This is a genomic window from Klebsiella sp. RCJ4 (assembly GCF_009025755.1).
GTDB lineage: Bacteria > Pseudomonadota > Gammaproteobacteria > Enterobacterales > Enterobacteriaceae > Klebsiella > Klebsiella michiganensis.
Genome location: NZ_WCIN01000042.1, coordinates 171,651 through 229,321, shown reverse-complemented (window position 1 = coordinate 229,321; position 57,671 = coordinate 171,651). Strand labels below are relative to the sequence as shown.

General features: G+C 58.8%; 46 protein-coding genes (2 of these 46 cut by a window edge). 28 read left to right on the top strand and 18 right to left on the bottom strand.

All coding sequences use genetic code 11. The features are described from left to right. The 7 genes from bcsB (F8562_RS21895) to F8562_RS21865 all read left to right on the top strand — a co-directional run. A protein-coding gene (gene bcsB / locus F8562_RS21895) for a cellulose biosynthesis cyclic di-GMP-binding regulatory protein BcsB (RefSeq protein WP_014839757.1) crosses the window boundary here: on the top strand, nucleotides 1–571 show its 3' portion. Its footprint begins 1,838 nt before the window's first position; the window shows 571 of its 2,409 coding nt (coding positions 1,839–2,409); the start codon falls outside the window, past its left edge; its stop codon occupies nucleotides 569–571. Continuing rightward, on the top strand, nucleotides 568–4,620 hold the full coding sequence (locus F8562_RS21890; protein WP_014839756.1) for a cellulose biosynthesis protein BcsC: 4,053 nt from the start codon (nucleotides 568–570) through the stop codon (nucleotides 4,618–4,620). The genes bcsB (F8562_RS21895) and F8562_RS21890 overlap by 4 nt, the downstream gene beginning before the upstream one ends. Continuing rightward, nucleotides 4,620–5,096 carry a cellulose biosynthesis protein BcsD gene (bcsD, locus tag F8562_RS21885; protein ID WP_032694183.1) on the top strand — a complete coding sequence of 159 codons (477 nt, stop codon included), beginning with the start codon at nucleotides 4,620–4,622 and terminating at the stop codon, nucleotides 5,094–5,096. Before F8562_RS21890 ends, bcsD begins: the two co-directional genes overlap by 1 nt. An 11-nt stretch (nucleotides 5,097–5,107) precedes the next feature. Further along, nucleotides 5,108–6,106 (top strand): glycosyl hydrolase family 8, encoded by a 999-nt coding sequence (locus F8562_RS21880; protein WP_014839755.1) that lies wholly within the window; start codon nucleotides 5,108–5,110, stop codon nucleotides 6,104–6,106. Between the two features lie 265 nt (nucleotides 6,107–6,371). Further along, nucleotides 6,372–6,479 carry a type I toxin-antitoxin system toxin Ldr family protein gene (locus F8562_RS21875; protein WP_014227177.1) on the top strand — a complete coding sequence of 36 codons (108 nt, stop codon included), beginning with the start codon at nucleotides 6,372–6,374 and terminating at the stop codon, nucleotides 6,477–6,479. 368 nt (nucleotides 6,480–6,847) lie between these two features. Next, complete coding sequence (locus F8562_RS21870; protein ID WP_004855299.1) at nucleotides 6,848–6,955, top strand: type I toxin-antitoxin system toxin Ldr family protein; 108 nt, start codon at nucleotides 6,848–6,850, stop codon at nucleotides 6,953–6,955. Nucleotides 6,956–7,325: 370 nt separating this feature from the next. Further along, nucleotides 7,326–7,433 carry a type I toxin-antitoxin system toxin Ldr family protein gene (locus tag F8562_RS21865; protein ID WP_004855299.1) on the top strand — a complete coding sequence of 36 codons (108 nt, stop codon included), beginning with the start codon at nucleotides 7,326–7,328 and terminating at the stop codon, nucleotides 7,431–7,433. Between the two features lie 83 nt (nucleotides 7,434–7,516). Here F8562_RS21865 and bcsG read toward each other — a convergent pair whose 3' ends face one another. The 3 genes from bcsG to bcsE are packed head-to-tail and all read right to left on the bottom strand — an operon-like array spanning nucleotide 7,517 to nucleotide 10,940. Next, on the bottom strand, nucleotides 7,517–9,193 hold the full coding sequence (bcsG, locus tag F8562_RS21860; RefSeq protein ID WP_014227176.1) for a cellulose biosynthesis protein BcsG: 1,677 nt from the start codon (nucleotides 9,191–9,193) through the stop codon (nucleotides 7,517–7,519). Further along, entirely contained in the window at nucleotides 9,190–9,387 is a 198-nt protein-coding gene (bcsF, locus tag F8562_RS21855; protein WP_014227175.1) for a cellulose biosynthesis protein BcsF, read from the bottom strand. The genes bcsG and bcsF overlap by 4 nt, the downstream gene beginning before the upstream one ends. Next, nucleotides 9,384–10,940: a cellulose biosynthesis protein BcsE gene (gene bcsE / locus F8562_RS21850; RefSeq protein ID WP_014839750.1), complete on the bottom strand. Its 1,557-nt coding sequence runs from the start codon at nucleotides 10,938–10,940 to the stop codon at nucleotides 9,384–9,386. The genes bcsF and bcsE overlap by 4 nt, the downstream gene beginning before the upstream one ends. A gap of 167 nt (nucleotides 10,941–11,107) precedes the next feature. Between bcsE and bcsR the strand changes: the two genes are divergently transcribed. Genes bcsR through bcsA form a run of 3 tightly spaced genes read left to right on the top strand, consistent with a single transcriptional unit; the run spans nucleotide 11,108 to nucleotide 14,663 of the window. Then, nucleotides 11,108–11,296, top strand: coding sequence for a cellulose biosynthesis protein BcsR (gene bcsR, locus F8562_RS21845; protein ID WP_004855289.1), 189 nt, complete (start codon nucleotides 11,108–11,110; stop codon nucleotides 11,294–11,296). 11 nt (nucleotides 11,297–11,307) lie between these two features. Further along, the gene (gene bcsQ, locus F8562_RS21840) at nucleotides 11,308–12,045 is read left to right on the top strand and encodes a cellulose biosynthesis protein BcsQ (protein ID WP_032694187.1); all 738 of its coding nucleotides are present in this window, start codon (nucleotides 11,308–11,310) and stop codon (nucleotides 12,043–12,045) included. Continuing rightward, nucleotides 12,042–14,663 (top strand): UDP-forming cellulose synthase catalytic subunit, encoded by a 2,622-nt coding sequence (bcsA, locus tag F8562_RS21835; RefSeq protein ID WP_014839747.1) that lies wholly within the window; start codon nucleotides 12,042–12,044, stop codon nucleotides 14,661–14,663. Before bcsQ ends, bcsA begins: the two co-directional genes overlap by 4 nt. An 80-nt stretch (nucleotides 14,664–14,743) precedes the next feature. On the opposite strand, the gene F8562_RS21830 is transcribed toward bcsA, so the two are convergent. Next, nucleotides 14,744–15,856 carry an RNA-guided endonuclease InsQ/TnpB family protein gene (locus F8562_RS21830; RefSeq protein ID WP_032694189.1) on the bottom strand — a complete coding sequence of 371 codons (1,113 nt, stop codon included), beginning with the start codon at nucleotides 15,854–15,856 and terminating at the stop codon, nucleotides 14,744–14,746. A 127-nt stretch (nucleotides 15,857–15,983) separates the two neighbouring features. On the opposite strand from F8562_RS21830, the gene bcsB (F8562_RS21825) reads away from it, so the two are divergent. The 6 genes from bcsB (F8562_RS21825) to F8562_RS21795 all read left to right on the top strand — a co-directional run bounded on the left by bcsB (F8562_RS21825) (nucleotide 15,984) and on the right by F8562_RS21795 (nucleotide 28,522). Further along, nucleotides 15,984–18,326, top strand: coding sequence for a cellulose biosynthesis cyclic di-GMP-binding regulatory protein BcsB (gene bcsB, locus F8562_RS21825; protein ID WP_014839744.1), 2,343 nt, complete (start codon nucleotides 15,984–15,986; stop codon nucleotides 18,324–18,326). Nucleotides 18,327–18,329: 3 nt separating this feature from the next. Next, a complete protein-coding gene (bcsZ, locus tag F8562_RS21820) occupies nucleotides 18,330–19,439 on the top strand; it encodes a cellulose synthase complex periplasmic endoglucanase BcsZ (protein WP_014839743.1) in 1,110 nt (369 codons plus the stop codon). Further along, complete coding sequence (gene bcsC / locus F8562_RS21815) at nucleotides 19,421–22,906, top strand: cellulose synthase complex outer membrane protein BcsC (RefSeq protein ID WP_014839742.1); 3,486 nt, start codon at nucleotides 19,421–19,423, stop codon at nucleotides 22,904–22,906. Before bcsZ ends, bcsC begins: the two co-directional genes overlap by 19 nt. 441 nt (nucleotides 22,907–23,347) lie before the next feature. Then, nucleotides 23,348–25,354, top strand: coding sequence for a biofilm formation regulator HmsP (gene hmsP / locus F8562_RS21805; RefSeq protein WP_014839741.1), 2,007 nt, complete (start codon nucleotides 23,348–23,350; stop codon nucleotides 25,352–25,354). A 154-nt stretch (nucleotides 25,355–25,508) separates the two neighbouring features. Continuing rightward, on the top strand, nucleotides 25,509–26,795 hold the full coding sequence (gene dctA / locus F8562_RS21800; RefSeq protein WP_014227166.1) for a C4-dicarboxylate transporter DctC: 1,287 nt from the start codon (nucleotides 25,509–25,511) through the stop codon (nucleotides 26,793–26,795). A gap of 221 nt (nucleotides 26,796–27,016) precedes the next feature. Further along, nucleotides 27,017–28,522, top strand: coding sequence for a M16 family metallopeptidase (locus F8562_RS21795; protein ID WP_014227165.1), 1,506 nt, complete (start codon nucleotides 27,017–27,019; stop codon nucleotides 28,520–28,522). A gap of 194 nt (nucleotides 28,523–28,716) precedes the next feature. Here the strand turns inward: F8562_RS21795 and F8562_RS21790 are convergent, their stop codons facing one another. After that, on the bottom strand, nucleotides 28,717–29,646 hold the full coding sequence (locus F8562_RS21790; RefSeq protein WP_014227164.1) for a sugar kinase: 930 nt from the start codon (nucleotides 29,644–29,646) through the stop codon (nucleotides 28,717–28,719). Nucleotides 29,647–29,841: 195 nt separating this feature from the next. Between F8562_RS21790 and F8562_RS21780 the strand changes: the two genes are divergently transcribed. Continuing rightward, entirely contained in the window at nucleotides 29,842–31,893 is a 2,052-nt protein-coding gene (locus F8562_RS21780) for an AsmA family protein (RefSeq protein ID WP_014839740.1), read from the top strand. Between the two features lie 49 nt (nucleotides 31,894–31,942). Here the strand turns inward: F8562_RS21780 and F8562_RS21775 are convergent, their stop codons facing one another. The 3 genes from F8562_RS21775 to F8562_RS21765 all read right to left on the bottom strand — a co-directional run bounded on the left by F8562_RS21775 (nucleotide 31,943) and on the right by F8562_RS21765 (nucleotide 35,736). Further along, on the bottom strand, nucleotides 31,943–33,265 hold the full coding sequence (locus tag F8562_RS21775) for an MFS transporter (protein ID WP_004126314.1): 1,323 nt from the start codon (nucleotides 33,263–33,265) through the stop codon (nucleotides 31,943–31,945). Between the two features lie 270 nt (nucleotides 33,266–33,535). Beyond that, the gene (gene yhjD / locus F8562_RS21770) at nucleotides 33,536–34,567 is read right to left on the bottom strand and encodes an inner membrane protein YhjD (RefSeq protein WP_004134249.1); all 1,032 of its coding nucleotides are present in this window, start codon (nucleotides 34,565–34,567) and stop codon (nucleotides 33,536–33,538) included. A gap of 269 nt (nucleotides 34,568–34,836) precedes the next feature. Next, the gene (locus F8562_RS21765) at nucleotides 34,837–35,736 is read right to left on the bottom strand and encodes a LysR family transcriptional regulator (protein WP_014227163.1); all 900 of its coding nucleotides are present in this window, start codon (nucleotides 35,734–35,736) and stop codon (nucleotides 34,837–34,839) included. Between the two features lie 119 nt (nucleotides 35,737–35,855). On the opposite strand from F8562_RS21765, the gene F8562_RS21760 reads away from it, so the two are divergent. Both F8562_RS21760 and F8562_RS21755 read left to right on the top strand, forming a co-directional pair. Continuing rightward, a complete protein-coding gene (locus tag F8562_RS21760) occupies nucleotides 35,856–36,614 on the top strand; it encodes an SDR family NAD(P)-dependent oxidoreductase (RefSeq protein WP_014227162.1) in 759 nt (252 codons plus the stop codon). 348 nt (nucleotides 36,615–36,962) lie between these two features. Continuing rightward, complete coding sequence (locus tag F8562_RS21755; RefSeq protein WP_038422949.1) at nucleotides 36,963–37,571, top strand: response regulator transcription factor; 609 nt, start codon at nucleotides 36,963–36,965, stop codon at nucleotides 37,569–37,571. On the opposite strand, the gene F8562_RS21750 is transcribed toward F8562_RS21755, so the two are convergent. The 4 genes from F8562_RS21750 to F8562_RS21735 all read right to left on the bottom strand — a co-directional run bounded on the left by F8562_RS21750 (nucleotide 37,568) and on the right by F8562_RS21735 (nucleotide 41,734). After that, nucleotides 37,568–37,996 (bottom strand): lysozyme, encoded by a 429-nt coding sequence (locus tag F8562_RS21750; RefSeq protein WP_014227160.1) that lies wholly within the window; start codon nucleotides 37,994–37,996, stop codon nucleotides 37,568–37,570. The genes F8562_RS21755 and F8562_RS21750 overlap by 4 nt on opposite strands. Nucleotides 37,997–38,049: 53 nt before the next feature. Next, the gene (locus F8562_RS21745; protein ID WP_014227159.1) at nucleotides 38,050–38,598 is read right to left on the bottom strand and encodes a GNAT family N-acetyltransferase; all 549 of its coding nucleotides are present in this window, start codon (nucleotides 38,596–38,598) and stop codon (nucleotides 38,050–38,052) included. 68 nt (nucleotides 38,599–38,666) lie between these two features. Further along, nucleotides 38,667–40,319 carry an alpha,alpha-trehalase gene (locus tag F8562_RS21740; protein WP_014227158.1) on the bottom strand — a complete coding sequence of 551 codons (1,653 nt, stop codon included), beginning with the start codon at nucleotides 40,317–40,319 and terminating at the stop codon, nucleotides 38,667–38,669. A 266-nt stretch (nucleotides 40,320–40,585) separates the two neighbouring features. Continuing rightward, complete coding sequence (locus F8562_RS21735) at nucleotides 40,586–41,734, bottom strand: iron-containing alcohol dehydrogenase (protein WP_094909482.1); 1,149 nt, start codon at nucleotides 41,732–41,734, stop codon at nucleotides 40,586–40,588. A gap of 121 nt (nucleotides 41,735–41,855) precedes the next feature. Between F8562_RS21735 and F8562_RS21730 the strand changes: the two genes are divergently transcribed. Continuing rightward, a complete protein-coding gene (locus tag F8562_RS21730; protein WP_014839737.1) occupies nucleotides 41,856–42,479 on the top strand; it encodes a glutathione S-transferase family protein in 624 nt (207 codons plus the stop codon). Between the two features lie 54 nt (nucleotides 42,480–42,533). Here the strand turns inward: F8562_RS21730 and gorA are convergent, their stop codons facing one another. Continuing rightward, nucleotides 42,534–43,886, bottom strand: coding sequence for a glutathione-disulfide reductase (gene gorA / locus F8562_RS21725; RefSeq protein ID WP_014839736.1), 1,353 nt, complete (start codon nucleotides 43,884–43,886; stop codon nucleotides 42,534–42,536). Nucleotides 43,887–43,957: 71 nt separating this feature from the next. Further along, nucleotides 43,958–44,800: a 23S rRNA (adenine(2030)-N(6))-methyltransferase RlmJ gene (locus tag F8562_RS21720; RefSeq protein ID WP_009651758.1), complete on the bottom strand. Its 843-nt coding sequence runs from the start codon at nucleotides 44,798–44,800 to the stop codon at nucleotides 43,958–43,960. Nucleotides 44,801–45,109: 309 nt separating this feature from the next. On the opposite strand from F8562_RS21720, the gene F8562_RS21715 reads away from it, so the two are divergent. Beyond that, complete coding sequence (locus F8562_RS21715; protein WP_014839735.1) at nucleotides 45,110–46,381, top strand: acid phosphatase; 1,272 nt, start codon at nucleotides 45,110–45,112, stop codon at nucleotides 46,379–46,381. A gap of 99 nt (nucleotides 46,382–46,480) precedes the next feature. On the opposite strand, the gene envZ is transcribed toward F8562_RS21715, so the two are convergent. Together envZ and ompR are read right to left on the bottom strand one after the other, a co-directional pair. Then, the gene (envZ, locus tag F8562_RS21710) at nucleotides 46,481–47,842 is read right to left on the bottom strand and encodes a two-component system sensor histidine kinase EnvZ (RefSeq protein WP_014839734.1); all 1,362 of its coding nucleotides are present in this window, start codon (nucleotides 47,840–47,842) and stop codon (nucleotides 46,481–46,483) included. Then, entirely contained in the window at nucleotides 47,839–48,558 is a 720-nt protein-coding gene (gene ompR, locus F8562_RS21705) for a two-component system response regulator OmpR (RefSeq protein WP_001157751.1), read from the bottom strand. The genes envZ and ompR overlap by 4 nt, the downstream gene beginning before the upstream one ends. 237 nt (nucleotides 48,559–48,795) lie before the next feature. Between ompR and greB the strand changes: the two genes are divergently transcribed. The 5 genes from greB to feoC all read left to right on the top strand — a co-directional run bounded on the left by greB (nucleotide 48,796) and on the right by feoC (nucleotide 54,938). Then, entirely contained in the window at nucleotides 48,796–49,275 is a 480-nt protein-coding gene (greB, locus tag F8562_RS21700) for a transcription elongation factor GreB (protein ID WP_014839733.1), read from the top strand. A 101-nt stretch (nucleotides 49,276–49,376) separates the two neighbouring features. Continuing rightward, complete coding sequence (locus F8562_RS21695; protein ID WP_089046397.1) at nucleotides 49,377–51,707, top strand: Tex family protein; 2,331 nt, start codon at nucleotides 49,377–49,379, stop codon at nucleotides 51,705–51,707. A gap of 411 nt (nucleotides 51,708–52,118) precedes the next feature. Continuing rightward, nucleotides 52,119–52,346, top strand: coding sequence for a ferrous iron transporter A (gene feoA, locus F8562_RS21690; RefSeq protein WP_004126281.1), 228 nt, complete (start codon nucleotides 52,119–52,121; stop codon nucleotides 52,344–52,346). Nucleotides 52,347–52,373: 27 nt separating this feature from the next. Beyond that, nucleotides 52,374–54,692, top strand: a complete 2,319-nt coding sequence (feoB, locus tag F8562_RS21685; protein ID WP_042934424.1) for a Fe(2+) transporter permease subunit FeoB — start codon at nucleotides 52,374–52,376, stop codon at nucleotides 54,690–54,692. 9 nt (nucleotides 54,693–54,701) lie between these two features. Further along, entirely contained in the window at nucleotides 54,702–54,938 is a 237-nt protein-coding gene (feoC, locus tag F8562_RS21680) for a [Fe-S]-dependent transcriptional repressor FeoC (RefSeq protein WP_014839729.1), read from the top strand. A gap of 231 nt (nucleotides 54,939–55,169) precedes the next feature. Here the strand turns inward: feoC and F8562_RS21675 are convergent, their stop codons facing one another. Both F8562_RS21675 and bioH read right to left on the bottom strand, forming a co-directional pair. Further along, nucleotides 55,170–55,439, bottom strand: a complete 270-nt coding sequence (locus tag F8562_RS21675) for a YdgH/BhsA/McbA-like domain containing protein (protein WP_014227147.1) — start codon at nucleotides 55,437–55,439, stop codon at nucleotides 55,170–55,172. Nucleotides 55,440–55,550: 111 nt separating this feature from the next. Next, on the bottom strand, nucleotides 55,551–56,333 hold the full coding sequence (gene bioH, locus F8562_RS21670; RefSeq protein ID WP_042934212.1) for a pimeloyl-ACP methyl ester esterase BioH: 783 nt from the start codon (nucleotides 56,331–56,333) through the stop codon (nucleotides 55,551–55,553). Nucleotides 56,334–56,371: 38 nt separating this feature from the next. Here bioH and gntX point away from each other — a divergent pair, with 38 nt between their 5' ends. Together gntX and nfuA are read left to right on the top strand one after the other, a co-directional pair. Further along, entirely contained in the window at nucleotides 56,372–57,046 is a 675-nt protein-coding gene (gntX, locus tag F8562_RS21665) for a DNA utilization protein GntX (RefSeq protein ID WP_032694208.1), read from the top strand. Between the two features lie 58 nt (nucleotides 57,047–57,104). Beyond that, nucleotides 57,105–57,671, top strand: partial view of a Fe-S biogenesis protein NfuA gene (nfuA, locus tag F8562_RS21660; RefSeq protein ID WP_004106660.1) — the 5' portion only. It continues 9 nt past the right edge of the window; the window shows 567 of its 576 coding nt (coding positions 1–567); its start codon is at nucleotides 57,105–57,107; its stop codon lies beyond the right edge, outside the window.

Below are 57,671 nucleotides of genomic sequence, written 5' to 3'. Positions count from 1 at the left end.
GCGCGATCGCGATGTACTGGCGGTGAGCGCCCTCGATCAGAAAGCGTTTAATCAGCGCCTGCTGGCCGATTCTCCCTATCACCCGGTCGATAACCTGCTGAGCGTACGTGAACCTGCGCTATGGACAAAAATTCAGCGCAGGCTGAGCGGCGACTGGGCCTCCGACGGCGTGGATGCCGATCGCTATTTCTCTTCCAGCAGCGCCTGGCGCGGGTTTATTAGCTATCGCTCGCCGTGGAACCCGCAGCGGGTGGTCGTGGTGGCGATGGCCAGCAGCGACGATCAGCTGGCGAAACTGGAAGACGATCTTAATTCACCGCGCATCAATGCCGGTATTCGCGGCGATACGGCGGTGATTACCAGCGACAACGGCGTGCGTAGCTTCCAGGTCAGTACGCCGTTCCCCAGCGGCCAGATGCCGTGGTACATGATGGCGGTGTGGTATGCCAACCAGCACTCCGGCCTGCTGGCGGTGCTGGGGTTAATCGCCACGTCCATTCTGGGTCTGGCGCTGACCGCGATGTTCAAACGTCATGCCCGCAAGCGCCTGGAGTCGGGAGATAGCCAATGAAAAGAGTCGGTAAAATGAATACGAAGGCGGCCCGTCAATTTTCCACGCTGTGCCTGTCCGGCGCGCTGACGCTTGGCGCCTTCGGCGAGGCGCAGGCGGCGGGTAACGATGCGGCGCTGCAGGCGCTGTTTGCGCAGGCCAACTACTGGCACGAAAAATCGCACGACGAGCTGGCGATGGAATCGCTGCAAAAAGTGTTATCGGTGGATGCCAACAACGCTCAGGCGTTGTATCTGATGGCGCTGTGGGCGCAGCAGGGAGGCAACCTGCAGGCCGCGGCCCAGTGGCGGGCGCGACTGGAGAAAGCGGCGCCCAACAGTCCCGGCTTGCAGGATCTGGATAGCGCCAAAAAAATGGCGCAGGTCCCGCAGGGGCAGCTCAACCTGGCCAGACAGCAGGCGCGCAGCGGCAACGTGCCTGCCGCGCTGGCGACCTGGCGGAGTATGTTCAACGGCAGCGTTCCGCCTTCCGGACTGGCGGCGGAATACTACATGACGATGGCCAGCGACAAATCGCTCTATCCGCAGGCGTTGAGCGAACTGCGTCAGTACGTCGTTCAGCATCCGCAGGAGAACGGGCCGCGCGTGGCCCTCGGCAAGGCGCTGACCTGGCGCGAAGAGACCCGCCGGGAAGGGATCGCCATGCTGGAGCCGATGGCCAGCGGCAGCAAAGAAGCCGATGCGGGACTGCGTCAGGCGCTGCTGTGGATGGGGCCGCAGCCGGGAGATGAGCCGTTTTACGATACCTGGATGCAGCGCCATCCGCAGGATAGCGAAGTGCAGAACTACTTCCGCGAACGGCGCAGCGGCCAGGCGCGCGGTCAGGGTTACGCTGACCTGAACAGCGGCAATACCGCCGCGGCGAAGCAGCAGTTTGAACAGGTCCTGCAAACCAATCCGCAGGACGCTGACGCGCTTGCCGGGATGGGCTATATCGCCCAGCGCAGCGGCGATTTTCAGGCGGCCTCTCAGTATTTGGGCCGGGCGGCGGATCTCGGCGGCGAGGGCTCTGAAACCCGGCGTCAGCAGGCGGGGGATGCGCTGTTTTACGGCCAGCTTGCTCAGGCGCAGCAGGCCTATAAGCAAGGCAACATTAGCCAGGCGCTGGCGCTCTCCGCGCCGCTGGCGCAGCAGAGCGGGACGCAGGGCTCGGCGGCGAAGCTGTTCCGCGCCGACGTTCTGCGCCACAACAAAGACCTGCCCCAGGCCGAACAAACGCTGCGGGCGCTGCTCAACGAGCAGCCGCAAAATGGCCCCGCCCGGGAGAATCTCTATTACGTTCTGCGTGAACAGAATAAAACTGCGGAAGCCCAGTCGATGCTGCGAACGCTGCCGGAAAGCCTGCAGCAAAAGCTGCAGCCGCGCGTGGTCACCGGGACGCCGGGAGACTCCCTGCGTCGACAGGCCCAGGAGCAGGCCGGCGGCGGTAACGTGTCCGGGGCGATCGCCACGCTGCGCCAGGGCGTTTCTCGCTATCCGGACGATGCGTGGATGCGCCTCGATCTGGCCCGACTGCTGCAAAAATCCGGTAACGACGGCGAGGCGAACGCGATGATGGGCGCCGCGTATCGTCCCGGCGCCAGCAGCAGCTCGCTGTACGCCGCCGCCCTTTTCGCCAGCGAGAACGGCGGCTGGCAGCAGGCGCAAACGCTGCTGGCAAGAATTCCCCCCGCCAGCCAGACCAGCCAGATGCGCGATTTGCACCAGCGGGTGAACTACAACCTGCAGCTGGCGACGGCCGAGGGGTATCTGGCGCAGGGTAATTCCGTCGCGGCGTCCAATACGCTGAGGGCGATGGCCGCGACGCCGCCAAAAGCCCCGGCGGATGTCGGTAAACTGGCGCGCCTGCTGGCCCAGAGCGGCGATGTCACTACCGCGGTATCGCTGGTGCGTAACAATATTAACGGCGGTATCTCCGGCAACGCCGGGGATTACGCCGATCAGGTGACGGTGCTTAACCAGGCTGGCCTGACCAACGAAGCGCAGAGGCTGCTCACTAATCCGCAGCTGCAGGCAAGCAGTACGCCGACGCAGCTGGCCAGCATTCGCAACGGCTATGTGATTAACGACGCGGATCGCCTGCGCGAGCAGGGTAACTACGCGGCGGCGTATGACAAGCTGATGGGCGCCATGCAGAGCGACCCGCAAAATACCGACCTGATGTTCGCCATGGCGCGTCTCTATCAGAGCGGCAAAATGAATAAAGAGGCCGGGGTCGTCTATGACTACCTGATGACCCGCGATACGCCGACCCAGGACGCGCGCAGCGGGGCTATTGATGTCGCGCTGTCGGCGGGCGATAACGACCGGGCGGCGCAGCTGGCAGGCGGGCTGCGCCCGGATAATTCGCCGGACCGTTTGCTGCTGCTGGCGCGCGTGGCCGAATCGCAGGGCCATCATCAGCAGGCGATGACCTATCTGCGCAGCGCTCGCGGCAGGCTGCTGGGGTTACAGAGCAGCAACGGCACGCAAACGCCGACCGTGGGCGGCGTGCTGGCGGCGGATAATCCGTTCGTCGGCGTCTCGCGCACGCCGGCGGCGACGCGTACCGCCTCCACCTACGGGCAATATATGCCGTGGCAGGTTTCACAGGTATCGACGGGCGATGGCAGCACGCTGCCGGGGATCCAGCGCACCGATCTGCCGGTCGAAACCGCGCACACCCGGATGCTGCGCCAGGTGGATACCATGATGGAGACGTTGCAGGAAAAAACCGGGACCTGGCTGCAGGGGGGCATGGAGGTTCGCGGCCGCGATGGCGAATCCGGCACCAGCAAGCTGACCGAAATCAAAACCCCGCTGACCTGGTCCTCTTCACCGTTCGGTGATTCGCGTTTCGACTTTACCGTGACGCCGATTACGTTGAACGCAGGGACGGCAACCGGGGACGCCTGGCGGCGCTATGGCGCGAATCCGCTATCAAACGCGGTCTCCAATATGATTTCCACCGCCACCAGCGAGCAGGCGGCGATTGCGGCGATGACCGATACCGAGCGCACGACGTACTTTGCCAACAATCCGGGGGCGGAGACCTTGAGCGGTCTCGGCACGCTGAATGCTTCAGACTTTAACGCCACCACCAGCAGCGGCATGGAGAACCTGGCGAAGCTGGGCGCTTACGATTCCGGGCAGGTCGCCAGCTATCTGGCTTCTTCAAATCTGAAACCTAACGTTGATCGGGCCAGCGGCTCAACCGATTCACAAAAAGCCAACGGCGTGGCGCTGGCGGTGGCGCTGAGCGGCGACGAATATCGCGTCGATATCGGCAGCACGCCGCTGGGTCAGGATCTGAATACCGTGGTGGGCGGCGTGAAGTGGTCGCCGAAGCTGACTAACTATCTGTCGCTGATTTTTACCGGCGAGCGTCGTTCGCTGACCGACAGCCTGCTCTCTTGGGTGGGGCTGAAGGATTCCTACTCCGGCAAAACCTGGGGTCAGGTGACCAAAAACGGCGGTACCCTGCAGCTCAGCTACGACGATGGCGATGCCGGTTTCTACGTCGGCGGCGGGGGCTATAGCTACCTGGGACAAAACGTCGCCAGCAATACCAGCATCAACGCCAACGCCGGGGTTTATCTGCGGCCTTACCACGATGAGTATCGTCAGCTGCAGACCGGGCTGAGTATGAGCTACATGGATTACTCGAAAAACCTGAGCTACTTCACCTACGGGCAAGGGGGCTACTTCAGCCCGCAGAACTACGTCAGCGTGTCGCTGCCGGTGAGCCTGACGGAGAAATATGATAACTGGACGATGAAGCTTGGCGGTTCGGTGGGGTATCAATCTTACAGCCAGGATAAGAGCGCCTATTTCCCGACCAACGCCGAGTGGCAGCAAACGCTCGAGACCGCTGTTAGCAACGGTTTTGCTAAAGAGGCCTACTATTCAGCCACCTCGAAGAGCGGCATCGGCTATACCCTGCGCGCCGGCGCGGATTACAAAGTCAATAAACAGATGACGCTCGGCGGCCAGGTGGGTTATGACACCTTCGGCGATTACAACGAGAGCACCGCCGGCCTCTATATCCGCTACATGCTGGGAGATCGCTGATCGTGACGGACAATAACAATGCGCTGGTAATGGCCTGGTTTCAGCAGCAGCAAACCCCTGCCGGGTGGTTCGATCTGCTGCTGATTATGGTTGATGGCATGGTCAATAACGCGGGCGAGCTGGAGAGCCAGCCCTTTCTGCGGCAAATGGGCGAGGCGCTGGCCGATGAGCATCCGCTACCGGCGTCGGAAACGCTCGGTGAGCTGGAAGCCAATATGAATGCGCAGCTAAGCCGTTTTCAGTGGGGCGTAGTGAGCGTTGAGGTTAGCGATGACGGCCTGCGGTTACGCCATCAGGCGCTGCCGGTGAGCCGCGATGAAGCGCGCCGCGTCCGCTGGTGTAATGCGTTTTGTGCCATACTCGAGGGGCTTTATTCCCGCTGGCTACAGGGACAGGGCGGCGCGGCGCACGTGGTGTTACAGCGCGAGCGGCTGTTTTCGGTCTCTGACGTTCAGTTTCTTTACTTCCATCCCTGAAGGGTGAATTTATGTCCTTGCGTGCTTTAGCGACAGTCGTGGTGACGACGGTGATGATGCTTCCCCACGCGTGGGCCGATACGGCGTGGGAAAGCTATAAATCGCGTTTTATGATGCCGGACGGACGCATTATTGATACCGGCAACGGCAACGTCTCCCATACCGAAGGGCAAGGTTTTGCCATGCTGTTAGCGGTGGCCAATAACGATCGCTCCGCCTTTGACAAGCTATGGCAGTGGACCGATAAAACCCTACGCAACAAAGATAACGGGTTGTTTTACTGGCGCTATAACCCGGTGGCGCCCAATCCGGTGGCGGACAAAAATGACGCCACCGATGGTGATACCCTGATTGCCTGGGCGCTGCTGCGCGCGCAGCAGCAGTGGCATGAAAAATCCTACGGCAGCGCGTCGGATGCGATAACCGCTTCGCTCCTGAAGTCTACGGTGGTCACGTTTGCCGGTCGTCAGGTGATGCTTCCGGGCGCAAAGGGATTCTATCTCAACGACCACCTGAATCTTAATCCCTCCTACTTTATCTTTCCGGCGTGGCAGGCCTTCGCCGCGCGTACGCATTTAACCGCCTGGAGAAAGCTGCAGAGCGATGGCCAGGCGCTGCTGGGGAAAATGGCGTGGGGGAAATCGCAGCTTCCCAGCGACTGGGTGGCCTTAAGAGCGGACGGTAAGATGGAGCCGGCAAAAGAGTGGCCGACGCGAATGAGCTTCGATGCGATCCGTATTCCGCTGTATGTCTACTGGAGTGACCCGAAAAGCAGCCTGCTGACGCCGTGGAAAAACTGGTTCCAGCGCTATCCGCGTCTGCAGACGCCGGCGTGGATAAACGTGAATACCGATGAAGTGGCGCCGTGGTTTATGACCGGCGGGCTGCTGGCGGTACGCGATTTAACCCTTGGCGAAGCGCAGGCCGATCCGCAGATTACGCCGCAGGACGACTATTACTCCGCCAGCCTGAAGCTGCTGGTATGGCTGGCAAATAAAGACCAGGCGTAAACTATGGAATGCGCCTCGAATAACGCAGTCGAGCCGGGTGCTGAAATCTGAAGGGCGCCGTAGAATCGTCGGCAAGCCGGGCTTGCCCGGTGAGGCGCAATGTTGCGGGGGCTTGAACCCCGGCGGCAGAGATGAATTGGTTGCTGGAAAGAGAAAACCCCCGCACGTTGTTTGGTATCAACCTGGCAACGTATCGGGGGCTACTCTCAAACCTGAACAATTTGAGGATAGCCGCGAACGGTTGCCATTGCAACAAGGCGGCTGTATGACGCTCGCTCAGTTGGGCCTGCTGCTGTGGGACGATCTGGCGGCTCCGGTGATTGCTGGCATTCTGGTCAGCATTATCGTGAGCCGGATGGATAACCGGAAGTAGCCGGCCGGTGGGTATCTGCCTGCCTTAGTGGCAGCATGCGCCCGAACGGGGCCGCAGGGGTAACAACCTGCGGCCTTTTTCGTTGTATTGCTGCAACAAAAAAGTTTCCTGGAATGCGTCTCGCACCGCGCGTAATGGCGGAGTGCGGGTACCCGATCGGGCCAGTAGAATAGTCGGCAAGCCGGGCTCGCCCGGTGAGGCGCAATGTTGCGGGGGCTTGAACCCCGGCGGCATAGAGAGATGGTTGCTGGAAAGAGAAAACCCCCGCACGTTGTTGGTATCAACCTGGCAACGTATCGGGGGCTAACCTCGCATCTAGACCATTCGAGGATAGCCGCGAACGGTTGCCATTGCAACAAGGCGGCTGTATGACGCTCGCTCAGTTGGGCCTGGTGCTGTGGGACGATCTGGCGGCTCCGGTGATTGCTGGCATTCTGGTCAGCATTATCGTGAGCCGGATGGATAACCGGAAGTAGCCGGCCGGTGGGTATCTGCCTGCCTTAGTGGCAGCATGCGCCCGAACGGGGCCGCAGGGGTAACAACCTGCGGCCTTTTTCGTTGTATTGCTGCAACAAAAAAGTTTCCTGGAATGCGTCTCGCACCGCGCGTAATGGTGGAGTGCGGGTACCCTATCGGGCCAGTAGAATCGTCGGCAAGCCGGGCTCGCCCGGTGAGGCGCAATGTTGCGGGGGCTTGAACCCCGGCGGCATCGATGGATGGGTTGCTGGAAAGAGAAATCCCCCGCACGTTGTTTGGTATCAACCTGGCAACGTATCGGGGGCTAATCTCGAACCTCAACAATTCGAGAATAGCCGCGAACGGTTGCCATTGCAACAAGGCGGCTGTATGACGCTCGCTCAGTTGGGCCTGGTGCTGTGGGACGATCTGGCGGCTCCGGTGATTGCTGGAATTCTGGTCAGCATTATCGTGAGCCGGATGGATAACCGGAAGTAGCCGGCCGGTGGGTATCTGCCTGCCCTAGTGGCAGCATGCGCCCGAACGGGGCCGCAGGGGTAACATCCTGCGGCCTTTTTCGTTTATTGCGGATAAGGGACCCAGCTGCCGCCGTTCAGCTGAACATACGGTTTCCCCTGGTATTGAATGACGATGGCGTTGGAGTTTTCCGACACCGCCGCGCTCTGCGGCAGGTTGGCAATATACTGCTGCCAGTTGATGTCGTTTTCGTCAAACATCTTGCCGTCGAGGGCGCGGACCACCAGCTCAGAAATCGCCAGGTAGCTGCTTGGCTGGTTAATGATAATCGGCGCATCGGGGTGTCTTGCCTTAATGCCGAAGAATTTCACCGCCGCCGGTACGTTGGTAATGGATGGGCTGGGAATATCGCGCAGGCCGGAAACCTGCATTTTGTCGCCTTTCAATGCCGCACCGTGTTCCGGTACGACGATGACCAGCACCTTACGCCCCGATTTCTCCAGTTCGGTGAAGAAATTATCCAGCTCATCGAAGAACTTCTGCGCACGGGCTTTATAGTCCGCGGTTTTGCTCTGGCCCGGATAGTGGTTACCGTCATGCAGCGGCAGCGTGTTGTAGAAGGTCGCCGTGCGCGGCGTATTCAGCTTATCCAGCGTCTGCAGCCAGCGGTTCAGCGTTGCCTGGTCGTCATAGACCGGTGAGCCGTCAAAACCCTGCAAAATCACCGGCAGGCCGCTTTGATCCATCAGCGGGCTCTGGATCCCGCCCAGCGAGCGAAGCTCCTTCAGGAAGTCGCCGAAGATACCGTTGTGGCCGAGCATCAACTGCTGCGTGAAGCCCAGCTTCGCCAGGTTTTCAAACAGATAGCATTCGCTGCCCGATGGCTGATAAAGGTTCGCATGAGAGAGCTGGCCGCAGCTGGCGCGCAGCAGACGCGCCGCCGCCGGCCCGCTGTAAGAGGTCGCCGAGTTAAAGTTTTTGAACAGCAGGTCGAAATGCTTCCACAGCGGATGATCCATCAGCCCGGCCGCTTCAATATCCGACCATGAGAGCGAGCAGATGTTGATTATCAGCACATCAAACGGCTGGGCATCGGCCGGAAGCGCATCCGGGAAAGTGGTTTTACGTTTTTGCTCGGAAGCGTAAAAGGCATTCAGCCAGTTGGTGAGATTGGCCGACGTCGGCGGCTCGGTTTGCGGCGGAATATCGTTATTCGCCGGTGCAGTATTGGTCGCGATGGCCGTTCCACCGCCCGTATTAACGGCGGTGTTCGCCGCCGCGGTCGTCGGCTGACCTGCCGGCCACAGGGTGAAAGAGGGCATCAGCGGGCTGACAACCAGCCAGACCACGATCGCTGAAACGAAAACCGTCACTCGTAGCCACTGGCTGATAAACAGCCACAGGACCAGCAGCACGAAGAACGCGCCGACCATATTCCAGTTAATAAAGCGGGTCACCAGATCCCAGATATAGTCGGCGCTGAAGCCGGCAATCTGCGAGCCCTGGCTGGCAATGCTTTCCGGGCCGGGCAGCCAGGTGTCGTGCCAGAACAACATAAAACCCAGCGGGATTGCTATCCAGTGGCGGATGCGGTGCAGCTTATACTGCGGAATTGGCACCAGCAGGAAGGCCAGAAACACCAGGTTTAACATGGGATGAAAATTGAGGTATCCGCCCCATAGCAATGCGAACTTCACCAGAAAGTAGAAGTTCCAGCCAGATAAGCCTCGCCAGTACCGCCAGAGCGGAAGCGACGCGGTGGGTGTTTTGGGTTTGGTCATTTCGTTGATTTGCCTTGCCTGGATGTCGCTTCCCGGCGCAGCACGCCAGCCGGTTTGACATAACGGGGTTTAAAGAACATCAGTCTTAATGTGGTGCGAATACGCCGCTGGTAGTGGCGCGTCAGGTATCCCAGCGGGAAGAACAGCAGGGCGCACAGGACGACCAGCTGAATAATATCGGCGATAGACATCATAAGGTTGGCTCCCCATCAATGGACAGACGGTGCGCCTCGGGGTTGCGCCGCCAGCTTCGCCCGTCATGGGTGGCGTTGATGGTTTCATTTTTGCCAAGCGAAATGGGCAGCGGCGTGTTCCAGTTCTCCGGCAGAATCCCGCGCATCTGCATGATTTCAGCCGTTATTTGCTTATCTTCAAACCAAATCATACGGTTAGAAAAAATATCGCCGGTTGGTAATGGGAAAATATGGTTTAACGCGGTATCCAGGTCGTTCACCCGGCAAAATGACAGAAACAGCACCAGGCGATTGTTGCCGATGGTCATAATGTCGCCCATACGGTTGGGCTTACACAGCGTCAGCGCCTGCTCTACGCGCAGGCCGGGCGCCGGGCGCAGCGCCACCATCACCCCTTTGCCATCGGCGGGCAGCATGGTGTTGGCCATAATATTGTGCACCGCTTCGCAGAAGTCCCCCCATTTCTGGTAGCCGCGCAGTTTTAGCGGCTGGCTCCAGGTCAGCAGAGTATTAAAATCTTCCGGAATATGGCGAGTAAACTGCTGTTTCTGAACGCTTTCTATAAGCGTGAGGCAGCGGGATAACGGCGCGCCGCTGGGAATAACCATATTGGCGCCGCTGCTCAGCAGCAGGCGTTCATCGGTGGCGCGCAGGCTCGGCGTTTGTTCGCGGACGACGATTTTTAACGCGCTGCCGCGCTGGCGGCGCAGGGTATGGATATAGCGTCCCAGCTGTTCAATCTGTTCGTTCTGGGTAATGGAGAAGATCAGCGTTGCCGCCTGCGCCATCCTCCCGGCGTTGAAAACGGCGTCGTTGGTATCGAACAGCGTCCAGTATTCGGATAGCGCGGGGGCACCTTCCAGTACGCGCAGATTGCTAAGAATGACTTTTTCGTCGCTGCGCGGTTGCACCACCGTTTCTTCATCCTGCGCCAGCCGCCAGCCGTTTTCATCCTGAAGAACAATGAGCTGCTGCCGGGCGCTGATGCCTTTTTCACTCCCCCACCAGGCGATATCGAACAGGTGGTTATCCCCCAGGTAACGAATACTTGCCAGACCGGAAAGCGAGCGGTACTCGCGTAATAAAGGGGAGAGTTGCTTATCGATATCGTGCCCGGAATTAAGTACTAGTAATGAACAACGATGATAATTAGTCCATCGATACGATTTCTCAACCCAATTGCATAAATCATCGCTTTTTATATTCTGCCAGGCATTTTCAGCGCATAGCAGAATAAACAAATAATTGCCAGGTTCGAGGGAACAAACTAAATCGCGGTGCATTTCTTGCAGCCCCTCAGCACGGTTCGGCATGCTAAATAACGCGATCTTTTCTGGCCCGCGATTTTTTTCTAGTTCAATGATTTTATTTGGGTTATCACCCATGACTATCGCCGCAACCTGGCTCTGTTTATCCTGGGCAGCCAGCGTATGGTTGAGCAGGCTTACCGCGTCGGCATAGCGGTCGACATTCAGCCACCATACTCCACCCACGGGCATATGACGTACTTCGTCCCATAATGATGAAATACCCAAAGAATATACGATATCCACGGCGTCCCTCGTGAGACTTGATTTACACTTGATTAGTTTACTAGCGAAAGCGTCAGAGTAAACCTAACATTGAAATTAAAGGACATCAGTTTTAGCATGTAAACATATTTTAAGGATGATCTTACGCCTCTCGGTTTAATTTATTGTATTTTCCAACGGACAGAGAAATGCCAGCAAAAGAGCCTGCTGTACCCACCGATGCGACTTTGGGCTACACGTTTCAAAATGATTTCCTGGCGTTAAGCCGGGCATTTTCCCTGCCTGATATTCACTACCACGATATTTCCCGACGCGAGCAGTTAACCGCGGCGCTAAAACGCTGGCCATTACTGGCTGAATTAGCAGAGAAAAAGTAAGGAAGCCGTCGATGGCGATTCTGGGATTACAGGGCGTGCGCGGCGGTACCGGCACCACGTCGATTACCGCTGCGCTGGCCTGGGCGCTGCAATTACTCGGTGAAACCGTACTGGTGGTGGACGCCAGCCCGGACAACATGTTGCGCTTTTTTTTCAACGTCGATTTCAGCCACAAAGCGGGCTGGGCGCGCGCCACGATCGACGGCAGCGACTGGCGCGACGCCGGTTTGCGCTACACCTCGCATATCGATCTTTTGCCCTTTGGTCAGCTGACGCCGGGCGAGCGCGCGAACATTGACCAGCTTCAGCCGACGCTGGCGCCGATGGCCGGGATGGTGCAGAAGCTCCATCAGCAGGGCGATCACCGCTGGCTGCTGATTGACCTGCCGGACGGTTACTCGCCGCTGACCCGCTCCCTCATTGACGTCTGCGACCGCACGCTGGTCATCGTGCATCCGGACGGCAACAGCCATATTCGCCTGCATCAGCAGGCGCTGCCGGTCAATAGCGATATTTTGATTAACGATCTGCGCGTCGGCAGCCAGCTGCAGGAGGATTTGTATCAGCTGTGGCTGGAGAGCCAGCGCCGCATTCTGCCGGTGACCATCCATCGTGATGAGGCGATGGCGGAGTGTCTGGCGGCGAAGCAGCCGCTCGGCGAGTACCGGCAGGACTCTCTGGCGGCGGAGGAGATACTGACGCTGGCCAACTGGTGTCTGCTGCACTACGCCGGGAAGGGGGCGGAATGATTCGCCTGAGCACCCTACTGCTGGCGCCGCCGGTCGGGAAACGGCTGAACGAGCGCTATCGCGACTATCGCCAGCACGGCGCGTCGTGGCTGTCGGCCGCGCTGGGCTGCCTGTGGGCATCTCTGGCATGGGCGTTTATGCCGCTGGAAACGCCGCGCTGGCAGGCTATTCGCGAACGTCACGGCGAGTTTTTCCCGCATATTAATCCGCATCGGCCGCGCCCGCTGGACCCGATTCGCTACCTGCTGCAGTGCGTGTGGCTGCTGGCGACGCGGGTGCCGGAGCCGGATAAAAAGATCAACTGGCGTTCGCTGGCGGCGCTGGAGGGCGTCCAGGGGCGCTATGCCCAGTGGCTGGAAAAGCTGCCGGAAAAGGTTAACGCCCGCACCGGTCATCTGGATAAGCATAAAGAGCTGGCTCACCTGTCGCCAAAGCTGCGGCGGTTTATTCTGGGCACGATAACCTTTTTCTCGCTAATCCTCGCGCTGCTCTGTATTACCCAGCCGTTTAATCCGCTCTCGCAGTTTATTTTCCTGCTGCTGCTGTGGGGCGTGGCGCTGCTGGTGCGCCGCATTCCGGGACGCTTTTCGGCCCTGATGCTGATCGTGCTGTCGCTGACCGTCTCCTGCCGCTACATCTGGTGGCGCTACACCTCGACGCTCAACTGGGATGATCCCGTGAGCCTCGTGTGCGGGATAATTCTGCTGTTCGCCGAAACCTACGCCTGGGTGGTGCTGGTGCTGGGGTATTTCCAGGTCGTCTGGCCGCTGAACCGTCAGCCGGTCCCGCTGCCGGAGGATATGGCGCAGTGGCCGACGGTCGATATTTTCGTGCCGACCTACAACGAAGACCTCAACGTGGTGAAAAACACCATTTACGCTTCCCAGGGGATCGACTGGCCGAAGGACAAGCTCAATATCTGGATCCTCGACGACGGCGGGCGCGAAGAGTTCCGCCAGTTCGCCAAAGACGTCGGGGTGCACTACATCGCCCGCACCACCCACGAACACGCGAAAGCCGGGAATATCAACAACGCCCTGAAGTACGCGAAGGGCGAGTTCGTGTCGATTTTTGACTGCGACCACGTGCCGACCCGCTCGTTCCTGCAGATGACCATGGGCTGGTTCCTGAAAGAGAAAGAGTTGGCGATGATGCAGACGCCGCACCACTTCTTCTCCCCGGACCCGTTTGAGCGCAACCTGGGACGATTCCGCAAAACGCCGAACGAAGGCACGCTGTTTTATGGCCTGGTGCAGGACGGGAACGACATGTGGGACGCGACCTTCTTCTGCGGCTCCTGCGCGGTGATCCGCCGCGGCCCGCTGGATGAAATCGGCGGCATTGCCGTGGAAACGGTGACTGAAGATGCCCACACTTCTCTGCGCCTGCACCGTCGCGGGCACACTTCAGCCTACATGCGTATCCCGCAGGCGGCCGGTCTGGCGACGGAGAGCCTGTCGGCGCATATTGGCCAGCGCATCCGCTGGGCCCGCGGGATGGTACAAATTTTCCGCCTTGATAACCCCTTGTTTGGCAAAGGGCTGAAGCTGGCGCAGCGCATCTGCTACGTCAACGCGATGCTGCACTTTCTGTCCGGTATTCCGCGGCTGATCTTCCTGACCGCGCCGCTGGCGTTTCTGCTGCTGCACGCCTATATCATCTATGCGCCAGCGCTGATGATCGCCCTGTTCGTGCTACCGCATATGATTCACGCCAGCCTGACCAACTCGAAGATTCAGGGCAAATACCGCCACTCTTTCTGGAGCGAGATCTATGAAACGGTGCTGGCGTGGTATATCGCGCCGCCGACCTTTGTCGCGTTGATTAACCCGCATAAGGGCAAATTCAACGTGACGGCAAAAGGCGGACTGGTGGAGGACGAGTACGTCGACTGGGTGATCTCTCGTCCCTATATCTACCTCGTGCTGCTGAACCTGGTCGGCGTCGGGGTGGGGATCTGGCGCTTTATGTACGGCCCGGAAAACGAAATCCTGACCGTCTGGGTGAGCATTATCTGGGTGTTCTATAACCTGATTATTCTCGGCGGCGCGGTGGCGGTCTCGGTTGAAAGCAAGCAGGTGCGGCGATCGCACCGCGTGGAGATGTCGATGCCGGCGGCGATTGCCCGCGATGACGGGCACCTGTTCTCCTGTACCGTCCATGATTACTCAGACGGGGGCCTTGGGGTCAAGATTCACGGCGAGGCGCAGGTGCTGGAAAGCCAGCACGTCAAGCTGTTGCTGAAACGCGGGCAGCAGGAGTACGCCTTCCCGGTGCGGGTCGCGCGGGTCAACGGCAGCGAGGTTGGGCTACAGCTGCTGCCGTTAAGCAATCAACAGCATATTGATTTTGTACAGTGTACGTTTGCCCGCGCAGATACGTGGGCGCTTTGGCAGGATAGCTTCCCGGAAGATAAGCCGATGGAAAGCCTGCTGGATATCCTGAAGCTGGGGTTCCGTGGATATCGTCACCTGGCGGAGTTTTCTCCGCCGTCGGTGAAGGTTATTTTCCGCTCGCTCACCATGCTGGTGGCCTGGTTTGTCTCGTTTATTCCGCGCCGTCCGGAACGCGCAGCGGCGACACTCTCGGCAGAACCGGCAATGGCTCAACAATGTTGACGTATTCCCCCACCTTTGCGTTGACTCGACTCAGGAGCGGGATTCTTGCTTCACGGTGGTGACCTTAGCTCCAGGGGGGGTTAAGGATTTACAGCCACTCCACAAGCTAACACGGCAAGCCCTGCCGCTTTGATATTACGGGCCGCGTTAATGTCGCGATCATGGTCTGCCCCGCATTCCGGGCAGGACCATTTACGAACATCCAGAGGCATCTTTTTCATGGTGAAACCGCAGCAGCTACAGCGTTTTGAAGACGGGAAAAACCGGTCGATTGCGACCACTGAACGCCCGGCCCATTCGCCTTTGTACCGGAGCTGGCGCGTGAATTCACCCCAGCCTGCGTCTGCTATCGCTTTGGACAACGACGGGTTGCGGAGCATGTTCTTCACCTTCAGAGATTCGACGCAAACAACTTGGTTCTCGTTTATCAGTTTGCGGGATGCTTTGTGCAGGGCATCCAGACGGCAATCGGCTATTTTCGCGTGGAGTCGGGCCACCTTTAAGCGGGCTTTGGCACGGTTCTTTGAGCCTCTGGCTTTTTTGCTTAAACGGCGCTGGAGCTGCGCCAGGCGGGCCGCGTATTTAGCAGTATGGCGGGGATTGCCGGATTTAAATCCGGTATCAGTGACGAACAAATCTTTTAAACCCACATCAATTCCGACCGTTTTAGCGGTGATCGGCAGTGATACGGGCTCAAGCTCGCAGAGACAGGAGACGAAATATCGCCCGGCGACGTCTCTGGAAAGGGTGACGGTAGATGGAGTAGACGGCAATTCACGGCTCCAGCGCACGTCTAAAGGCGCTTTACTCTTTGCCATATACAGCTTGCCATTGCGATATTTGAATGCGCTGGCGGTCAATTCAGCGGCTTGTTTATGGCGCTTACTTTTGAATGCCGGGTATGCGGCACGCCCGGCGAAAAAGTTAGTAAAGGCGGTCTGTTGGTGGCGCAGCGACTGCTGTAGCGGCACGCAGGAAACATCATTGAGCCAGGCAAATTCCGGCTCTTTTTTTAGGGCCGTTAACCGGGCGCTGGCCTGGACGTAGCCCATTTTCTCCTTCCGTTCGTTGTAGGCATCAATGCGCCAGCGAAGGATTGAATTGTAGACGAAACGCACACAGCCGAACGTCCTGGCCAGAAGCTCAGCCTGCTCGGGCGTTGGATAGAATCGAAATTTATATGCGCGTTTCATGGTTTCGCAAGATACGCACAATTATGCGAGGGTTATTGATAGTGATCAAATATACAGTATTCATGCACGAAAACCGCCTCCACTCCTCTCTCACCTCCATAGGTGGGGGGATCCTGGGGGCATATTGATGAACAGAAAACTCTCTTTGATTTGTGCAGTAGCGGTGGGTATTAGCGGATGGTCTCCCTTCGCTTCGTATGCGGAACCGACGGCGGCGGCGACTCAGGCCGGGCCGACGACGATGGTCCCCGGTATCGCGGGTACGGTGGCGGACAGCCAGCCCACGGCGACGCTTGCCGATCCGGCAGCGCCGGTGGTGGTGCTGGATAACGCTCCGACCCGCGACGTGAAGCTGACCTTCGCCAAAATCGCCCCGCCGCCGGGCAGCATGGTGCTGCGCGGCGCGCGCCCTGAGGGGTCGGTAGAGTTCGGTATGCGCAGCGATGAAGTGGTGGCAAAAGCGCTGCTGAATCTCGACTACACGCCCTCTCCGTCGCTGCTGCCGGTGCAGTCGCAGCTGAAGGTGTATCTTAACGATGAGCTGATGGGCGTGCTGCCGGTCACCAAAGAGCAGCTGGGTAAAAAAGTCAGCGCGCAGATCCCTATCGATCCGCTCTATATCACCGACTTTAACCGCGTGCGCCTTGAGTTTGTCGGCCACTATCGCGATGTCTGTGAAAACCCGGCCAGCAGCACCTTGTGGCTGGACGTCGGTCGCGAAAGCTATCTGGATTTAACCTACCAGTCGCTGAACGTGCGCAACGATCTTTCGCATTTCCCGGTACCGTTCTACGATTCGCGCGATAACCGCCAGCTGACGCTACCGATGGTCTTTGCCTCCGCGCCGGGTGTCCTGCAGCAGCAGGCGGCGGCCATCGTCGCCTCCTGGTTCGGCAGCAAGGCGGGCTGGCGCGGCCAGCAGTTCCCGGTGCAGTTCAACCAACTGCCGGACCGTAACGCCATTGTGTTTGCGACCAACGATAAGCGCCCTGACTTCCTGCGCGAGCATCCGCCGGTTAAGGCGCCAACGATTGAAATGATCGACCACCCGGATAATCCGTACGTCAAGCTGCTGGTGGTCTTTGGGCGGGATGACAAAGACCTGCTGCAGGCGGCGAAGGGGATAGCCCAGGGCAATATTCTGTTCCGCGGCAGCAGCGTGACGGTTGACGATGTCAAACAGCTGCAGGCGCGTAAACCCTACGATGCGCCGAACTGGGTGCGTACCGATCGGGCGGTGACCTTTGCCGAGCTGAAAACCTACGAACAGCAGCTGCAATCCAGCGGCCTGGTGCCGGATTCCATCAACGTGGCGCTGAACCTGCCGCCGGACCTCTACCTGCTGCGCGCCAACGGCATCGATATGAACCTGAACTATCGCTACACCATGCCGCCTATCAAGGACAGCTCGCGCATGGATATTAGCCTTAACGATCGGTTCTTACAGTCCTTCAGCCTCAACAGCTCGCAGGATGTGAATAAGCTGATACTACGCCTGCCGGTGCTTCAGGGGCTGCTGGACGGCAAAACGGAAGTGACGATCCCGGCATTGCGCCTCGGCGCCATGAATCAGCTGCGCTTCGACTTCCAGTATATGAACCCGATGCCGGGCGGTTCTATCGATAACTGTATTACCTTCCAGCCGGTACAGAACCACGTGGTGATAGGCGACGACTCGACCATCGATTTCTCGAAGTACTATCACTTTATGGCGATGCCGGATCTGCGCGTATTTGCTAACGCGGGCTTCCCGTACAGCCGGATGGCCGATCTCGCCGATACCCTGGTCGTGGTGCCCAAATCGCCGACCGAGGGCCAGGTTGCCACGCTGCTGGAGACGGCCGGCGGCATTGGCGCGCAAACCGGCCTGGCGGCCATTAACCTGCGCATGACCGACGACGGCAGCCAGATTAAGGACAAAGACGCCGACCTGCTGCTGATTGGCTCCATTCCGCAGGCGCTGAAGGACGACACGAAAATCAACCTGCTGGTTGAAGCGACCAAAAGCTGGGTGAAAACGCCGATGCGCCACTACGATCTGGCCAGCATCTATCCTGATACCGAGGCCAGAACGCCGAATACCCGCACCGACGTCACGTCGACCGGGCCGATGGCGGCGATTATTGGCTTCCAGTCGCCGTACAACGATCAGCGCAGCGTCGTGGCGCTGCTGGCCGACAGCCCGCGCGGTAACGAACTGCTGACCCAGGCGCTTAACGACAGCGGTAAACGCGCGGCGATGTTTGGTTCCGTTGCGGTGATTCGTGAGTCGGGCGTCAACAGCCTGAGGGTGGGCGATATTTACTATATCGGGCACCTTCCGTGGTTCGAACGTATCTGGTTTGCGCTCTCCAGCCATCCGGTGCTGTTGGCGATTCTGGCGGCGGTCAGCATTGTTCTGCTGGCATGGGTGCTATGGCGCATGCTGCGTATTATCAGCCGCCGTCGCCTCGACCTTGATGATGAGTAATTGATGATGAACGCGGTGCGCGGTGTGGTGTTATCGGTATTGATGCTGGCGGCGGCGCAGGTGAGCGCCGCCTGCCAGTGGCCGGCCTGGGAGCAGTTTAAAAAAGAGTATGTCAGCGCCGAAGGGCGAATTATCGACCCCAGCGATGCGCGAAAAATCACCACCTCGGAAGGGCAAAGCTACGGGCTGTTCTTTGCTCTGGCGGCTAACGATCGCGACGGCTTCCGCAAGCTGTTCGAGTGGACGCAAAACAACCTTGCCGAGGGCGATTTGCGCGCGCATCTCCCGGGCTGGCTGTGGGGGAAAAAGAGCGATGACGAGTGGACGGTGCTGGACAACAATTCAGCCTCGGACTCCGATTTGTGGATAGCCTGGGCACTGCTGGAGGCCGGACGTCTGTGGGACACGCCTCAGTACACCGAGGTAGGCAAGGCACTGCTGGCGCGCATTGCCGACGAAGAGGTCGCCACCGTACCGGGGCTGGGGCCGATGATTCTGCCGGGGAGAGTCGGCTTCGTCGATGACCGCGGCTGGTGTTTTAATCCCAGCTATCTGCCGCCGCAGCTGGCGACCTACTTTGCCGCGTTTGGCGCTCCCTGGCCGAAGATACGCGACGGCAATCTGCGTCTGCTGCTGGAAACCGCGCCGAAAGGTTTTTCGCCTGACTGGGTGCGTTACGAAAAAAGCAAAGGCTGGCAGCTGAAAGCGGATAAACCCATTATCGGCAGCTATGACGCCATTCGCGTCTATCTGTGGGTCGGTATGCTCGATGACGGCGATAAGCAAAAAGCTCGCCTGTTGGCGCGTTTTAAACCGATGGCGACCCGGACGATTGACCAGGGCGTGCCGCCGGAAAAAACCAACATCGCGACCGGTAAAACTACCGGCAACGGTCCGGTTGGCTTCTCCGCTGCGCTACTGCCTTTCTTGCAGAAGGAAGATGCGCGCGCCATTCAGCGCCAGCGCGTCGCCGATAACTATCCCGGCGCGGATGCTTACTACAGCGCGGTCCTGACCCTTTTCGGCCAGGGATGGGATCAACACCGTTTTCGCTTCACCGCCGGTGGCGAATTACGGCCTGACTGGAACCAGGAATGCACAAGTTCTCACTAAGCTTATTCACCCTCTCCTTAGGCGTCGCGCTGATGCCGCTGGCGCACGCCGCGACTACGCCTGTTCAGGAACATCTACTGGAGCAGGTCCGCCTCGGCGAGGCCAGCAAACGTGAGGATTTGGTGCGCCAGTCGCTCTATCGCCTGGAATTGATCGACCCGAATAACCCGGACGTTGTTGCCGCGCGGATGCGCTATCTTCTCCGCCAGGGCGATACCGCCGGCGCGAAGCAGCAGCTGGAGCGTCTGGCGAAGCTGGCGCCGGAATCGCCCGAGCTGAAAGCTTCGCGTGACGAAATGAAAAGCAGCACCGGCGACGGCCGCCAGGAGCTGCAGCAGGCTCGTCTGCTGGGCGTGGCCGGGAAGGTTGATGAGGCCATCGCCGCTTACGAGAAGCTGTTTAACGGCGTTCCTGATGATGATGACGCGGCGATTGAGTACTGGACGCTGGTGGCGCGGCTGCCCGCCCGTCATAACGAAGGCATCAATCAGCTGAAAAAACTCAACGCCCGCTTGCCGGGCAACGTCCCGCTGCAAACGGCGCTGGCGAAACAGATGTTTGGCGATAATAAGCCGGAAGAGGGATTTGCTTATCTGGAGCAGATGTCCCGCTCGGCGGCGGGGCGCGGTATCGCGGCGGACATCTGGTTTAACGAAGTGAAAAGTATGCCGGTCAGCCGGGCCAGCGTGCAGGCGCTGCAGCGCTTTCTCATGCAGTTTCCCACCGGTTCCACCTCGGCGAATGCCCGCGTCCTGCTCGCTCAGCAGCAGACGCAGCTAAAAGACCCGACGTTCCGCGATCGCGCGGAGGGGCTGGCGGCGGTGAAGGCCGGGAAAGGTTCGGTGGCCGTGGCCGATTTGCAGCAGGCTGTGCGGGCGGATGCCAAAGACAGCGACGCGGTTGGCGCATTGGGGCAGGCGTACTCCCAGCGCGGCGATCGGGCGCGGGCGGTTGCCCAGTTGAGTAAAGCCATCAAAATGGACCCGGATAGCCCGAGCCGCGATAAGTGGGACAGCCTGCTCAAGACTAACCGCTACTGGCTGCTGATTAAGCAGGGCGATAGCGCCCTCAAAAGCGGCCAGCTGGCGCAGGCGCAAAATCATTACGCCCAGGCGCAGCGCATAGACAATACCGACAGCTATGCGGTGCTGGGGCTGGGGGACGTGGCGGCGGCGCGTAAAGAAAACGCGGCGGCGGAGCGCTACTACCAGCGCGCGCTGCGAATGGATCGCAGCAACAGCCTGGCGGTGCGCGGTCTGGCGAATCTGTATCGCGCCGAATCGCCGGAAAAAGCCAGCGCGTACATCGCCAGCCTGTCGCCGGGCCAGCGGCGCAGTATTGATGATATCGAACGCAGCCTGACGAACGATCGGCTGGAGAAACAGGCCGAAGCGCTGGAGAGCCAGGGCAACTGGGCGCAGGCGGCGGAAGTGCAGCGCAGACGGCTGGCGCTGGATCCGGATAGCGTGTGGATCGCCTACCGCCTGTCGCGGGATCTGGTCAGCGCGGGCAGCCGCAGCGAAGCCGATGCCATCATGCGCGCGATGGTCAACCGCCAGCCCGGCGATGCCGACCGGGTTTACGCCTACGGCCTCTACCTATCCGGGAATAATCAGGATGAGATGGCGCTGGCGCAGATTAACGCCCTGCCGCGCGGGCAGTGGACGGACAATATTCGCGAGCTGGAGGCGCGCCTGCAAAGCGATAACGTGTTGCGCCAGGCGAATCAGCTGCGCGATAGCGGCCAGGAAGCCCGGGCGATCGCGCTGATTAACCAGCAGCCGACGTCGGTGCGCTACGCGCTCACGCTGGCGGACTGGGCGCAGCAGCGCGGCGACAGCCAGACGGCGATTGCTGAATATCAGCGGGTGCTGGGGCAGCAGCCTGACAACGGCGATGCGCGTCTGGGCCTGGCGGAAGTGTATCTTGCCGATGGCGATAAAAACGCCGCCCGCGCCCAGGTGGCGCAGCTCAAGGGCGACGACATCGATTCTATCAATATGCAGCGGCGTATCGCCCAGGCGCAGGCCGGGTTGGGCGATCGCGCTCAGGCGCAGCAAACCTTCGCCCGCATCGTTCCGCAGGCGAAAGCGCGGCCGCCGTCAATGGAAAGCGCGCTGGTGCTGCGCGACGCCGCGCGTTTCCAGGCGCAGAACGGCGAGCCGCAGCAGGCGCTGGAAGGCTATAAAGATGCAATGGTGGCCTCCGGCGTCGCCCGCGAGCGCCCGCAGGATAACGACACGTTTACGCGGCTGACGCGTAACGACAGCAGCGATGACTGGCTGAAGCGCGGGATCCGCAGCGACGCGGCGGATCTTTATCGTCAGCAGGATCTTAACGTCACCCTCGAACATGATTACTGGGGCTCCAGCGGTACCGGCGGCTATTCCGACCTGAAAGCCCATACCACGATGCTGCATGTGGATGCGCCGCTGGCCGACGGGCGAATGTTCTTCCGTACCGATCTGGTTAATATGGATGCCGGGAGTTTTTCGACGAACAGCGACGGCAGCTATTCACCGAGCTGGGGCACCTGCGGTGAAATCGCCTGTAGCGGCGGCAGCAAACATCAGAGCGATAGCGGCGCCAGCGTCGCGGTGGGCTGGAAGAACGATACCTGGAGCGGCGATATCGGCACCACGCCGATGGGCTTTAACGTCGTTGATGTGGTGGGCGGCCTGAGCTACAGCAGCGACGTTGGTCCGCTGGGCTACACCGTGAACCTCCATCGACGCCCCATCTCCAGCTCGCTGCTGGCCTTTGGCGGGCAGAAAGACAACCCTAACGACGTCCATACCGGCAAGACCTGGGGCGGGGTGCGCGCCGACGGCGGCGGTCTGAGTCTGAGCTACGATAAAGGCGAGGCCAACGGCGTCTGGTCTTCGCTGGGCGTCGATCAGTTGACCGGGAAAAACGTCGCCGACAACTGGCGCGTGCGCTGGATGACCGGCTACTACTATAAAGTGGTTAACGAAGATAACCGCCGGGTCACCGTCGGCCTGAACAATATGCTCTGGCACTACGATAAGGATCTCAGCGGCTATACGCTGGGTCAGGGCGGTTACTACAGTCCGCAGGAATATGTCTCCTTCTCGGTGCCGGTTACCTGGCGTCAGCGGACGGCGAACTGGTCATGGGAGCTGGGGGGCTCGGTGTCGTGGTCCCACTCGCGCACCAAAACCGAGGCGCGCTATCCGCTGCTCAATTTGATTCCTTCGCAGTATCGTCATGATGCCAGCCAGCTCACGGAAGAAGGCAGCAGCAGTTCTGGCGTCGGCTATACCGCGCGGGCGCTGGTTGAACGACGGGTGACCAGCAACTGGTTTGTCGGGGCAGCGGTTGATATCCAGCAGGCGAAGGATTACACCCCGAGCCATGCGCTGCTGTACGTTCGCTATTCGGCTTCCGGCTGGCAGGGCGATATGGATATGCCGCCGCAGCCGTTGGTTCCTTATGCCGACTGGTAGCGGATTAGGCTGAATTATGCGACAGGGCGCCACTCCGCGGCGCTCTTCGCGTATACTCGTTGCCTCCGGCCAGGCAGCCCGATTTCCCCTCCGGTGGTGCGGAAGCAGCGTAGCGCGCTGCATCCCGGAGGCGGCGCCAGGGGCGCCTTGTCCGGGCTACCGGCCCGATGGCGGTTGTGAGCGTGTAGCCCGGGTAAGGCGTTAGCCGCCACCCGGGAATGTTCCCCGGTCGCGCTATGCTTACCGGGGCTACAGGTCGGTGCTGCCTGCGGATTTTGTAGCCCGGACAGGCGCATTGCGCCGCCTCCGGGAAAGCGGCCTGATGGCATTGCTTTGCGCCTTGCGGGCGTGAGCGAACAATTTGAGTATATAATCAGCCTGATAACGATCGGTGAGAGGGACCTATACCCGATATGCGTTCAGTTTCAGTGGAGAACCCCGTTGCGCGTCAGCCGTTCACTTACAATTAAACAGATGGCGATGGTCGCGAGCGTGTCCATGGCGTTTGTACTGGTCTTCTGTTCTATTCTGCTGTTCCACTTTGTTCAGCAGAGTCGTTTTACCACGGCCACGCAGTTAGAAAGCATCGCGCGTTCCGTTCGCGAACCGCTGTCAGCGGCTATCCTGAAAGCCGATATCCCTGAGGCGGAAGCCATTCTGAGCCGTATTCAACCCGCAGGCATCGTCAGCCGGGCGGATGTTGTCCTGCCCAATCAGTTCCAGGCGCTGCGGATGCGCTTTATCCCCGAGCGCCCGGTACCGGTAACCATCACCCGTATGTTTGAACTGCCGGTACAGATTTCGCTGCCTATCTACTCCCTTGAACGGCCCGCTAACCCACAGCCGCTGGCCTATCTGGTGCTCCAGGCCGACTCATACCGCATGTATAAATTCGTCATGAGCGCGCTGGCGACGTTAGTGACCGCTTACTTGCTTCTGGTGCTGATGCTGACGGTGGCGATCACCTGGTGCATCAACCGTCTGATGGTACGACCGCTGCGTAAAATCGCCCGTGAGCTAAACGATGTCCCGCAGCACGAGCGTTTGGGCCATCAGCTCACGCTGCCGCGTCTCCATCATGACGATGAAATCGGCATGCTGGTGCGCAGCTACAACCGTAATCAGCAGACGCTGCTGCGCCTGCACGACGAACTCTCTTTGCAATCGACCCGTTTTCCGGTATCCGAGCTGCCGAACAAAGCCTTTCTAATGGCCATGCTGGAGCAAACCGTCGCGCGACCGCAGGCCTCGGCGCTGCTGATTATCGCCTGCGAAACGCTACAGGATACCGCTGGCGTACTGAAAGAGACGCAGCGTGAAATGCTGCTGCTAACCCTGGTTGAAAAGCTGCGGGCGATTATTCCGGCGCAGATGGTGCTGGCTCAGGTGAGCGGCTACGACTTCGCGATTCTGGCCCACGGCATTGACGAACCCTGGCAGGCGGTGACGTTAAGTAAGCAAGTACTCACTGTCTTAAATGAACGTTTGCCGCTGCACGGCATCCAGCTGCGCCCCTGCGCCAGCGTCGGTATCGCGATGTTTAACGGCGAAATTAACGCCGAACAGCTCTACCGTCGGGCGTTTTCCGCCGCCGTAACCGCGCGTCGTAAAGGGAAAAACCAGATTGAGTTCTTCGATCCGCAGCAGATGGAAAAAGCGCAGCGCCGCTTAATGGAAGAGCACGATATTCTGACGGCGCTTGATAACCAGCAGTTTGCCATCTGGCTGCAGCCGCAGGTGGATACCCACAGCGGCGAGGTGTGCGGTGCGGAAGTGCTGCTGCGTCAGCGTCAGGCGGACGGCAGCTGGTCGCTGCCGGGCGATCTGATTGAGCGTATCGAAGCCTGCGGGCTGATGGTGCCGGTCGGCTACTGGGTGATGGAAGAGGCCTGCCGGCAGCTTGCCGCCTGGCAAAATCAGGGGATTATGTTGCCGCTGTCGGTCAACGTGTCGTTGCTGCAGCTGCTGCATCACGATCGCGGCGAGGAGATGCTGGCGCTGCTCGCGCGCTATCGTATCGCGCCGGGCACGCTGGTACTGGAAGTCACCGAAAGCCGTCGGATAGACGACCCGCAGGCGATTATTTCCCTGCTGCGTCCGCTGCGTGAAGCGGGCGTGCGGATTGCCCTCGATGACTTTGGTATGGGCTACGCCGGCCTGCGCCAGCTGCAGCATATTAAATCGCTGCCGGTAGACATCCTGAAAATAGATAAAGTCTTTATCGATATGCTGCCCGATGATATCAGCATGATGCCCGCGATTATCCAGCTGGCGCGGGGGCTGAATCTGCACATTGTCGCGGAGGGCGTCGAAACCGATACCCAGTATCGCTGGCTGCAGGAGGCGGGCGTCGAGACGGTGCAAGGGTATCTTTTTGGCTGCGCCATGCCGCCTGAGGCTTTTATGGCCCGTTTTTTACCCGGTGATGTTGAGGATGCAAGTTTGTAACAACATTGTTAGCTTATGCGAGTCAGTTCAAATAAATTAACAATTGCATTGCAATTTCATCACTCGTTATTTCTGAAATGTTTCATGGGTGTTATTTTTAAGCCACGGACGCAATACCCCCTCAAGGTCTGTGGTTATCTCCAAAGGACACCCTATGAAAATCTCTTTCTTTAAAAGCCTCTATGTCCAGGTTCTCTCGGCCATAGCGATCGGTATTCTGCTGGGCCATTTTTACCCGGAACTGGGTGCGCAGATGAAACCCCTCGGCGATGCCTTCGTTAAGCTGATTAAAATGATTATTGCCCCGGTTATCTTCTGTACCGTCGTGACGGGGATTGCCGGGATGGAGAGCATGAAAGCCGTCGGCCGCACCGGGGCGGTGGCGCTGCTCTACTTTGAAATCGTGAGCACAATTGCGCTGATCATCGGCCTGATCATTGTAAACGTGGTGCAGCCCGGCGCGGGAATGAACGTTGACCCGGCGACCCTCGACGCGAAGGCCGTGGCGGTTTACGCCGAACAGGCGAAAGATCAGGGCATCGTAGCGTTCCTGCTCGATATTATCCCCGGCAGCGTAATTGGCGCTTTTGCCAGCGGCAACATTCTGCAGGTGCTGATGTTTGCGGTGCTGTTTGGTTTCGCGCTGCATCGCCTCGGCAGCAAAGGCCAGCTGATTTTTAACGTTATCGAAAGCTTCTCGCAGGTGATCTTCGGCATCATCAATATGATCATGCGCCTGGCGCCGATTGGCGCGTTCGGGGCCATGGCCTTTACCATTGGGAAATACGGCGTCGGTACGCTGGTGCAGCTTGGCCAACTGATCGTCTGCTTCTACATCACCTGCATCCTGTTTGTGGTGGTGGTGCTGGGGTCGATCGCCAAAGCCACCGGCTTCAGCATCTTTAAATTTATCCGCTATATCCGCGAAGAGCTGCTGATTGTCCTGGGGACATCTTCATCCGAGTCGGCGCTGCCGCGTATGCTCGATAAGATGGAGAAGCTGGGCTGCCGCAAGTCGGTGGTGGGGCTGGTGATCCCGACGGGGTACTCCTTTAACCTCGATGGCACCTCAATATACCTGACGATGGCGGCGGTGTTTATCGCCCAGGCGACGAACAGCCATATGGATATTTTCCATCAGATCACCCTGCTGGTGGTGCTGTTGCTCTCCTCAAAAGGCGCGGCGGGGGTGACGGGTAGCGGCTTTATCGTCCTTGCGGCGACGATTTCCGCCGTCGGGCACCTGCCGGTCGCCGGTCTGGCGCTCATTCTTGGCATCGACCGCTTTATGTCCGAGGCGCGCGCGCTGACCAACCTGGTGGGTAACGGCGTCGCGACCATAGTTGTCGCTAAATGGGTCAAAGAGCTGGACGCGAAACAGCTGGATGATGTGCTGAACAACCGTACTCCGGTAAGCAAATCGCACGAATTATCCTCATAAATCCATCTGTTAGGCCCGTTGTCCCTTGCTGGACTACGGGCTCCTGCGCATAATTAGGGGTCACTGTCGCTTGCGCGGCGGTGACCCTTATGTTTATTTCACGTCAACATGCGACATTTTCATCTCCGTGTGGTCTAACCGACGTACTTAACTCACCATATTTTTTCGGCGGCCCTCCCGTGGGCCGCTGTTGTAACCAGGATTGTTCATCAGGGGTTCACATGCAGGGCACAAAAATTCGACTCTTAACCGGTGGTTTGCTGATGATGGCGACGGTCGGTTATGTGCAGGCAGAAGCGCTCCAGCCGGACCCGGCCTGGCAACAGGGGACACTGGCGAATGGGTTTCAGTGGCAGGTTTTAGCCACCCCGCAGCGTCCCAGCGATCGTATCGAAGTTCGCCTGTCCGTGAATATTGGCTCGCTGAGCGAAAGCACTCAGCAGAGCGGCTTTAGCCACTTTATCCCGCGCCTCGCGCTGACGCAAAACGGTGGCCTCCCGACCATGCAGGCCCGTTCGCTATGGCAGCAGAGTATTGACCCGAAGCGTCCTCTGCCGCCCGCCATCGTCTCTTATGACTACAGTTTGTTTAACCTGAGCATACCGAATAACCGTAACGACCTGCTGAAAGAGGCGCTGAGCTGGCTGGCCAGCGCCAGCGGTAAAATGCCGATCTCCCCGGAAACCGTCAACCACGCGCTGCAGGGCGAAGACATGGTGGCAACCTGGCCTGCGGATACCAAAGAAGGCTGGTGGCGCTATCGGCTAAAAGGCTCCACCATGCTGGGGCACGATCCGGCGGCGCCGCTGAAGCAGCCGGTGGATATTGCTCAGCTAAAAGAGTATTACCACAAGTGGTACACGCCGGATGCCATGACCCTGATTGTGGTCGGCAACGTGGATAGCCGCAGCGTCGCGGAACAAATCAACAAAACTTTCGGCGGCCTGAAGGGCAAGCGCGAAACGCCGGTGGCGGTTCCTACGCTGTCGCCGCTGCCGACGACGCCGGTCAGCATCATGACCGATGCGGTGCGCCAGGATAAGCTGTCGCTGATGTGGGATGCGCCGTGGCAGCCGATCCGCGACTCGGTCGCGCTGCAGCGCTACTGGCGCGACGATCTTGCCCGGGAAGCGCTGTTCTGGCACGTACAGCAGAATCTGAGCAAAAGTAATATCAAGGATATCGGCCTTGGCTTTGACTGCCGCGTGCTCTACCAGCGCGCCCAGTGCGCGATCAATATCGAATCGCCGGGCGAGCGCCTGAACGCCAACTTAACGACCGTGGCGCGCGAGCTGGCGAAAGTCCGCGATCGCGGCCTGCCGCAGGAGGAGTTTGATGCCCTGATCGCGCAGAAAAACCTCGAACTGCAGAAGCTGTTTGCCACCTATGCGCGCACCGATACGTACATCCTGATTAGCCAGCGGATGCGTTCGTTGCAAAATCAGGTGGTGGATATCGCGCCCGAGCAGTATCAGAAACTGCGCCAGGAGTTTCTCAATTCGCTGACGGTCGACATGCTGAATCAGTACCTGCGTCAGCAGCTGTCGCAGGATATGGCGCTGGTGCTGCAGCAGCCGCAGGGTGAGCCGGAATACAACATGAAGGAACTGCAGGCGACGTGGGAAAAGCTGATGGCGCCCGCGCCAGCGGCCGCAGCGGCGTCGAGCGCCGCCGGTGATGTTGTGGAAGGGCGTAACGAAGCGACGGATATCCCGCCAGCGCAGTAAAGCAAAACCGGATAGCGTGGCTATCCGGTGAGGTTTATGGCTAATCTGTTTTACGTATTGCTGGGTTGGCCCGGTGATTTTCCCGGAGGCGGCGCTGGCGCGCCTTGTCCGGTCTAATGCCAGTGCCAGACAGTAGCCCGGCTACGCGCAGCGCCAGCCGGGATTCTCGCAGGCGGGCGTAACGCAATCGAAAATTACTGCGGCATCGCCTCGCGCGGGATAATCGCGCCGCGATACTGGATCACCGTGCTGGCGGTCAGGTGTCCGCGTTTTGCCGCAGATTCGGCGTCGCCGCCGGTCAGGCGTACGGCCAGGTAGCCGGCGCTGAACGAATCGCCCGCCGCCGTGGTATCAACCACTTTCTCTTTCGGCAGCTTAACGGCCGGGACTTCCCGCAGCGGCTGGCCGGCAATCGCCACCAGGCAGGAGTCTGCGCCGCGCTTAACCACCACTTCTTCAACGCCGGCGGCGTGGGTGCGGGCAATCACTTCCGCAACCGGCTTCTCGCCCCACAGCGCGTCTTCGTCATCGAGGGTCAGGAACGCGATGTCGGTGCAGGCCAGCATCTGCTGATAAACCCGCTGCGTCTCCTCTTTGCTGCTCCACAGGCGCGGACGATAGTTATTATCAAAGATAACCTTGCCGCCGTTCGCCCGGCATTCCCGCAGCAGGGTCAGCAGCTTCTCGCGGCTGGTCGGGCTGAGGATCGCCAGGCTGATCCCGCTAAGATACAGATAATCAAAGGTCGCCAGCTCTTCGCAGATGGTCGCAGACTGCTCGCTCTCCAGCCAGAACTTCGCCGCGGCTTCGTTGCGCCAGTAGTAAAAGGTGCGCTCGCCGCTCTCGTCGGTTTCGATGTAGTAGAGGCCCGGTAAACGGTCGGCCATGCGCTGAATCAGGTCAGTCTGAACGTTCTCGCTCTGCCAGGATTCGAGCATCTGCTGGCTGAAGGTGTCCGTGCCCAGGGCGGTAACGTAGTGCACGCCCAGCGCGCTGGCGTCGGTCTGGCGAGCGATGTAGACGGAAGTGTTTAAGGTGTCGCCGCCAAAGCCGCGATTAACCGCTGCGCCTTTCTCTGACAGCTCAATCATGCATTCGCCAATGACGGCAATTTTCTTCGACATAGTGATGACCTGAAATTAAATCAATATTAACCCTAGTGTGCGCTGGGGCGCTTTGATGGTCAATGATATTAAAACAACGTTCCATTATTTTTTTGACCTGACGCGGATTATGTGACGAAAACCTCATTCGGCGGAGCAAATGGCGTTTCTCAACTATATTCAGGAGTGACGAGACGCAAAAGGAGTGCAGAAGGGATGAGCAGAACCCGAAAAACCGTGGCTATTATCCTGGGAACGATTGTCGTACTGATCGTTCTGTTTTTTATCGTGCTGGCGACCTTTGACTGGAACCGCCTGAAGCCGACGATCAACCAGAAAGTCTCTGCCGAGCTGAACCGCCCGTTCGCGATTCGCGGCGATCTGGGCGTCGTCTGGGAACGCCAGCCCGGCGAGAGCGGCTGGCGAAGCTGGATCCCCTGGCCGCACGTTCATGCCGAAGATATCGTCCTTGGCAACCCCCCTGATATCCCGCAGGTCACGATGGTCCACCTGCCGCGCGTTGAGGCGACTCTCGCCCCGCTGGCGCTGCTCAGCAAAACGGTCTATCTGCCGTGGATTAAGCTTGAACAGCCCGACGCGCGGCTGATCCGACTGTCGGAGAAGAGCAACAACTGGACTTTCGACCTGGCTTCGGCGGGGTCGTCGGAGAAAGATGCGGCGCCTTCCAGCTGGTCTTTCCGCCTCGACAATATTCTTTTCGATCGCGGCAAGATTGCCGTTGATGACAAAGTGTCGCGCGCTGACGTGACGATCGTGGTTGATCCGCTCGGTAAGCCGCTGGCGTTCAGTGAAGTGACCGGCGAGAAGGGGAAAGGGCAGCCGCAGAAAGTGGGCGATTACGTCTTCGGCCTGCAGGCGAAAGGGAGCTATAACGGACAGCCGCTCTCCGGTAGCGGCAAAATCGGCGGCATGCTGGCGCTGCGCAGCGAAGGGACGCCGTTCCCCCTGCAGGGGGATTTTCGTTCCGGCAATACCCGGGTCGCGTTTACCGGCACGGTCAGCGATCCGCTTAACCTCGGCGGCGTCGATCTGCGGCTGAAGTTTTCCGGGGACTCGCTGGGCGATCTCTATGACCTGACCGGCGTGCTGCTGCCGGATACGCCGGCCTTTTCGACCGACGGGCATCTGCGGGCCACCTTCAAGGAGAAAAACGGTTCACGCTTCGCCTATCAGGATTTTAATGGCCGCATCGGCGAGAGCGATATCCACGGCTCGCTGACTTACACCACCGGTAAACCCCGGCCTAAGCTGGAGGGCGACCTTGAATCCAGACAGTTAAGGCTGGCGGATCTGGGGCCGCTGATTGGCGTCGACTCCGGCGGTAAAGGCAGCCAGACCGAACGGCGCAAAGGCGAGGCCTCCCCGCAGCCGGCCGGAAAAGTGTTGCCATATGACCGCTTTGAAACCGATAAGTGGCAGGTGATGGATGCCGATGTGCGCTTTAAAGGACGGCGCATTGAGCACGGCGGCACGCTCCCCATCAGCGACCTCTCCACCCACGTGATCCTCGAACGGGGCGACCTGCGCCTGCAGCCGCTGCGTCTGGGGCTGGCCAACGGCACGATTGCCGGCAGCATTCATCTTGAAGGGGATAAAAAACCGCTGCAGGGGACGGCGAACCTGCAGGCGCGCCGCCTGAAGCTGAAAGCGCTGATGCCAAACGTGGAGATGATGCAGAAAACCCTCGGCGAAATGAACGGCGATGTGCAGCTTCGCGGCACCGGCAACTCCGTCGCCGCGCTGCTGGGCAACAGTAACGGTAACCTGAAGCTGCTGATGAACGACGGTTTAATTAGCCGCAACCTGATGGAGATCCTCGGCCTGAACGTCGGTAACTTTATCATCGGGCAGATCTTTGGCGATGATGAGGTGCGGGTGAACTGCGCGGCGGCCAATATCGACGTGGTCAACGGCGTCGCCCGGCCGCAGGTGTTTGCCTTTGATACGGAAAACGCGCTGATCAACGTCACCGGTACCGCCAGCTTTGCCTCAGAGCAGCTGGACCTCACTATCGATCCGGAGAGTAAGGGCTTTCGCATTATCACCCTGCGTTCACCGCTCTACGTGCGCGGCACCTTTAAGTCGCCGAATGCGGGCGTGAAGGCGGGGCCGCTGATTGCCCGCGGCGCGGTAGCGGCAGCGCTGGCGACCCTGGTGACGCCGGCCGCCGCGCTGCTGGCGCTGATCTCACCCGCCGAAGGCGAGGCGAACCAGTGTCGGGCAATTCTGTCGCAGATGAAAAAATAGTCGGCAAGGAGACGCCCCTCGCCGGATGGCCAGGGGCGTGGAGGGAGAGTTACAGCGATTGGTGACGCGTTTCGTGAGTCAGCAGCAGCGCGATCATCGTCAGCGCCGCCATGGCGGCCAGATAGAGCCCTACCGCAGGCAGACCGTAGTTGCCCTGCAGCCAGGCGGCGATGTACGGCGCCACGGACGCCCCGAGGATCGACGAGACGTTATAGGAGAACGATGCGCCGGTATAGCGAACTTCCGTCGGGAACAGCTCCGGCAGCAGCGCGCCCATGGGGCCAAAGGTCAGCCCCATCAGGCTCAGGCCAATCAGCAGGAAGGCAAAGACCAGCAGCGGGTTGCCGGAGCCGAGCAGCGGTTTAAAGGCAAACAGCGCGAAGAGGATGATCAGGGTCGTAATCACGACCATGCTCTTACGACGGCCGAATGCATCCGCCAGCAGGCCCGCCACCGGTACCATCACGCCAAAACCGATAACCGCCATCATCAGCATCCACAGCACTTCGTTACGCGGCAAGCCGAGGCCAATCGGCGCGGCGGCGGTGCTGAAGGTCATGGAGTAGACGGTCATGATGTAAAACAGCGTATAGGTCGCCAGCATGATAAAGGTGCCGAGAACGGTGACGCGCACGTGTTTGGTCAGCAGCGTGCCCAGCGGGATTTTGACCTGTTTTTTCGCGGCGGCTACCTTAGCGAACACCGGCGACTCGTGCAGCGAAACGCGGACGTACAGGCCGATAATGACCAGCACGGCGGAGAAGATAAACGGCATACGCCAGCCCCATTCCATAAACTGCTGGTCGGTCAGCAGCCAGGAGAGCAGCAGGAAGGTGCCGTTTGCGAAGAAGAAGCCGATAGGCGCGCCCAGCTGCGGAAATGAGCCATACAGCGCGCGCTTGCGCGGCGGGGCGTTTTCCGTTGCCAGCAGCGCCGCGCCGCCCCATTCGCCGCCAAGGCCGAGCCCCTGACCAAAGCGCGCCAGCGCCAGCAGCACCGGTGCCATAATGCCAATGGTTTCATAGCCGGGCAGCAGGCCGATAACCACGGTGGAGATCCCCATCGTCAGCAGCGAGGCGACGAGGGTCGCTTTACGGCCTACGCGGTCGCCGAAGTGGCCAAAGACCGCTGAACCGATAGGGCGCGCAATAAAGGCGATAGCGAAGGTCGCCAGCGATTGTAGCGTCGCGGCGGCGGGATCGCCCTGCGGGAAGAAAATGTGCGGGAATACGATAACCGCCGCGGTGGCATAGATGTAGAAGTCGAAGAACTCGATGGCGGTACCAATGAGTGAGGCGACGACGACTTTATTGCGTGAGTTAACCGGAACGGTGTCCTGCGCGTTGTCGAGTGTTGTGGCTGTGGCTTGCATAGATCTTTCTTATTTTTTGCGAACGAAAGGCCATATAGCCACAGCCTTGGGGACATTTCAATCTGTAACAAGGGGCGAGAGAGGCGAAAAAAGAAGCAAAAAGTGAATAATTTCTGTGCCAGAAAAATAACTTCTATGAAATGCTTCACAAAATTCAAATAATGGTCGATAAAACCAGGTTTAGGTTAAATAAAAGTTACATGTTGGATTTATATGCTGAAATGCCAGGTTGGGCTGAATTTTGCGTCTTTTATTCAGCCCAGTGATGGTTTAGTCGTGGGCTTTGCCCGGCATCCGGCGGTCGTCTTTATATTCGGCGGTGGCAATCCATGCGGCGCAGAACAGCGTCAGGCGGGCGAAAAAATAGAAGAAGGCCATTATCCCCAACACCGAACCGAATGCCGCCCCGGATGGGGATTTCACCAGCGCCGGTAGCGTCCAGGTCATAATGATTTTGATTATCTCAAAGCCGACGGCCGCAATCAGGGTGCCGCGAATCAGCGCCTTACGGCGAGGGCGGTGGCGCGGGAGTCGCCAGAAAATCCAGAAAAACAGCAGATAGTTGGCGAAGATGGAAATCGCGAGGCCAATCAGCCGCCACGCCGGTTTCAGCCACTCGATATAATCAAGATAAAGCGCCGAGATAATCATCTGCTGGGCCGAGCCGGCGATAGAGGTGATCGACAAGGTAATGACCAGCGCAACCAGCAGGCCGATCAGCGAGATAAAGTCGCGGAAATACTTAACCCAAATTTTCTCCTGATCCTGCGGCGTGCGTTCCCAGACGTCGCGCGACTGGGCGCGAATGGCCTCACGCAGGTTGCCCATCCAGTTAATGCCGGAGTAGAGCGCCACCAGCAGACCCACAATACCGACGGCGGTACGCTGCTGTACGGCGGTATTGATGGTATTTTTCAGCGTTGCCGCCAGCGTCGGGTCGCTAACGTTAAGCAGGATTTTATCGAAGATGTCCTGTAGCAGCGTGGGATGCGAGGCGAGAACAAAACCGGCGGCCGCAAAAGAGACCATCAGAATTGGGATCATCGATAAAAACGAGAAGTAGGTGATTGCCGCGCCAAACTGATTACCCAGCCTGTCGTTAAAGCGCTCCGCGGCGCGGATGATATGGGCGACCATATGGTTACGCTGAACTTTTTCCGCCGTTCCGGTGACGCTTTTCAGCGCCTGGTTGGCTTTTTTCGCCACGGTAGAGTCGTTTATCGCAGCCATCGCGCTTTTGTTTTTATCCGGCTGCTGGCCCGGATCCTCGGTTGGGCGTTGAGCGTCGTTTTCCGGCGTCATAAATTATTTCTTCCTTTTTTACAGCGATATTCTTCAAAAATTATATACGTAAAATCACGGATGGGGCGTATCGGGGGTATCGGACGTCGGAATCTGCGAATCACTGAAGCGCTTTCTTGTGTTATTCCCCGGCTGCGCTGCGTTTGTATCGGTCTGGGAGAATTTGATAATGGCATGATATTGTTGGTTTTTACGCCATGCAAAGCGTCAGCCAGCACCCGGCAGGGAATATCGGCACGCTCTCAAATACAGATTTTTCATTATTCGGCCTAATCAACGTAGTTTTTCATTAAGCCGCCCAGCCACTCCATAAACAGATGTACCCGGCGCGAGAGATTACGCCGGTGCGGATAAATGAGCGACACCGGCAGCGGCTCGGCGCGGTAGTGGGGCAGAATTTCTATCAGCTCGCCGGTGCGCAGCCATTCCCGAACCCCCACCCGCGGCACCTGAATAATGCCCAGCCCCGCCAGGCACGACGCCTGATAGGTCTCGGTGCTGTTCACCGTCAAGACGCCGCCGGTTTTGATCCAGCGGACGGCGCCCTCGCTGACCACTTCGAAGCCCAGCGGGCGCACCCCGAGGCTGCTTGCGTAGTGGATCAGCGCATGATCGGCGAGATCGTCCAGCGATTGCGGATAGCCGAAGCGCGTCAGGTACTGCGGGCTGGCGCAGTTGATTTGCGTTAGCTTGCCCAGCGGCCGCGCGATGAGCCCGGAATCTTTCAGCGTACCGACGCGCACCACGCAGTCAAAGCCCTCGCGAACCACGTCGACTAACCGATCGCTGCTGCTGAGCTCCAGTTCGATGCCGGGATACTGCTGCAGAAATGCCGGCAGCTGTGGAATGACCAGCTTTTTCGCTACGGCGACGGGCATATCAACCCGCAGACGCCCGCTGATGCTGGAGGGGTCAAGCTGAAACATGCCGTCCAGCTCTTCAAGATTGCTGAGCAGGTCTCTGGCGCGTTCGTAATAAACCATACCGTCCTGCGTCAGCTGTACCCGGCGGGTTGTGCGATGCAGCAGACGAACCCCAAGGTGGCTCTCCAGCGCCTGAATTTGGCGCGAGACGCTTCCTTTCGGCAGGCCAAGGGTATCGGCGGCGCGGGAAAAACTTTCCAGCTCCGCGACTCTGATGAACAGCTGCATTGCGTGAATTTTATCCATGCCGGCGGCCTATTGTTGTTTTTAATGAAACAGTAAAACGTAATTTGCCATATTTATTGTTTTTATAGCAGCTAATAAGCTCTTCAACGATGCAAACGCAACCAAGAAGGGGTTTTCTGATGACGCAACGTATCGCTTTAGTCACCGGCGGTAGCCGTGGACTGGGAAAAAACGCCGCATTGAAGCTGGCGGCAAAGGGAACCGATATTATTCTGACCTGGCACAGTAACCCGCAGGCGGCGCTGGACGTGGTGGCTGAAATTGAGCAAAAAGGCGTGAAAGCCGCGGCATTACCGCTAAACGTCGGTGATGTTGGCAGTTTCGACAGTTTTGCTCAGAAGGTAAGAGAAGTGCTTCAGCAGCGTTGGCAGCGGGAGACCTTCGACTATTTATTGAACAATGCCGGAATTGGCCTGAATATTCCCTTTGCTGAAACCAGCGAGGCGCAGTTTGATGAATTAATGAACATCCAGTTTAAGGGGCCGTTTTTCCTTACCCAACGCCTGCTGCCGTTATTGCAGTACGGGGGGCGGATCCTCAACGTTTCCAGCGGACTGGCGCGTTTCGCGCTGCCGGGCTATGCGGCCTACGCCTCAATGAAAGGCGCGATGGAGGTGCTGACGCGCTACCAGGCGAAGGAGCTGGGAGAACGCGGAATTTCGGTCAATATTATTGCGCCCGGCGCGATTGAAACCGATTTTGGCGGCGGTGTGGTCAGGGATAACGCGCAGGTGAATCAGCATATTGCCGCGCAAACGGCGCTCGGAAGAGTGGGGCTGCCGGATGATATTGGCGATGCCATCGCCGCGCTGCTTAGCGATGATCTGCGCTGGATGAACGCCCAGCGCGTAGAAGTCTCCGGTGGGATGTTCTTGTAATCCCGCGCCCCTCCATAGAGTATGGAGGGGCTAACGTATTTCATGCGCTTTCTTATTTCGTAACAGACTTTCCTCATTTCGCCATCGCCTGCGTTTCCGGCTTCGTTTAAACTAGAAAATTAGTATTATTTTATTTTTCCTTGCCCGCATAATTAAGGATTTCCTTAATTCAAATGTAATAAATATTGTGGACAAGTAATGGGGCCAATAAGCCCTGTAACTATTCATTGTTATGATATTTCGTTCATCTCCCCTATCGGTAAAATGCCCCAGGCCAAACGGCGCGTTGTTATTTATTTTGGCTGATGTTGCCCTTTCGTCGGGCATTTATTTATTGGAGCGAAACCCATGCAGGTACTCATGTTTGACAGGCAGTCGATATTTATTCATGGAATGAAAATTGGCCTCCAGCAATACATTCCAGAGATTGATATTTTTGGCACCTGTCAGGCTGAACAGCTCTGGCAGAAGCTGACGGCGCATCCTGACGCGCTGCTCATGCTGGACGGGGATATGCACGGTGAGTTTTGCTGTTGGCTGCTGGAGGAAAAACAGCGTCGCTTTCCGCACGCTCAGGTCCTGCTGATCGTTTCTGACGATAATAAGGGCTGGCTACAGCGCGCGCTGTCTTATAATGTGCGGGCCATCGTGCAGCGCGAGGAAAGTTTGCCCACTTTCGCTCAGACCATCAATCGTCTCCGGCGGGGGCTGCCCTGCTTGCCGGACGATGGATTAATAATGGCGGAGGTGAGCGATAATAAACGGGTTCATTTGAGCCAGCGCCAGCGTGAGATTTTGCAGCTGCTGGCCGCCGGTGACTCTAATAAACAGATTAGCCGGACGTTAAATATCAGCACCGGCACGGTAAAGGCCCATCTTGAGTCGCTGTACCGTCGGCTGGACGTGAAGAATCGTACCCAGGCGGCGATGGTTTTTCATCGCGTCAGCGAAACTTAATCGGCTCTGTTTTTGAATCTTGCGCACTCTTCGCGCCGCTGTTCGCGGCCGATGCGAATATTTTCCCATGCGCTCAGCGCATCAGCGAACCGCTGATGGTTAAGATGGGTCAGGACGGTATCAAGCGCCGGAGACGCCGCCCCGCAGCTAAAGGCTAACGAGACCAGCGCATCATATTGCGCTTGATTAAGCGTGACCCGGAGCCTGCGCTTAAGTTCGCGCTGGCACTGCAGAAGATCGACGATAAGCAGAGTCTCCGCGATCTCGCGCGTGAAGTGAGGGAACGATTCGTAATCATTGAGAACGTGGCCGTAGCCAATCACGCGCAGGCCGCTTTCGTCCCGATAGGGGGCGAGCGCTAACCCCTGCATTCGCTTAATAAACTCCAGCCCGTGCAGGCTTAGCGGCGGTATGGTTGGGGACATTTATCGCTTCCTCTGTTGTCGGCCTGCAGTGTAGAGGAAAAGCGCGTCGCGCCCTATTCGCCAGATGGCCCAGGCTGGTGGTAATCGCGGCGCAGCAGTCCAAACAGCCAATCGTTGTGCCAGCGACCGTTGAGCCAGTAGCAGTCGCGCAGCTCGCCCTCCTGGTGAAAACCGACCTTTTGCAGCAGATTTTTTGACGCCAGATTGCCCGCGGTGACGGTTGCCGTCAGCCGCCGGATGCCGCCGGCGGAGAAAGCGTAATCGCACAGCGCGCGCAGAGACTCATAGCCGTAACCTTTGCCCTGCGCCCGGGGAGCGAACAGAAAACCCGCTTCAGCGCTATCGGGAGCGTGATGCTGATAGCCGGTGAGGCCCAGGGGAGCGTGGGTGTAGCGGTCGCGCACTACCAGGCACAGCCAGTGGGCAGCGCCCGGCGACCACGCGGGAAGCCGGGCATCAAAAGCGTCGCGAATGTCCGCTACCGGGCGGGGATCCGCGACGTAAAGCATCACCTGGGGGTCTTGCTGTAAGCTGAGAAAAAAGGGCCAGTCGTCAAGCTGCAGCGGCGAGCAGCGCAGACGTGGGGTAACCAGTTCAGGCATAGCTGGGCTTCCGGCGAAAGTCGATGCCATGAACATAGCAGGACATCGACCGCGGGAATAGTCCGCTTTTACAACGGTTCGCCGTACAGGCCGATAAGCCGGCGCACCACGCCATTCGTCCAGCCAAAGCCATCCTGGAGCGGATATTCACCGCCTCCGCCTTCATGGGGGGTGGCGCTGGCGATATGGTACTTTTCAATCAGCTTATAGTGCTGTTTATAGAAATGATTCACCGTTTGCAGCCAGCTTTGGGCTATCTCATCGCCCAGCGGATCCTGGCCGTACATTTTAAAACCCTGTACCGCCATCCACTGCAGCGGCGCCCAGCCGTTGGGCTTATCCCACTGCTCACCGCTTTGATATTCCGTCGCCATAATACCGCCGGGGGTGAGCAGGCGGGCGCGTACCGCGTCGGCGAGCCTGTCGGCCTGTTCATGGGTCGCCATGCCGACATACAGCGCGACGAGGCTGGCGGCGGAAAACAGCGCCAGCTGCTCGCGGCGCCAGTCGTAATCGCGGAAACAGCCGCTTTCGTCATCCCACAGATAGCGGGTTACCGCCGCCCTGCGCTCGCTGGCCTTCTGGCGAAAAGCGGCCTCTGTTTCCCGGTCGCCCTTCAGGCCGGAGAGGTTGGCGATGGTGTTCTCCAGCTTGAACAGGAAGGCGTTCAAATCAATGGGGATAAACTGGGTGGTACGGATGCTCGCCAGCCGGGTGATATCCCGCAGCCAGCGGCTGGAGTAATCCCAGCCGGACTCCGCCCCGGCGCGCAGGTCGCGATAGACCTCGTTCGGCGGGCGCCCGGAGTGCTTCGCCGTTTCGACATCTTCCCGCCATGACTCATCGCGCGGCGTATCGCGATCGTCCCAGTAGCGGTTCAGCAGCGAGCCGTCCGGCATCCGCACCACGTGACGGTAGGCCTGGTTGGGGATCAGCGATTCCGCGCCGTCCATCCAGAAGCTGTACTCCATCCGCAGATGGTCAAGGTATCGTTTGGCGCCGCGAACCCCATCCTCTTCAAACAGTTCGACCATCAGGGCAAACACCGGCGGCTGCGAGCGGCTGAGATAGTAGGTGCGGTTGCCGTTAGGAATATGGCCGTAGATTTCAATCATCCACGCGAAGTTGTCGGCCATGCATTTCAGCAGGTCTTCGCGGCCGCTTTCCGCCAGCCCCAGCATGGTGAAGTAGGAATCCCAGTAGTAGGTTTCGCTAAACCGCCCGCCAGGCACAATATAAGACTGCGGCAGCGCCAGCAGAGACGACCAGGGAATATGATCCTGCGGCTCGCGGGTCAGGACGGGCCACAGATTATCAATATGCTCCTTTAACGATCGCGTGGGATCGGAGACGTAATCCTCGGCGCGGTTTTCCGGCAGCCAGAAGTGGTCTTCAACAAACTGGCGGAGATCGAATCCGGGGGTGCGCCGGACGCGACGGTAGTGAATCAAAATATCCAGCGGGTCCTGCTTCGGCGCGCAGTCGGGGAAGGTTTTGCTATCGGCGAAAATTCGCGACTTCTGGACGTGAGCGAACAGTTCCAGATAGCGATCGGCAGGGGTCAGGGCATCCGAGGCGGGCAGCCCTTCTATGATCTCCGGTTCGGGTTCGGCGTCGAACATTTCATCCAGCTTTAACTCATACGGATCGGCTTCGTAGCACGGATCGATTTCGATCCTGAGCTCATCGTCATCAACGTTGCGTAATTTCTGGCTGAACATAGTGGTACGGACCTCCGGATTGCGTCAGTAGAGGATGCCGGGCGCGCCCGACCTGTCTATTAAGCTTAGACATTCGCAGCGGGAAACGAAAAGAGAAGTGTGCGGTAGATCACGCTTTGTTCTAAACCGTCTGCCCGGGGTTTCCGCTTTAACTCGTTGACCTGGCGCATTAAAACCGTTTTAACCGCTTCGTATTGCGCCGAAAAATTCGGAGATTTCGTTTTGCAACAAAATCTAAATTTTCAGGCGCTTTAGCGATTAAGTCATTACTCCCACGCGGCCTCCAGCATTTCCAGCAGCTGCTCGCTGGTGAGCATAACCGGGTTAGCCTTCATGGAGGATGAGCTGCTGGCGGCGAGGGCCGCGGGTTCCAGCGCTTCGCGGGGGACGCCGAGCTCGCGCAGATTGCCCAGACCGGATCGCTGGCTCCACTCGCGCAGGCTCTCCCAGGCGCTGTTTGGATCGGCGTCCAGCCCGGCGGCCAGCCACTGGCGTACGTCGGCAAAACGCTGGCGGAGGCGTTCGTCGCTAATTTGCGTTTCATTGAGCGCCAGGCCGAAGGGAAGCAGGCTGCCGCAAAGCGCGCCGTGGGGGGCGTTGCTCAGACCGCCTAATGGACCCGCAAGACCGTGAATGACGCCGAGACCGGCGTTGGCTAACGCCAGCCCGCCGCACAGGCTGACCCATGCCATCTCATCGCGGCTATCCGGACACTCTTTGGCCATCAGCGTTCTGAGCGCTTTGATGCCGCGCGGGATCGCCTCCCGGCAGAGTGCGTCGGTAAAAGGATTCGCCCGGGCGCACAGCCAGGGCTCAATCACCTGGGTGAGGGCATCCAGGCCGGAAGCGAGGGTCACCGCGCGCGGGGTGTTGTCGGTGAGCGACGGGTCGATAATCGCCAGGTCCGGCAGCATGCGGTCGTCGCGCAGGCTGACCTTGCGCTGCTGCTCGGGGACGTTGATCACCGCGTTCTTTGTGACTTCCGCCCCGGTACCGGCCGTGGTGGGGATGGCGACGAACGGCAGCGGATTGGCTTCTAACAGGCGCCCGGTACCCACCACTTCCAGATACTCGATCGCGGGTCCCTGCGCGGGAACCAGCGCCGCAATCGCTTTGCCGGCATCTATCACCGCGCCGCCGCCGAGGCTGACCACCGCGCCGACGCCTTTTTCCCGCGCCAGACGAACGCCCCGTTCAATATCCTGCAGGTCGGGTTCATGGGCGATAGACAGCGTGGTGACGTTCAGCTGGTGAGCGTGGAGTTCGCTTAATAAGAACGCCGCGCGCTGCAGGCTGGTGCCGTGAATCAGCAGTATCTGTGCGGAGCGGGCGGCGAGCCAGGGGGCGGCGCTGCGAGCAAGGCCGCGTCCAAAGCGGATATTGCCCGGTGTTAAAACGTTAAAAGAGGTCAACATGTCGGGTAACCTGTCCTGGAGAAAAATCGTGCAATCCACTATACACATTATCCGGCTGTACATGCGCCGCCGATGCAGTATTGTGAAACAACCATCTCTTTTGATTGAGGAATTGCTGACAATGCTAAAAATACTGGGCAAACGCTCATCAATTAACGTGCGCAAAGTGCTGTGGACCTGCGAAGAAGCGGGGCTTGAATATCAGCAGGAGGATTACGGCAGCGGGTTCCAGTCGATTGAGACCCCGGAGTTTCGCGCCCTTAATCCGAACAGCCTGGTGCCCGTGCTGCGGGATGACGACTTTGTGTTATGGGAGTCGAACAGCATCTGCCGCTATCTGGCGCGCAAAGCCGGGCGGGAAGACCTGCTCCCCACGGCGCCGCGGGCTGCCGCCGAGGTTGAGCACTGGATGGACTGGCAGGCGACGGAATTTAATACTGCCTGGCGCTATGCCTTTATGGGACTGGTACGCAAGGACCCGCGCTTTCAGGATCCGACGGCTATCAAAGAGAGCATTGCCGCCTGGACCCGCTGCGTGCAGATCGTCAATACGCAGCTGCAGCAAACCGGGGCATGGGTCGCCGGTAGCGAGTTTACTCTGGCGGATATTGTCCTTGGCCTGTCGGTGCATCGCTGGAAAATGACGCCGTTCGCCCATCCTGAAATGGCGGAAGTGGAGCGCTGGTATATGGCGCTGAATCAGCGGCCGGCGTTTAAGCGTCACGGGAATAACGGCGTGGCGTAGAGGCAAAAAAAAAAGAAGCTCTCCGGAGCTTCTTTTTCAGGCATGGTGCGCGTCTTACCGCATCGTCACAAACTCTTCCGCGGCGGTTGGGTGGATCGCCACGGTATTGTCGAAGTCTTTCTTGGTTGCGCCCATCTTCAGCGCCACCGCGAAGCCCTGCAGCATCTCGTCCATCCCGAAGCCGATACCGTGAATACCGACAATCTTCTCTTCCGGGCCGACGCAGACCAGCTTCATGCGGCACGGCTGGCGGTGTGAGGTCACGGCGGTATACATGGCGGTGAAAGAGGATTTATACACTTTCACCGCTTCATCGCCGTATTGCTCGCGCGCCTGCGGCTCGGTTAAGCCGACGGTGCCGATAGGCGGATGGCTGAACACCACGGTCGGAATATTGCTGTAGTCCAGATGTTCGTCCGGCTTGTTGTTAAACAGACGCTCGGAGAGACGACGACCTGCGGCAACGGCGACCGGGGTCAGCTCGACGGCGCCGGTATTATCGCCGACGGCGTAAATACCCGGAACGTTGGTGTTCTGGAATTTATCGACGACGATATAGCCTTTATCGTTGGTTTCCACTCCGGTCGCGGCGAGGTTGAAGTTATCGGTTGCCGGTTCGCGACCGATCGCCCAAATCAGGCAGTCCACGGTCTGGCTGCGGCCATCTTCCAGTTCCAGGGTCAGGCTGCCGTCGGCGTTCTTCACAACCGCTTTCGGAATGGCATGGGTATGCAGCTGCGGGCCTTCGGCGTTCATCACCTCAACCAGCGTTTCCACGATCAGCGGATCGAAGCTACGCAGCGGCGCGTGTTTACGCACGAACAGGTGCGTCTCCGCGCCCAGGCCGTTAATCACGCCCGCCAGCTCAACGGCGATATAGCCCGCGCCGACAACCGCAACGCGTTTCGGCAGCGCCGGCAGTTCGAAGAAACCATCGGAATCAATGCCGTATTCGACGCCGGGGATATTCGGATGGCTCGGGCGGCCGCCGGTGGCGATCAGAATATGATCGGCGGTTATCGTCTCGCCGTTAACTTCGATGGTTTTCGCATCGACAAAACGGGCGAAGCCTTTAATCACATCGACCTTATTTTTGCCCAGCACGTTATCGTAGGAGGTGTGGATACGATCGATATAGGCGCTACGGCTGGCGATCAGTTTGTCCCAGTCGAAGTGATTGATAGTGGTATCAAAACCGTAATCCGGACCATACAGATGGATGGCTTCACGGATCTGCGCCGCATGCCACATGACTTTTTTCGGCACGCAGCCGACGTTCACGCAGGTACCGCCCAGGTCTTTGGCTTCAATCAGCGCGCACTTCTGGCCGTACATAGCGGCACGGTTAATGGAGGCGATACCGCCGCTGCCGCCGCCAATGGCGATATAGTCATAATGCTTGCTCATGAGTCTTATCCTTAATGTCTGATTGGCGCGATTGTATACCTGAAATCAATAGTTTCCACCGATGACTGCGATTACTCAGGCACGATCCAGCTGACGGTGGTATGGCCGATGCCGGTCGGCACCAGCTTTTTATGCAGCCACGGCAGAACGTTGTTCATCTGCTGCTCCAGCTTCCACGGCGGGTTGATGACGATCATCCCGGAGGCGGTCATCCCGCGCTGGTCGCTGTCCGGACGCACCGCCAGCTCGATTTGCAGAATTTTGCGAATGCCGGTGGCCTCTAACTCTTTGATCATGCGCTTAATCTGCGCCCGTAGCACCACCGGATACCACAGCGCGTAGGTGCCGGTAGCAAAGCGTTTGTAGCCTTCATGAATACCGGTCACGACCGCCTGGTAGTCGCTTTTGATTTCGTAAGGCGGGTCGATCAGCACCAGTCCACGACGAGAAACCGGCGGCAGCTTCGACTTCAGCTGCTGATAGCCATCGGTTTTTTCAACCCGGGCGCGGTCGTCTTTCTGAAACTCGGCGCGCAGCAGCGGAAAATCGCTGGGATGCAGTTCGGTCATCTGCAGGCTGTCCTGCTCGCGCAGCAGCTGGCGGGCAATCAGCGGCGAGCCGGGGTAGTAGCGCAGCTGGCCGCTACGGTTGAAGTGCTGAACGACGGAGATATACGGCTCCAGCTCGGCGGGCAGGTCATCCTGCTGCCAGATGCGGGCGATGCCTTCGAGATATTCACCGGTACGCTCGGCGTGTTCGCTGCTCAGCTGATAGCGGCCTGCGCCGGCGTGGGTGTCCAGATAGAGAAACGGTTTTTCTTTCTCTTTGAGCGATTCAATGATCAGGCTCTGAACGGTGTGTTTAAGAACGTCGGCGTGGTTGCCTGCGTGAAAGCTATGACGATAACTGAGCATGGATACGGTGATTCCGGGATTGAGACAAGATGACCGATAGTTTACCGCAGATCGGCCTGGATTACCGCCGCGCTGTTTCCATTCCGCTTAAAGCGTTGCAAAACATAACCGTGTCATAAAAGCGTCAAACAGAAGGGCTAGCGTCACGTAAAGGCAAGGTAATGGTTTGAATTTACCCGTCATACTTCAAGCTGCTTATGTGTTGGCTACGTTCGCTCACCCCGGTCACATAGTTATCTATGCTCCCGGGGACTCACTCCCTTGCCGCCTTTAAGCAACTCGAATTATTTAGGGTATAAAAGGAAAATAATGAAACTGCACATCACGCTTCTCGCATCGGCGCTCGTGCTGGCGCTGCCGGTTCTGGCGAAAGAGGTTCCTTTGAATCAGGCGGCGGCAATCGCCAACGGCGTGACGCCAGCCGCCGCCAGTCCGGCGTTTGACGCTCTGGAGAGCCAAAGCCTGTCGCAGCTGCGCAACGCGCTGAAGGGCGATGCGGCAACCCTGACTCGCGACCAGCTTGAACACGCCAGACAGAATAAAACTCAGGCGGATACCGCGTGGCTGAAGGCCAGCGGTTATGACTTCCAGACAAAAGCCAACCAGCAGGCGGGTATTGCGCTGCTCTCGGCGTTCACTGCGCTGCCGAAGGCGGTAATTGAGCAAAATCTGGCGACGGTCACCGCCATCAACCGCGATGCCGTACAGACCTCCCGCCATCAGGCGCTGGCGGATGCCGAGGGCATCAGCTATCTCTACTTCCTCAGCGATGCGCTGGGGCCGCGTCTCGGCAAAGCGTTCCTCGCCGCCTACGACAAAGGCGAGCTTGGTAAGGCGGCGGCGCTGATCAAAGCTTCGGAAGTGAGTACCGGGGCGGCGAAAAAGCACTTTAACAACCCGCGCCCGTTCCTGATTCAGGGCAATACCATCCATCTGGTGCCGGACGATGTGGTCGTTAAGGACAATAAGCCCTATACCGCCGACGGCGGCTCGTTTCCGAGCGGGCACACCAACACCGGCTATACCGACGCTCTGCTAATGGCGGAGATGATCCCGGAGCGCTTCGACGCGCTGGTGACGCGCGGCGCCCGCTATGGCTATTCGCGCATCGTGCTGGGCGTGCACTATCCGCTGGACGTGATGGGTTCGCGGATGGTGGCGCAGCGCAATGTCGCCCACTACCTGAATGACGCGAAGTATCGGGGGCTGTTTAATGAGGCCCGCGACCAGCTGCGTACCGCGCTGGAGAAAGAGTGCGGCACGACGCTGGCGGAGTGTGCGAAAGTGCCTGCGAAAGACGATCCGTATCGCGACCCGGCGATGGTCGCGTTTTATCGCTTTACCATGACCTACGATCTGCCGCAGCAGAAGGGCGAAAAACAGAGCCTGAAGGTGCCGCAAGGGGCTGAAGTGCTGCTGGAGGCTGCGCTGCCGAATCTGTCCGCCGCGCAGCGTCGGGCGCTGATGGTCAAAACGGCGTTGCCCGCAGGGTATCCGCTTTCCGGTGATAATGACGCGCAGCAGTTCTGGCAGCGGCTGAATTTGCCAGCGGCGTATGCGATGGCGAATAAAGCGCATTAAACCTGGTGCACTCCGGAGGCGGTGCTGGCGCACCTCTCCGGGATACAAGGGCAATGCGGCGGCGTACAGCGTGGCGCCGCTGCGGGCGTACCGGCAGAATTAGATCTCTTTGGCGGGCTTTATCGCGGGCAGGGCGCGCTGCATCGGCACCGGCAGCCAGGCGCGAATTAATAATCCGCCGCGTTCGCTGGAGCCAAGTTCCAGCTTACCGTTATGGTTATCGATAATGCGCTGAACGATAGCCAGGCCGAGGCCGGTCCCGCTAATCGTACGGGCGCTATCGCCGCGCACGAACGGCTGGAACAAATGCTCACGCTGCTCCGGTTTAATTCCCGGACCGTCATCTTCCACCTGGAACCAGGCCCGGTTCCCCTCGCTGCCGCTGCTGACTTTAATCCAGCCGTTGCCGTAGCGGGCGGCGTTGACCACCATATTCGTCAGCGCGCGCTTGATGGAGAGCGGATGCACGCGCAGCGGGATCTCGCCAGGCTGCAGGTCGGTGGCGATTTCTCGCTCGTAGCCGCTTTCCGCCGCAATCACTTCCCCCAGCACCGCGTTAAGGTCCGTCAGCTCCATCGGCATCTCCTGGCCGGTGCGCAGGTAGTCGATAAACTGCTCGATAATGGCGTTACACTCTTCAATATCTTTATTAATCGACTCGGCGAGGTAGCCGTCCTCTTCGCCCATCATCTCCGTCGCCAGACGGATACGCGTAAGGGGAGTGCGTAAATCATGGCTCACCCCGGCCATCAGCAGCGTGCGGTCATCCGCCAGCTGCTTCACGCCAGCCGCCATGTGGTTAAAGGCGCGGGTCACCGATCGCACTTCCGATGCGCCGTATTCGCGCAGCGGCGGGGGAATAATCCCTCGCCCGACCTGAAGCGCCGCGTGCTCCAGGTCGACCAGCGGTCGGTTCTGAATACGAATAAAGAGCCAGGCGCCGCCAATCGCCAGCAGCATGATCGCCAGGGTGTAGCGGAACAGCGGCGAGAAATCGCCCTGGTGGATTTCGGTCAGCGGTACGCGCACCCAGATATTGGGAGAAAGCCAGGTTTTCAGCCACACCACGGGGGAGCTTTTGTTTACCTCGACCCGCACTTCGGTTGGCCCGCCGAGCTGGTGCGCCATCTGCTGACTTAAGAATTCATAATGCTGCGCCCAGCGCAGGCCTGCGTCTTCCGCCGCTTCGTTGGAATAGAGCGAAATGCCCAGCTCGCGGTAAATCTCGCGGCGAAACGCCGGCGGCACCACCAGCTGAGTGCCGTCTTCCAGCTGGAGTTTATCGGTCATCAGCATACGCACTTCGTAGGCCAGAACCTTATTAAACTGCTGGAGACTGGGCAGGATCGCGAAATTCAGCACCACTAAATAGGTCGTCACCAGGCTGGCGAACAGCAGGGTGACGATCAGTAACAGGGTGCGGGCAAACGAGCTTCGCGGCGAAAAGCGCACGCGTTTCATGCCTTAGAGCCGTCCGGGACGAAAACGTAGCCCAGGCCCCAAACGGTCTGGATATAGCGCGGATGCGCCGGATCTTCTTCCACCATGCGGCGCAGGCGGGAGATTTGTACGTCGATGGAGCGCTCCATGGCCGAATATTCACGGCCGCGAGCGAGGTTCATCAGCTTATCGCGGGATAATGGTTCGCGCGGATGGCTCACCAGCGCTTTCAGTACCGCGAATTCACCGCTGGTCAGCGGCATAGGCTCATCTTCGCGGAACATCTCGCGGGTCCCGAGGTTCAGCTTGAACTTACCAAAGGCGATAACCGCTTCTTCCTGCGAAGGCGCGCCCGGCAGTTCGTTAGCCTGACGGCGCAGTACGGCGCGGATACGGGCCAGCAGCTCGCGCGGGTTGAACGGTTTTGGGATGTAGTCGTCGGCGCCGATTTCCAGGCCCACGATACGGTCAACTTCTTCCCCTTTCGCCGTGACCATAATGATCGGCATCGGGTTGCTCTGGCTGCGCAGGCGGCGGCAAATGGACAGGCCATCTTCGCCCGGCAGCATCAGATCCAGCACCATCAGGTGGAAGGATTCACGGGTCAGCAGGCGATCCATCTGTTCAGCGTTCGCCACGCTACGAACCTGGAAGCCCTGCTCGGTCAGATAACGTTCGAGTAGCGCACGCAGGCGCATGTCGTCATCGACAACCAGAATCTTATAATTCTCTTGCATTGTTTATACTCCCAAAGGTTCACTGCAATTGTCAGTACGTATTCTCAAAAAAGCCCGGGTCGCCCACCAGCGAAATCTGGTATATATTCCAGGCTAAATTGTTACAAAGCATATTTAACAGCAGCTTAAGTATACATTTAAGCATAAGACACATTATTTATCCTGTTGGTATGATGACGTGCGACGAATTGTGCGCAGCATTGCACAAAGATCTGTAATCAGGAGCCGGAACCTTCGATGAAAACGCCGCTGATCACCCGTGAAGGGTATGAAAAACTGAAGAAAGAGATGGATACCCTGTGGCGCGAAGAACGTCCGGAAGTCACCAAAAAGGTGACCTGGGCGGCGAGCCTCGGCGACCGCAGTGAAAACGCCGATTACCAATACAATAAAAAGCGCCTGCGTGAAATCGACCGCCGGGTGCGCTACCTGGCCAAGTGCCTTGAGCAGCTGAAAATCGTCGATTATTCGCCGCAGCAGGAGGGTAAGGTCTTTTTCGGCGCGTGGGTGGAGATTGAAAACGATGCGGGCGAGACGAAGCGCTTCCGGATTGTCGGCTACGATGAAATCTTTGGCCGCAACGACTACATCTCCATTGATTCGCCAATGGCGCGCGCGCTGCTGAAAAAAGAGGTCGGTGATTTAGCTATCGTGAACACCCCCGCGGGCGAGGCGGCCTGGTACGTGAACGAAATTGAATACGTCAAAGCCAAATAGGTCCGGAACATTCCGAGAGGCTTGGGTCGCGGCTGGCATTTTAGCGTGCCAGTCCGTATAACTATCCCCCTGATTTTTGATCCTAAAGATGAATTAAACCGATGATGAATGATTCGCTCTGCCGCATTATTGCGGGTGAACTTCAGGCCAGGGCTGAACAGGTAGAAGCTGCCGTTCGCCTGCTTGATGAAGGGAATACCGTGCCGTTTATCGCACGCTATCGTAAAGAAGTCACCGGCGGTCTGGATGACACGCAGCTGCGTAATCTGGAAACCCGCCTGGGCTATCTGCGTGAACTTGAAGACCGTCGTCAGGCGATCCTGAAGTCCATCGGCGAGCAGGGCAAGCTGACCGAGGCGCTGGAAAAAGCCATCAACGGGACGTTGAGTAAAACCGAGCTCGAAGATCTCTATCTGCCGTACAAGCCGAAGCGCCGCACGCGCGGGCAGATCGCCATTGAAGCCGGGCTGGAACCGCTGGCCGATCTGCTGTGGAACGATCCCTCTCACGACCCGGAAACCGAAGCCGCTAAATATATCGACGCCGACAACAGCGTAGCGGACACAAAAGCCGCTCTCGACGGCGCGCGCTATATTCTGATGGAGCGCTTTGCTGAAGACGCGGGCCTGCTGGCGAAAGTGCGCGACTATCTGTGGAAAAACGCCCACCTGGTGGCGACCGTCGTCAGCGGTAAAGAAGAGGAAGGGGCGAAATTCCGCGACTACTTCGATCACCATGAACCGATCTCCACCGTGCCGTCGCACCGCGCGCTGGCGATGTTCCGCGGCCGCAACGAAGGCGTGCTGCAGCTCTCTTTAAACGCCGACCCGCAGTTCGACGAGCCGCCGAAAGAGAGCCACGGCGAGCAAATCATTATCGACCATCTCGGCCTGCGCCTGAATAACGCGCCGGCGGACGGCTGGCGTAAGGGCGTGGTGAGCTGGACGTGGCGTATCAAGGTGCTGATGCACCTCGAAACCGAGCTGATGGGGACCGTGCGCGAACGCGCGGAAGACGAAGCCATTAACGTCTTTGCCCGCAACCTGCACGACCTGCTGATGGCCGCGCCGGCCGGGCTGCGCGCCACCATGGGCCTCGATCCGGGCCTGCGCACCGGCGTCAAAGTCGCCGTCGTTGACGGTACCGGCAAGCTGGTGGCTACCGATACCATCTACCCGCATACCGGCCAGGCCGCAAAAGCGGCGGTGGCGGTTGCCGCGCTGTGTGAAAAGTACAACGTTGAGCTGGTGGCGATCGGCAACGGTACCGCCTCGCGTGAAACCGAGCGCTTCTTCCTCGACGTGCAGAAGCAGTTCCCGAAAGTGACCGCGCAGAAGGTCATCGTCAGCGAAGCGGGCGCGTCCGTGTACTCCGCCTCCGAGCTGGCGGCGCTGGAGTTCCCGGATCTCGACGTTTCCCTGCGCGGCGCGGTCTCTATCGCCCGTCGTCTCCAGGACCCGCTGGCCGAGCTGGTGAAAATCGATCCGAAATCCATTGGCGTCGGCCAGTATCAGCACGATGTCAGCCAGACCCAGCTGGCGCGTAAGCTGGACGCGGTGGTGGAAGACTGCGTAAACGCCGTTGGCGTCGATCTGAATACCGCTTCCGTCCCGCTGCTTACCCGCGTCGCCGGTCTGACCCGCATGATGGCGCAGAATATCGTCTCCTGGCGCGATGAGAACGGCCAGTTCCAGAATCGCCAGCAGCTGCTGAAGGTCAGCCGTCTGGGGCCGAAGGCCTTTGAACAGTGCGCGGGCTTCCTGCGTATCAACCACGGCGACAACCCGCTGGACGCCTCAACCGTGCACCCGGAAGCGTATCCGGTGGTGGAGCGCATTCTGGCGGCGACTCAGCAGGCGCTGAAAGATTTGATGGGCAACAGCAGCGAGCTGCGTCATCTGAAAGCCGCTGACTTCACCGATGAGAAATTCGGCGTGCCGACGGTGACCGACATCATCAAAGAGCTGGAGAAACCGGGCCGCGACCCGCGCCCTGAGTTTAAAACCGCCCAGTTCGCCGATGGCGTAGAGACGATGAACGACCTGCTGCCGGGAATGATCCTCGAAGGCGCGGTGACCAACGTCACCAACTTCGGCGCGTTCGTTGATATCGGCGTTCATCAGGACGGCCTGGTGCATATCTCTTCCCTGTCGAATAAGTTCGTTGAAGACCCGCATACGGTGGTCAAAGCGGGCGATATCGTGAAGGTGAAAGTGATGGAAGTCGACCTGCCGCGTAAGCGCATCGCGCTGACGATGCGTCTGGACGAACAGCCAGGCGACAGCAACGCGCGCCGCGGCGGCGGTAACGATCGTCCTCAGGGCAACCGCCCGGCGGCGAAGGCCGCTAAACCTCGCGGTCGCGAGGCGCAGCCTGCGGGCAACAGCGCGATGATGGATGCGCTGGCGGCGGCAATGGGTAAAAAACGTTAATTCTTTCCGGCCCCTTTTGCTAAGGGGCCGCATTTCTTCCGGCATTCGCCATATTGTGCAAACAAGCATCAGTATTTTCTTATAACGTCGTAATAAGCGCGAATTACGGACGGCGATATTATTATTTTCATTTCGTTAACTATAGAAACTTTAATTAAACATTTAGTCATTAAGAATAATCATCACCTCCGCGACGGCGACAAAATAGAGTTTGCTCAATATCAACAAAAGCTCAATTTTCTCTTTAAAAAGCGAAACGGCCGCATTATATGTATTGATGATAAAAACTATTCTCATTATCATTATTTGCATTGAGTATTTTTTCTTCTTCGTTAGCTACGGTCCCTGGCGCCGCGTCTCCGGCGCATACGGAAAACTCTCTTTTCAGTTGGCGATAAACAAGTAGGTCCTATGCAATTCACACCTGATAGTGCGTGGAAAATCACCGGTTTCTCCCGCGATATTAGTCCGGCGTATCGGCAAAAGCTGCTGTCCCTCGGGATGCTGCCGGGTTCTTCTTTCAATGTGGTTCGCGTGGCGCCGCTCGGCGACCCTATTCATATTGAAACCCGACGCGTTAGCCTGGTATTACGTAAAAAGGATCTTGCGTTAATTGAGCTGGAAGCGGTTGCACAATAATGCCTGACCGGCACTAAGAGTATGAATATGAAAAAATTAACCCTTGGCTTAATTGGTAATCCTAATTCCGGTAAAACCACGCTGTTCAACCAGCTCACCGGCGCGCGCCAGCGCGTCGGTAACTGGGCGGGAGTGACCGTTGAACGCAAAGAGGGTGGTTTCAACACCACCGATCATCAGGTCACGCTGGTAGACCTTCCGGGCACGTATTCCCTGACCACCATCTCCTCGCAAACCTCGCTGGATGAGCAGATTGCCTGCCACTATATTCTCAGCGGCGACGCCGACATGCTGATTAACGTGGTCGATGCGTCCAATCTGGAACGTAACCTCTATCTGACGCTGCAGCTGCTGGAGCTTGGCATCCCCTGCGTGGTCGCGCTGAATATGCTCGATATCGCGGAAAAACAGAAGATCCGCATCGATGTCGACGCGCTGGCCGCGCGTCTCGGGTGCCCGGTGATCCCGCTGGTTTCCACCCGCGGGCGCGGTATCGAGGCCTTAAAAATGGCGATCGATCGCCATCAGCAGAACCAGGCTATTGAACTGGTGCACTATCCGCAGCCGCTGCTGCGGGAGGCGGACAAGCTGGCGCAGGCCATGGCCGCGGATATTCCGCAGCGCCAGCGTCGCTGGCTGGGTTTACAGATGCTTGAAGGCGATATTTACAGCCGCGCCTACGCCGGTGACGCTGCCCACAAGCTGGACGTGTCCCTGGCGCACCTGAGCGAAGAGATGGATGACCCCGCGCTGCATATCGCCGATGCCCGTTACCAAAGTATTGCCGCCATTTGCGATGCGGTCAGTAATACCCTTACCGCCGAGCCAAGCCGCTTTACCGCGGCGATGGATAAAGTGATCCTCAACCGCTTCCTCGGCCTGCCGGTCTTCCTGTTCGTTATGTACCTGATGTTCTTGCTGGCGATTAATATCGGCGGCGCGCTGCAGCCCATTTTTGATGCCGGTTCCGTGGCTATCTTTATCCACGGTATTCAGTGGGTTGGCTATACCCTGCATTTCCCGGACTGGCTGACGGTGTTCCTCGCCCAGGGGATTGGCGGCGGTATCAATACCGTACTGCCGCTGGTACCGCAGATCGGCATGATGTACCTGTTCCTCTCTTTCCTTGAAGACTCTGGCTATATGGCGCGGGCGGCGTTTGTGATGGACCGCCTGATGCAGGCGCTGGGGCTACCGGGGAAATCCTTCGTGCCGTTAATCGTCGGTTTTGGTTGCAACGTTCCGTCGGTGATGGGCGCGCGTACGCTTGATGCGCCGCGCGAACGTTTGATGACCATTATGATGGCGCCGTTTATGTCCTGCGGCGCGCGGCTGGCGATTTTCGCCGTCTTCGCCGCCGCCTTTTTCGGCCAGAACGGCGCGCTGGCGGTCTTCTCGCTGTACGTACTGGGGATCGTGATGGCGATTGCGACCGGACTGATGCTGAAGCATACCATTATGCGCGGCGAAGCGTCGCCGTTCGTGATGGAGCTGCCGGTGTATCACGTTCCGCACGTGAAGAGTCTGATTATCCAGACCTGGCAGCGCCTGAAAGGCTTCGTCCTGCGCGCGGGTAAAGTGATCGTTATCGTCAGTATCTTCCTCAGCGCGCTGAACAGCTTCTCGCTGAGCGGTAAGATCGTCGATAACATCAACGACTCGGCGCTGGCGTCGGTCAGCCGGGTGATTACCCCGGTATTTAAACCGATTGGCGTACATGAGGATAACTGGCAGGCGACCGTCGGGCTGTTCACCGGCGCGATGGCCAAGGAAGTGGTGGTGGGGACGCTGAACACCCTCTACACCGCTGAAGATATCCAGAACGAAGCGTTTAATCCGCAGACGTTTAGCCTCGGCGATGAGCTGCTGGCCGCGGTAGACGAGACCTGGCAGAGTCTGAAAGATACGTTCAGCCTGAGCGTGCTGGCCAACCCTATCGAAGCCAGTAAAGGCGACGGCGAAATGGCAACCGGCGCGATGGGCGTCATGGGCAGCAAATTCGGTAGCGCCGCTGCGGCGTACAGCTACCTGATTTTTGTCCTGCTCTATATTCCCTGCATCTCGGTAATGGGGGCGATTGCCCGCGAGTCGAGCCGCGGCTGGATGATGTTCTCCGTCCTGTGGGGGCTGAATATCGCCTATTCACTTTCTACGCTGTACTACCAGACCGTCAGCTTTAGCCAGCATCCGCGCTATAGCCTGGTGTGCATTCTGGCGGTGGTGCTGTTCAATATCGTGGTCTTTGGCCTGCTGCGCAGAGCGCGTAGCCGGGTGGACGTCTCGCTGCTGGCGACGCGCAAAACGCCGTCCACCTGCTGCCAGAGTCCGGCGGGCGATTGCCACTAAGGAGCGATGATGGCGTCATTAATTGAAATCCGCGATATGCTGGCCCTGCAGGGGAGGATGGAGGCAAAGCAGCTCAGCGTCCGCCTGAATACGCCGCAGCCGCTGATTGACGCCATGCTGGGCCGCCTGCAAGCGATGGGGAAAGCGGTGAAAGTGACCGAAGATGCCGATGGCTGCCTCTCCGGCAGCTGTAAAAGCTGCCCGGAAGGCAAAGCCTGCCTGCGGGAGTGGTGGTCGCTGCGCTGATTGGGCTGTGAAGGCAGGTTTCCCGGATTGCGGCTAACGCCTTATCCGGGCTACGAATTTGTGCGGTTTTGGGCTTGGTAGCCCGGGTAAGGCGTTTACGCCGCGACCCGGGAGATTCGACCACAGATTTGTACGGTTCTGGGGTGGGTAGCCCGGACAGGCGCAACGCGCCGCTTCCGGGAACCGACTGCGGCATATACCGCAAGCGGGTCCTGAGACCCGCTTTCTGGCTTACTTGTAGACGTCCGCGTTAGCGTGAACCGTTTTCTCGTTCTTCTCGCCTGCAATCACCACAAAATAGGTGCCGCCCAGCTCATCCGCTTTTTTCGACAGATCGCGCTTTGCATCCATCGGAGAGGTTGTTCTGGAGGTGGTAATCGAACCAATTTTGGTCAGGTTCAACTTAGCCACTTCGTCTTTTTGAATTTCCTTGGCGGCGAACGCGCCGAAGGACAGGGAGCCAATCACCAGAGATGCAACAATTCCTGTAACAAGTTTCATAGCCTCTACTCTCCATTAGGTTGTTTTTTTTAGGTCACGGGGCCAGCGTGAAATAGTCAACCCCCGCAACAACCTAAGTATTGCTGCACCCTGCGTTTTTACCACGTCCCGCTAAAAAAATTTATCGATCTCACGCTTCAGCTCAATCAGCGGAGAGCAAAACGCCTGCGGATGTGAAATGAACGGCGCATGGGCGGCTTTATCGAAGACAATCGACGTGCTTTTGGGCCACAGCGCATCGAGAAGCGGAATGATTTTACGCGGTACCAGACCGTCCAGCCGACCGTACAGGCGCAAAAACGGCATGGCGAGGGCGGTCAACGGCTGGCGTAAATCGGCGGTTTTGAGGATCTCCAGCCCGCCGTTTAAAACGTCCGGCGACGGCATCGGTAGCGACAGCACCGTGCTCTTCAGCGCTCTCGCATCCTGACGCGCGCTTTCGGTACCCAGGGTTTGCAGCGCCAGAAAGCGTTCGACAGTGCGTTGAAAATCTTCGCTCAGCTGCTGCTGAAATCCGCTCAGCACGTCGGGCTTAATCCCGGGCCAGCTGTCGTGAGCGCTAAAGCAGGGGGAAGAGGCCACGGTGACCAGCGCCTGCACGCGATCGGGATGGGATAACGCGACCTGGCTGGCCACCAGCCCGCCGAGGCTCCAGCCTAGCCACATAGCTCGCTCCGGCGCGTTTTCCAGCACCCGCTGGGCCATCTCTTCCAGCGACATCGCGCCAAAGCCGCCGCTGCGGCCATAGCCAGGCAGGTCGACGAGGTGCAGCGTAAAATGCGAAGCCAGCTGCGGCGTGATGCAATCCCACACTTTGGCATTCAGCCCCCATCCGTGCAGCAGCACAAGATGACAATTTCCTTCGCCCGTGGTTTGCCACGCGATCGTTTTCATCAGTTACTGTTCTCTTTCCACCAATACGAGGGGGAAATATGCTAACAGCACACAGCTTATGCTGGCTATGCCAAATGCCGCTGGCCATCGCCAGCTGGGGGATCTGCTCGCGATGCGCGTCGGCGCTGCTGGCGTCTGAACCGTTGTGCCCGCAGTGCGGCCTACCGGCCCAATCAAGCACGCTGCCCTGCGGGCGCTGCCTGCAAAAACCGCCGCCGTGGCAGCGGCTGGTGACGGTGAATGACTATCGACCGCCGCTGAGCGGCCTGATTCACCAGCTGAAATTCAATAAGCGGCCCGAGCTGGCCCCGGCGCTGGCGCGTCTGCTGCTGTTGCGCATTCGCCAGCGTCGGGATCTTCCCCGCCCGGACCGGATAATTAGCGTGCCGCTCTGGCAGCGTCGTCAGTGGAAGAGGGGATTTAATCAGAGCGATCTGCTGTGCCGACCGCTCTCCCGCTGGCTGGACTGCGCCTGGCGCAGCGATGCGCTAACCCGCCGGCGCCGCACCGCCACCCAGCATCAGCTCAGCGCCAGATTGCGCAAACGGAACCTGAAAAACGCCTTCCAGCTTGAATTGTCGCTCCAGGGCCACCATATCGCCATTGTGGATGATGTCGTCACAACCGGAAGCACCGTCGCCGAGATATCCCGCCTGCTTTTGCGAAACGGCGCCGCGACGGTTCAGGTATGGTGTATATGCCGTACCTTGTAGACCCCTGCTGATGGGCGTATAATAACCCAGTAAAATAGTCAACTATTAGGCCAACGCTATGATCCGTATTTCCGATGCTGCACAAGCGCACTTTGCCAAACTGCTGGCAAATCAGGAAGAAGGGACACAAATTCGCGTATTTGTGATCAATCCCGGCACCCCTAACGCCGAGTGCGGCGTGTCCTACTGCCCACCGGATGCGGTGGAAGATTCCGATACCGCGCTGAAGTTTGAGCAACTCACCGCCTACGTCGATGAGCTTAGCGCGCCGTACCTGGAAGACGCTGAAATCGATTTTGTTACCGACCAGCTGGGCTCCCAGCTGACGCTGAAAGCGCCAAACGCCAAGATGCGCAAAGTGTCCGACGATGCCCCGCTCATGGAGCGCGTTGAGTACCTGCTGCAGTCGCAGATTAACCCGCAGCTGGCCGGGCACGGCGGGCGCGTCACGTTGATGGAAATCACCGACGATGGCCTGGCGATTCTGCAATTCGGCGGCGGCTGCAACGGCTGTTCGATGGTTGACGTGACGCTGAAAGAGGGGATCGAGAAGCAGATGCTGAACGAGTTCCCGGAACTGAAAGGCGTACGCGATCTGACTGAACACCAGCGCGGCGAGCACTCC

Excerpts from the sequence above, each read along its gene's own strand:
- F8562_RS21890 (WP_014839756.1), top strand. The coding sequence starts at position 568 with ATGAAAAGAGTCGGTAAAATGAATACGAAGGCGGCCCGTCAATTTTCC.
- F8562_RS21880 (WP_014839755.1), top strand. The coding sequence starts at position 5,108 with ATGTCCTTGCGTGCTTTAGCGACAGTCGTGGTGACGACGGTGATGATG.
- F8562_RS21875 (WP_014227177.1), top strand. The coding sequence starts at position 6,372 with ATGACGCTCGCTCAGTTGGGCCTGCTGCTGTGGGACGATCTGGCGGCT.
- F8562_RS21870 (WP_004855299.1), top strand. The coding sequence starts at position 6,848 with ATGACGCTCGCTCAGTTGGGCCTGGTGCTGTGGGACGATCTGGCGGCT.
- F8562_RS21865 (WP_004855299.1), top strand. The coding sequence starts at position 7,326 with ATGACGCTCGCTCAGTTGGGCCTGGTGCTGTGGGACGATCTGGCGGCT.
- bcsG (WP_014227176.1), bottom strand. The coding sequence starts at position 9,193 with ATGACCAAACCCAAAACACCCACCGCGTCGCTTCCGCTCTGGCGGTAC.
- bcsF (WP_014227175.1), bottom strand. The coding sequence starts at position 9,387 with ATGATGTCTATCGCCGATATTATTCAGCTGGTCGTCCTGTGCGCCCTG.
- bcsR (WP_004855289.1), top strand. The coding sequence starts at position 11,108 with ATGCCAGCAAAAGAGCCTGCTGTACCCACCGATGCGACTTTGGGCTAC.
- bcsQ (WP_032694187.1), top strand. The coding sequence starts at position 11,308 with ATGGCGATTCTGGGATTACAGGGCGTGCGCGGCGGTACCGGCACCACG.
- bcsA (WP_014839747.1), top strand. The coding sequence starts at position 12,042 with ATGATTCGCCTGAGCACCCTACTGCTGGCGCCGCCGGTCGGGAAACGG.
- F8562_RS21830 (WP_032694189.1), bottom strand. The coding sequence starts at position 15,856 with ATGAAACGCGCATATAAATTTCGATTCTATCCAACGCCCGAGCAGGCT.
- bcsB (WP_014839744.1), top strand. The coding sequence starts at position 15,984 with ATGAACAGAAAACTCTCTTTGATTTGTGCAGTAGCGGTGGGTATTAGC.
- bcsZ (WP_014839743.1), top strand. The coding sequence starts at position 18,330 with ATGATGAACGCGGTGCGCGGTGTGGTGTTATCGGTATTGATGCTGGCG.
- bcsC (WP_014839742.1), top strand. The coding sequence starts at position 19,421 with ATGCACAAGTTCTCACTAAGCTTATTCACCCTCTCCTTAGGCGTCGCG.
- dctA (WP_014227166.1), top strand. The coding sequence starts at position 25,509 with ATGAAAATCTCTTTCTTTAAAAGCCTCTATGTCCAGGTTCTCTCGGCC.
- F8562_RS21795 (WP_014227165.1), top strand. The coding sequence starts at position 27,017 with ATGCAGGGCACAAAAATTCGACTCTTAACCGGTGGTTTGCTGATGATG.
- F8562_RS21790 (WP_014227164.1), bottom strand. The coding sequence starts at position 29,646 with ATGTCGAAGAAAATTGCCGTCATTGGCGAATGCATGATTGAGCTGTCA.
- F8562_RS21780 (WP_014839740.1), top strand. The coding sequence starts at position 29,842 with ATGAGCAGAACCCGAAAAACCGTGGCTATTATCCTGGGAACGATTGTC.
- F8562_RS21775 (WP_004126314.1), bottom strand. The coding sequence starts at position 33,265 with ATGCAAGCCACAGCCACAACACTCGACAACGCGCAGGACACCGTTCCG.
- yhjD (WP_004134249.1), bottom strand. The coding sequence starts at position 34,567 with ATGACGCCGGAAAACGACGCTCAACGCCCAACCGAGGATCCGGGCCAG.
- F8562_RS21765 (WP_014227163.1), bottom strand. The coding sequence starts at position 35,736 with ATGGATAAAATTCACGCAATGCAGCTGTTCATCAGAGTCGCGGAGCTG.
- F8562_RS21760 (WP_014227162.1), top strand. The coding sequence starts at position 35,856 with ATGACGCAACGTATCGCTTTAGTCACCGGCGGTAGCCGTGGACTGGGA.
- F8562_RS21755 (WP_038422949.1), top strand. The coding sequence starts at position 36,963 with ATGCAGGTACTCATGTTTGACAGGCAGTCGATATTTATTCATGGAATG.
- F8562_RS21750 (WP_014227160.1), bottom strand. The coding sequence starts at position 37,996 with ATGTCCCCAACCATACCGCCGCTAAGCCTGCACGGGCTGGAGTTTATT.
- F8562_RS21745 (WP_014227159.1), bottom strand. The coding sequence starts at position 38,598 with ATGCCTGAACTGGTTACCCCACGTCTGCGCTGCTCGCCGCTGCAGCTT.
- F8562_RS21740 (WP_014227158.1), bottom strand. The coding sequence starts at position 40,319 with ATGTTCAGCCAGAAATTACGCAACGTTGATGACGATGAGCTCAGGATC.
- F8562_RS21735 (WP_094909482.1), bottom strand. The coding sequence starts at position 41,734 with ATGTTGACCTCTTTTAACGTTTTAACACCGGGCAATATCCGCTTTGGA.
- F8562_RS21730 (WP_014839737.1), top strand. The coding sequence starts at position 41,856 with ATGCTAAAAATACTGGGCAAACGCTCATCAATTAACGTGCGCAAAGTG.
- gorA (WP_014839736.1), bottom strand. The coding sequence starts at position 43,886 with ATGAGCAAGCATTATGACTATATCGCCATTGGCGGCGGCAGCGGCGGT.
- F8562_RS21720 (WP_009651758.1), bottom strand. The coding sequence starts at position 44,800 with ATGCTCAGTTATCGTCATAGCTTTCACGCAGGCAACCACGCCGACGTT.
- F8562_RS21715 (WP_014839735.1), top strand. The coding sequence starts at position 45,110 with ATGAAACTGCACATCACGCTTCTCGCATCGGCGCTCGTGCTGGCGCTG.
- envZ (WP_014839734.1), bottom strand. The coding sequence starts at position 47,842 with ATGAAACGCGTGCGCTTTTCGCCGCGAAGCTCGTTTGCCCGCACCCTG.
- ompR (WP_001157751.1), bottom strand. The coding sequence starts at position 48,558 with ATGCAAGAGAATTATAAGATTCTGGTTGTCGATGACGACATGCGCCTG.
- greB (WP_014839733.1), top strand. The coding sequence starts at position 48,796 with ATGAAAACGCCGCTGATCACCCGTGAAGGGTATGAAAAACTGAAGAAA.
- F8562_RS21695 (WP_089046397.1), top strand. The coding sequence starts at position 49,377 with ATGATGAATGATTCGCTCTGCCGCATTATTGCGGGTGAACTTCAGGCC.
- feoA (WP_004126281.1), top strand. The coding sequence starts at position 52,119 with ATGCAATTCACACCTGATAGTGCGTGGAAAATCACCGGTTTCTCCCGC.
- feoB (WP_042934424.1), top strand. The coding sequence starts at position 52,374 with ATGAAAAAATTAACCCTTGGCTTAATTGGTAATCCTAATTCCGGTAAA.
- feoC (WP_014839729.1), top strand. The coding sequence starts at position 54,702 with ATGGCGTCATTAATTGAAATCCGCGATATGCTGGCCCTGCAGGGGAGG.
- F8562_RS21675 (WP_014227147.1), bottom strand. The coding sequence starts at position 55,439 with ATGAAACTTGTTACAGGAATTGTTGCATCTCTGGTGATTGGCTCCCTG.
- bioH (WP_042934212.1), bottom strand. The coding sequence starts at position 56,333 with ATGAAAACGATCGCGTGGCAAACCACGGGCGAAGGAAATTGTCATCTT.
- gntX (WP_032694208.1), top strand. The coding sequence starts at position 56,372 with ATGCTAACAGCACACAGCTTATGCTGGCTATGCCAAATGCCGCTGGCC.